Below are 57020 nucleotides of genomic sequence, written 5' to 3' on the forward strand. Positions count from 1 at the left end.
CCACCAGGTAACTGGATGCGACATCAAATCCGATTGAATGAAACGAAAACAGATCCGGCATCTGGCCGGTAGGTGGTTTCGACCACCGCTCTTTGACATTGTGAATGGGTTTTTAAATCGATGCCGTGGCGCATGGATTGTACGGTTTGCCTTCGGGCAGATCATGCGAGCTATGCATCACAACAAGATCAATCAAACGATTATCTGGCTGAGATATTCCTCCGCACTATCTTTAAGCGATTGGCTTTTATGCAGGCCTGTCGTTGATGGTGTGGATTCTCAAGCGTGAGGTAAGAGCATTTGGTGGATGCCTTGGCATGTGCAGGCGATGAAGGACGTGGCACGCTGCGATAAGCGTCGGGGAGATGTGAGCAATCTTTGATCCGGCGATTTCCGAATGGGGAAACCCACCCTCACCATTTCCTTTCGATTGTCTTCGGACGATCGGAAAGAGGTGGATAGGGTATCACCAGACTGAATATATAGGTTTGGTGAAGCGAACCCGGGGAACTGAAACATCTCAGTACCCGGAGGAAAAGACATCAACAGAGATTCCCGTAGTAGTGGCGAGCGAACCGGGACCAGGCCAATGCTTCTTCGTTAATTAGCAAAACACTTTGGAAAGAGTGGCCATAGTGGGTGACAGCCCCGTATGCGAAAATGACCGAAGAAGATTCGAGTAGGGCGGGACACGTGAAATCCTGTCTGAACATGGGGGGACCACCCTCCAAGCCTAAATACTCGCACATGACCGATAGCGAACACAGTACCGTGAGGGAAAGGTGAAAAGCACCCCGATTAGGGGAGTGAAACAGTACCTGAAACCGGATGCTTACAAGCAGTTGGAGCCCCATAGGGGGTGACAGCGTACCTCTTGCATAATGGGTCAGTGACTTAATCTACCATGCAAGCTTAAGCCGTTAGGTGTAGGCGCAGCGAAAGCGAGTCTGAATAGGGCGACTGAGTATGATGGATTAGACCCGAACCCCGGCGATCTAGGCATGGCCAGGTTGAAGGTGCGGTAACACGCACTGGAGGACCGAACCGGTGAATGTTGAAAAATTCTCGGATGAGCTGTGTTTAGGGGTGAAAGGCCAATCAAGCCGGGAAATAGCTGGTTCTCCGCGAAATCTATTGAGGTAGAGCGTCGGATGTATGCCGATGGGGGTAGAGCACTGGATGGGCTAGGGCTGCGCGAGCGGTACCAAACCTAACCAAACTCCGAATACCATCGAGTCTTATCCGGCAGACAGACGGCGGGTGCTAAGGTCCGTCGTCAAAAGGGAAACAGCCCTAACCTACAGCTAAGGTCCCCAAGTCATATCTAAGTGGGAAAGCATGTGGGAATCCCAAAACAACCAGGAGGTTGGCTTAGAAGCAGCCATCCTTTAAAGAAAGCGTAACAGCTCACTGGTCTAAATAAGGGTTCCTGCGGCGAAGATGTAACGGGGCTAAAGATATGCACCGAAGCTTAGGGTTGCAGTTTACTGCAGCGGTAGCGGAGCGTTCCGTAAGCGAGTGAAGGCGAAGGGTAACCGACGCTGGACGTATCGGAAGTGCGAATGCTGACATGAGTAGCGACAAAGAGGGTGAGATGCCCTCTCGCCGAAAGACCAAGGGTTCCTGCGCAACGCTAATCGGCGCAGGGTTAGCCGGCCCCTAAGACGAGCCCGAAGGGGGTAGTCGATGGGAACCACGTAAATATTCGTGGGCCTGAAGATGTGTGACGGATGGCGGAAGTTGTTCTCTCTTATTGGATTGAGAGGGCAGCCAAGTTGTTCCAGGAAATAGCCTCTTCACTATAGACCGTACCCGAAACCGACACAGGTGGTCAGGTAGAGTATACCAAGGCGCTTGAGAGAAGTATCCTGAAGGAACTCGGCAAATTGCCTCCGTACCTTCGGAAGAAGGAGGCCCTGGATCGAGGCAACTCTTTTCAGGGGGCACAGGCCAGGGGGTAGCGACTGTTTAGCAAAAACACAGCACTCTGCTAAGTCGGCTTCAAGACGACGTATAGGGTGTGACGCCTGCCCGGTGCTCGAAGGTTAAGAGGAGGAGTGCAAGCTCCGAATTGAAGCCCGAGTAAACGGCGGCCGTAACTATAACGGTCCTAAGGTAGCGAAATTCCTTGTCGGGTAAGTTCCGACCTGCACGAATGGCGTAACGACTTCCCCACTGTCTCCAGGATATGCTCAGCGAAATTGAATTCTCCGTGAAGATGCGGAGTACCCGCGGTTAGACGGAAAGACCCCGTGCACCTTTACTGCAGCTTCAGAGTGGCATTAGGAAAGAGTTGTGTAGCATAGGTGGGAGGCTTTGAAGCGAGAGCGCCAGTTCTCGTGGAGCCATAGGTGAAATACCACCCTGCTGTTTTCTGATGTCTAACCAGCTACCGTTATCCGGTAGTGGGACCCTCTGTGGCGGGTAGTTTGACTGGGGCGGTCGCCTCCTAAAGAGTAACGGAGGCGCGCGATGGTAGGCTCAGGACGGTTGGAAACCGTCTGCAAGAGTGCAATGGCATAAGCCTGCCTGACTGCGAGACTGACGAGTCGAGCAGAGACGAAAGTCGGTCATAGTGATCCGGTGGTCCCTCGTGGAAGGGCCATCGCTCAACGGATAAAAGGTACGCCGGGGATAACAGGCTGATGATTCCCAAGAGCTCATATCGACGGAATCGTTTGGCACCTCGATGTCGGCTCATCACATCCTGGGGCTGGAGCAGGTCCCAAGGGTTTGGCTGTTCGCCAATTAAAGTGGTACGTGAGCTGGGTTCAGAACGTCGCGAGACAGTTTGGTCCCTATCTGCCGTGGGCGTCGATACTTGAAAGGAGTTGCCCCTAGTACGAGAGGACCGGGGTGAACATACCTCTGGTGTACCTGTCATCCTGCCAAGGGTGCCGCAGGGTAGCTATGTATGGACGGGATAACCGCTGAAAGCATCTAAGCGGGAAGCCTCCCTTAAGATAAGGTATCTTCGAACCGTCGTAGACCACGACGTTGATAGGCCGGGTGTGGAAGCGCAGTAATGCGTGTAGCTAACCGGTCCTAATAGTTCTTTTCGCGCTTGTAGGATCCATACCATCAACGACAGCCCTGTGCTGTCCGAGAGGTGGAGGAAACTCTAGCCGGATAAGCCCAGAAAGCTCAAAGCATCGATTTAAACCCATGTCCGCCAGCTCTATTGCTTGGTGACCTTAGCGTCTGTGACCCACCCGATCCCATCTCGAACTCGGCCGTGAAACCGGACAGCGCCGATGGTACTAGTGCTCAAGCACTGGAAGAGTAGGTCGTCGCCAGGCATTAAAGCCGGCGGGCATGCGGGATAAACCCATTCACGATTTCAAAAGCCGCTGCCGGGCGTTCCCGAGCGGCGGTTTTTTCGTCTCTGGCCTATGCGCTAGGATGGATACATACGGTGCCGCGGGGTGGAGCAGTCCGGTAGCTCGTCAGGCTCATAACCTGAAGGTCGTTGGTTCAAATCCAACCCCCGCAACCACCGTTTGAAAACCCGCCTTCTGGCGGGTTTTTTGTGCCCTCAGCCGACGACTGCACCTGCGATCAGCGCATCGACGACTGCCGGGTCTGCCAGCGTCGAGGTATCGCCCACCTTGTCCGGTTCGCCCTCTGCGATCTTGCGCAGGATGCGGCGCATGATCTTGCCGCTCCGGGTCTTGGGCAGGGCGGGGGCGAACTGGATCGCATCGGGTGAGGCAATAGGGCCGATCTCGCCGCGAACGAACTGGCGCAACTCGTGACGTAGCTCTTCGCTCTCGGGCTCCCCGGCGTTCAGCGTGACATAGGCGTAGATGCCCTGGCCCTTCACGTCGTGCGGCATCCCGACGACGGCGGCTTCGGCCACCTTGGGATGAGCGACGAGCGCGCTTTCGACTTCGGCCGTGCCCATGCGGTGGCCCGAAACGTTGATCACATCGTCAACGCGGCCGGTGATCCAGTAATAGCCGTCCTCGTCGCGCCGGCAGCCATCGCCGGTGAAATAGCGGCCCGGATAGGTGGTGAAATAGGTCTGGAAGAAGCGTTCAGCGTCGCCCCAGACGCCGCGCATCTGGCCGGGCCAGCTCTGCATTATCACAAGATTGCCCGAAGTTGCGCCTTCGAGAAGCTGGCCGTCGTTGTCGACCAGCGCCGGATAGACACCGGGTAGCGGCTTGGTCGCGCTTCCCGGTTTGGTCTCGACAGCGCCCGGGACCGGTGCGATCAGCGCGCCGCCGGTTTCGGTCTGCCACCAGGTATCGACGATCTCGCAGCGCCCGTCGCCGACCACTTCGTGATACCAGTTCCACGCCTCCGGATTGATCGGTTCACCGACCGTGCCGAGCAGGCGGATCTGCGAGCGGTCATGCTTTTTCACCCACTCGTCGCCCTCGCGCATCAGCGCGCGGATCGCAGTGGGGGCGGTGTAAAAAATCGTGACGCCGAGGCGGTTCGAGGTTTCCCAGAAGCGCCCGAAGTCCGGATAATTGGGCACGCCATCGAACATCACGGTGGTCGCGCCATTAGCGAGCGGACCGTAGACGACATAGCTGTGCCCGGTGACCCAGCCGACATCGGCGGTGCACCAGAAGACATCGTCCTCTTTCGCGCCGAAGAGCATGTCGAAGGTCGCGGTGACCCAGTAGAGATATCCGCCCGTCGTGTGCATCACGCCCTTCGGCTTGCCGGTCGAACCTGACGTGTAGAGAATAAACAGCGGGTCCTCGGCGTTCATGCGCTCAGGCGCGCAATCGGCCGACACCTTGTCGCGCAACTCGTGCCACCAGTGATCGCGTCCCTCAACGAAAGACACGTCGCCGCCGGTCCTGCGGACCATGATGACCGATTCGACAGAGGCCTTGGCCAGGGCCTTGTCGGCATTGGCTTTCAGCGGGATGCGCTTGCCCCCACGCGACCCTTCATCGGCGGTGACCAGTAGTTTTGCGCCGCAGTCTCGTATTCGGTCGGCGAGGCTATCGGGCGAGAAGCCTCCGAACACGACTGAGTGGATCGCCCCGATCCGTGCGCAGGCGAGCATGGCGAAGGCAGCCTCCGGGATCATCGGCATGTAGAGCACCACGCGGTCGCCCTTTACGACGCCGCAGTCCTTCAGCGCATTGGCGAAGCGGCAGACCTCTTCATGCACCTGCGTATAGGTGAGCGTGTAGCCTTCGCCCGGCTCGTCACCCTCGAAGACGATCGCGGTCTGGTCGCCGCGCGCATCAAGGTGGCGGTCGAGGCAGTTTACCGAGACGTTGAGTTCGCCATCCTCGAACCAGCGAATGCCGAAATCGGCTTCTTCATAGCTGCTGCGGTTGGCCTTGGTCGGAAGAGTGTACCAATCGAGCCGCTTGGCTTCTTCGAGCCAATAGCTTTCCGGATCGCGATCGACAGCCTCGTGGCGTGCGGCAAGATCCTGTTGTGCGTTCATGGCTTCGGCTTCTCCTCTTCCGGAAGACGATCATATCTCCCGGCCGCTCATGCGCAATGACCGAAAATCAGCCTTCGATCTTCAGGCCGAACCAGATCGTTCGCGGCGTGCCGAGATCGATCGAGCCACCCTGGTTGCGCGTGATGATTTCCTCATCGGTCAGGTTCTCGCCGCGCAGGACAAGCGAGAAACGATCCGCGACCGGCATCTCGGCATAGGCGCCCAGCGTGGTGACCGAGGGCAGGACATCGCTTTCGAGGTCGTCCTCGAATTGCTTGCCGATGTGGCGCAGAGTGACCGCGATCAGGCCGCTCTCCAAGAACCGGTAGCTTGCCATTGCTCCGCCGACCCATGCCGGCGTCTGTGATGGACGATTGCCGTCGAAGGCGGCACCAGCCTCCCGGGCCTCGGCATCGGTATAGGCGAGCGATCCCACCACCTGCAGCGGGCCAAGGGAGAAAGCCGCACGGGCCTCTATTCCCTGCGCGTGAATTTCCTCGATATTCTGCCGCTGGCGCGTGACCGGGTCCAAAGTGACATTCGCAATCGCATCTTTGACCCGGTTGTCGAATGCGGTCAGCGAGAACTCGAAATCATCGCCCGGGGCAAAGTCGATTCCAGCCTCGAATCCTTTCAGCTTCTCATTAGCCAGTGCAGGGTTGGCATTGGTCGTGACCGGGAAGACGACGAAGGGCCGGTAAAGCTCGTTGAGGGTCGGCAGGCGCAGACCGGTATAGGCTGCCGCGCGCAGTTTGAGACCTCCGCCTGCGTCGAATGTCGCACCGCCGCGGAAGGATTCCTCCCAGCCTGAACGGTTCGCAAAGCTGCTGTCCGCGATGACTGCGCCCGATGTGTCGAGCGCGGTGAAGAACCCTTCGCGGATCGTGTATCGATCCAGCCGCACGCCCGCGGTCAGCACCAGTCGGCCGAGCAATACATCGTTCTCAGCGAAGAAGCCGAGATCGGTGTTGGTGCCGCCCGCATTGCGCCTCTCGCGGACCGCGCCGGTAAAGCCGCTGAGGGCGGTCTCGTAAAGTTCGCCTTCGCTCCGCCGGTAATCGGTGCCGAGCCGCAGGACGCTTGTATCGCCTACTGGCGGGCGGATCTCGATCTTGCCACCTAGACCGGTGGAGGGCGTTTTGCGCTGGTCGAGCACGGGCACGAAGCGGGTAGAGCTGACCACGACATTGGTGAAGTTGCGCGCCTGCACATAGGCAAGCGCGTCGAAGGCCCAGTCCCCACGACCAACAAGTCGGACGCTGGCATCCTGGCCCGTGCTCGAGCTGTCGGCCCCGTCGAACCGCAAAGTGCGCCGGTCATCATAGATCAGGGCGCGGGCTTGCAACTCCATCGTATCGCCAAGCGGAGCGACACCGCGTGCCTGCACCGACCAACTGTCGTATGCCGCCCGCGCGGAGGCATCGACACGGTCGGCAGCGGGGGTTGTGAAGAATCCTTTTCCGCGATCCCAGCGGCCTGAAACCACCGCGAAACCTGCGCCGAGGTTGCCGGACAGATGGGCCGCGCTCTCGGTCCCGCCGCGGTCGTTGGCGTAGAGGTGTCCGCCGAAGTCGCCCAGCGTGCCTGCGCCGGCGCTTTCCAGCTCGATCGTTCCTGCAAGCGCACCAGCGCCGAAGGGACCGGAGCCGCCTCCGCGGGTCACGCGGACGCTTGAAAGCCTCTCCGGGGCAATCGCAGCGAAAGGGATGAAGCCGAAGAAGGGATCGGCCATCGGGACACCGTCAAGCAGTACAAGCGCGCGGCTGGTGGCGTTGCCGCCGAGCGAGCGCAGCGTGGCACCTTGCGCGCTGGGGTTGGACGAGCGGCTGTCGGACCGGCGAAACTGCTGGAATCCCGCGACGGAAGAAAGCGCATCCTCGATCCGTCCCGACGCGGTCGAGACAAGTTCCTCGCGTGTGATTTCCTGCGATGCATAGGCCGGGGTGGACGGCGCATCTGGAAGGCCAGAGCCGGTTACGACAATCGTCGCCTCTTCCTCACCGCCTTCGCTCTCTTGCGCGATAGCGGCTGAAGCAGTGAGGGCCAGTCCGGCGGGGAAAAGGTATAGCGACGTGCGAAAGCGTGGTTTCATCACGACCGGTCTACAAGACATGCTGCCCCCTGCAACCCACTGCGTTCGAGGAGCATCGGCTTGACTTGATGGGACAAGCGCGGCTCAAGGCGCAGCACCAAGGAAGAGAGGAAGCTTCGTGTCCGGTCCATCTACCATTCCGCCTCGCCACCGCAGCTGGCTGTTCGCGCCCGGTGATAGCGAGAAGAAAATGACCAAGGCGACCGAGGGGGAGGCCGATATCGTCATCTTCGATCTCGAGGATGCGGTGGCCGAAGATGCCAAGCCCGAAGCCCGCAAGGCGATCTGCGCTTTCCTCAAGACCCGCGACAATTCGGAGCACGCGCGCCTCTGGGTCCGCGTCAATCCGCTCGACGGGCCGCATACGGCGGAAGACCTTGCCGCGATCATGCCCGGCAGGCCCGGGGGGATCATGCTGCCCAAGTCGCGCGGGCGGCAAGATGTCGAAGAGCTGGACAGGATCCTTACGCCGCTCGAGATGGAACTCGGCATCGCGCCCGGATCTACGCCGGTCATCGCGCTGGTGACGGAAGTTGCGGCGGCGATGTTCACGACCGGCGATTATGCGGGTGCACCTCGCCTCGTGGCCATGACCTGGGGCGCGGAAGACCTCGCCGATTCCATCGGTGCCATGTCGAACCGCGGCGAGGACGGCGAATACAGCTTCACCTACGAACTGGCGCGCAGCCTTACCCTGCTCGGCGCGGCGGCAGCCACCGTTCCGGCGATCGAGACCATCGACGGCGACTTCCGCAATCTCGACGGCCTCAAGAAGCGCGCCGAACGTGTTCGCCGAGACGGCTATCGTGGAATGCTGGCAATCCATCCGGCGCAGGTGCCGGTGATCAACGCAGCGTTCTCGCCGAGCGAAGAGGAAATCGCCGAAGCGCGCGAGATTATCGCGGTGTTCGAGGCCAATCCGGGGGCGGGGACCATCGGGCACAAGGGCAAGATGCTCGACCGCCCGCACCTCAGCCGCGCGCAGCAATTGCTCGCGCAGGTCAGGGACTAGGCCGGAAGCTTCGCTACCTCGGCCAGCACCCGCTCCGCCCATTCGGGACGGCAGATCAGCAGGTCGGGCATGTAGGTATCTGATTGATTGTAGATGAGCGGGCTGCCGTCGATCCGGCTTGCATGCAGGCCATGGGCGAGAGCGACTGCGGCGGGCGCTGCGCTGTCCCATTCGTATTGGCCGCCGGTGTGAAGGTAGATTTCCGCTTCGCCGCGGACGACCGCCATGGCCTTGGCTCCAGCCGATCCCATGGGAACAAGCTCGGCACCAATAGCTTCGGCAACCGATACTGCCTCCTTGGCCGGCCGTGTGCGGCTGACCACCATGCGCGGGCGGTGTGCTGCGGCAGGAACCTCGATGGGCGCATCCGTACGCAAGACTGTATCCAAGCCGGGCAGCGCCACCGCGCCCGTTTCCGGTTCTCCGTCCACGCAGAGCGCAACATGCACCGCCCAGTCGCTGCGGGCCTCGCCATATTCGCGCGTGCCGTCGACCGGATCGACGATCCAGACACGGCTCTTGGCGAGACGCGCCGGATTGTCCTTCTCTTCTTCCGAAAGCAGCCCGTCATCGGGGCGCTGCTGGCGGATGGCATGGCACAGGAACTGGTTGGCTGTCTCGTCGCCCGCCTTGCCGAGCGCCTTGCCCTCGAACATGCCGCTCTCTCGCACCTGGGTCAGGATCTTTCCGGCAACCTCTGCAAGGTGTGCGGCGAGTTCGGCGTCGGTCATTGGAGTCCTTGTCGGGCTACAAAAGAATTTGGGGGCCGCATGGCAGACTGAAACCGCCTTGCGAACCCCCGAAAGAAGTTATGCTGGTATCGCCTACGCGACGGCTGGGCGCCTTGCGAAGATGCCGAAAGAGGCAATTACCGCATAGCAGATGATCGGGATGATCATGGCCATCGCGAGGTTCCCGCCCGTGGCATCGGCCACGACGCCGTAGAGCAGCGGTACGATCGCGCCGCCGCAGATAGCGACATTGATGATACCCGAGCCGTCCGCTGCGCGGGGGCCCAGCTTTTCGCAAGCGAGCGAGAAGATCGTCGGGAACATGATCGAGTTCATGAGACCGACCGCAAGCAATGTGTATGCTGCGACCTGACCGCTTGTCTGGGTGGAGACGAGGATCAGCAGGATCGCGCCGGTCGCATTGAAGGCCAGGATCTTACCCGGCGAGAAAATGCGCAGGAAGTAGGAGCCGATGAAACGGCCCACCATGGCGCCGCCCCAGTAGAGGCCAATCATCCAGCCGATAACACTTTCCGGCTGACCCAGGACGCGCGCTTCCGACAGGTAGTTGATGATTACCGAGCCGATGGCGACTTCGCCGCCGACATACAGGAAAATGCACAGCGCGCCGAAGCTGAAACGGGTCCGGGTGAGCAGGCTGTTGTCATAGAGCCAGACTGCGGGCGCGGCGAGAATGAGGAGCACGCCGAGCCAAGGGCTGACCTGCAGAGCGGCAAAGACGCCGGCGATCACCAATGCGAGACCGACCAGATAGCGGCCCCAGGTCACGAGCTCGGTGTCACCCATGAGCTTCGGATCGTGCGGCAGGCGGTTGCGGAACATCCAGACCGCGATCGCGACAATGGCGATCAGACCCGCAAGGCCGAGATAGCCTTGCCAGATCGCTTCGCTTTCCGCCTGACGATATTCGAGCAGAGCCTGCCCCGAAAGTTGGTCCGCGCTGACCGTGGCCAGGCTGCCGAGGATGACGATAGCACCCACAATCGGGAAGATTGTCGTCCCGAGCGAGTTGAAGGCCTGGGCAAAGGTAAGGCGACTGTGCGTGGTGCTTGGTGGTCCAAGCAGCGAAATGAGTGGATTGGCGACGACCTGGACGATTACCACGCCGCTCGCCAGCACGAAGAGTGCGCCGAGGAAAACGATATAGGTCGCGGTCTGGCTGGCCGGAATGAACAGCAGGCAGCCGAGCATCATCGTCAGCAAACCGGCAACTGCGCCGCGCATATAGCCGAGCTTCTTTACCAGCTTTGCGCCGGGAATGCCGATGATGAGATAGGCCGCAAAGAAGCAGAACTGCACCAGCATTGCCTCGGTCCAGCTGAGCGTGAAAAGCTCTTTCAGCTTCGGAATGATGACATCGTTGAGCGAGGTAATGCCGCCGAAAATGAAAAACAGGCCGAAGACGAAATAGTTCAGACCCGGCGCGTTTACCGGCGGGGTGTCATCGTCGATTTCAATCGGGTTCGGATCGGTGCTCGTCGCGACGTCCGGTGCGAGTGCCATATCGGTATTCCTCCCAAGTTCCGGTGCGACCCATGTCCGCCCGGCTTATTTCACCGCCTTGTGTGACACCCTTGGGCCGACACGCAAAGCAAATACGAATTCCGCTCAGAACGAACAGTCTGTCCCTTCCGCAAACTCCTCACGGACGACGCTGCCGATATTGATCTTGAACGGGCCCTGCGACGTGACAGTCAGCGACGGGCCGAGATCCGCCATGCAGGCGTCGGTCAGGATCATCTCGCGATAGCCCTTGCCTTCCGCGACCGAGAGCTGCTGCGTGATGTCCAGCGGTTCGCTTGCGCCGACCTTCAGGTAGACTGCGGCCGATGGTCGCGTCTGGACTTCGTAGACCACACGGTAGCCATAGCCGGTATCCCCGCCAGCCTGTGCCAGTTCAAGGAAGGCACCGGGGCCGAAGCTGATAGCTCGTGCGTCCTCCTGGGCGTTGCGGTCGAGGCCGATCGAGAAGATCCCGCCAGCTTCGCCGCGCAAATTGTCCAGCTTGCCCGTGGCAGTATTGGCGAGCACGCCATCGGCGAGGCGGCCGCTTACGTACCAGTCCTTCGCTGCGCCCTGTTCCAGCGGTGCGCAGTTCTCGTCGAGAGCGGGCAGGGCGCTGGTTTCGCTCAGCGAGCGGCCATAACCGACCGCGAACAACGCACCATCCGGCCCATTGAGCGGTCCGAAATCGCAGGTTGCAGGCCAGCTGAAGCCGAGCTTGCCCGTTGCGGGCATCGCGCCGGTTAGAACGTCGGCAACGCCCGCCCCTTCGCCGCCCGGCAACCATGCGGCAACGAAAGCGTCGGCGAGATTGAGCTCGCGGTTCATCCACATCGGTCGACCCGAAAGGAAAACGGCGACGGTGGGTACGCCATCGGCCTTGAATTGCCGGAGAAGTTCGAGCCCCTCGGTGTCGGTGAAACCAAGATGCTTCCGGTCGCCCGCAAATTCGGCATAGGGTTCTTCACCGAAGACCACGATGGCGACATCGGGCTTTGTTTCGTAGCTTCCGTCTTCCGACAGCGTTGCCGTCCCGCCGCTTGCCGTCACTGCGTCTTCGAGCCCGCCCCAGATCGACGTGGCACCGGGAAAGTTGTCATTCGTAAGGTCGCCGCCGCCCTGCCATGTCAGGGTCCAGCCGCCCGCTGCTTGCGCAATGTCGTCTGCGGCCGAGCCCGCAACCAGCACGTTCGCGCCCTGCTTCAGGGGAAGGACGCCATTGTTGGTCAGGATAACCTGCGATTTGGCCACCGCCTCGCGCGCGATCGCGCGATGCTCTGCGGAGCCGATGAGCGAGTAGTCGCCTGCATTCGGGCGGTCGGAAGGTTTCACGAATTCATCGAGCAAGCCGGCGCGCATCTTCATGCGCAGCACGCGGCCGACTGCTTCGTCGAGCCGCGCCATGGGGATAGTGCCATCCTCGACTTGGGCGACCAGCGTTTCGAGCAGGCCTTTCCAGTCGTCGGGCACCATGTAGATGTCCAGACCAGCGAGGAGCGATTGCGGGCAGTCGGTATTGGTGCAGCCCTTGACCTGGCCGTGGCCGTTCCAGTCGCCCACCACGAGACCGTCGAAGCCGAGCTCGCCGCGCAGGAAATCGGTGAGCAAGGGCTCGTTGCCATGCATCTTGCGGCCATTGACCGAGTTGAAGCTCGCCATGATCGTCTCGACGCCCGCTTCGATCGTGGCGGGATATGGGTAGGCGTGAAGAGCCTTCAGCTCTTCGATGTCGCCATTCACCTCGCCTTGGTCGACACCCTGGTCCGTTCCGCCATCGCCGAAGAAATGCTTCGCCGTCGCGATGACGTGACCGGCGCCGAGGCGGTTCGGATCGCCCTTCGCGCCCTGCAGCCCTTCGACCAGTGCAGCGCCGAGTGGGGCAACAATCGTCGGGTCTTCGGAATAGCTCTCGTAGGTGCGGCCCCAGCGATCATCGCGCGCCACGGCAACAGTGGGTGAGAAATTCCAGTCGATGCCGGTCACTTCGATTTCGACAGCGGTTGCATGGCCGATCCGGCGCAGCAGGTCCGCATCGCGCGTAGCGCCCAGGCCGATATTGTGGGGGAAGATCGTCGCCTGAACGACATTGGTGTGGCCGTGGACAGCGTCCGTACCCCAGATCGTCGGGATCACGGGTTCACCATTCTCATGCGGCTCCACCGAGGCGAGATACATCTCGTCGGCATAACGCAACCATTCGCTCGCCGGGGCGAATTCATCGCCATAGGGGCCTCCGTTCCCGCCGTTGAGATAGCTGCCGAAACGATAGCGGCGCATGTCTTCGGGAGTGAAGCTGTTGATCTGCGGCTGGATGAGCTGTGCGACCTTGCGCTCGAGCGTCATCCGCGAAAGCAGGTCGGCGACGCGGACGTCCTCTTCGGACATGGCGCTTGATGCAGGGGGAGCTTCGGCCTCCATCGGAACCGTGCTGCATCCCGCCAGGGCCACTGCTGCGGCCGTTGCCATGAAAAAGGCTTTCATATCGCTCATCCCTCTCCGTTCCCTCCCGATTGAGAACGTTATCAATCAAGGATTGCCATGCGTTGGAGGCAAAATCAACCCGCTAGTTGGTGCGGGGCATGCTTATCAGCAGGAGGGTGGCAATCGCTGCCAGCGCGGACAGGAGTACGAATAATCCGCCGAAGCCGAAAAGGGGCACCATCGCCAGCGTTAACCAGGGCATGATCAGGCTGGGCACCGTGTTGGTCAGGTTGAAAATGCCGAGGTCGCGCCCCCGCGTTTCAGGCTTGGGTAGTACGCGCAGTGTCTGGCTCGAATGAAGCGCGAGGAAGACACTGGTCGACAATCCGAACACGACATATCCGGCGATGGCAATGACCAGATCTTGCGAAGCGGCCATGATGAGCAGGCCGAGCGCCCCGATCCCGGCCCCGATCGCCAGCGGCAGGATGGGCCGACCATGCCGATCGGACCAGCGGCCGGCGAGAAGTGCAAGCGGAACCGATAGCCCCAGCACCAGGGCAAAGATGCGGGCAGTGTCGTTGTCCGAGAAGCTCTCGTCGATGCTGGTGAACCAGATCAGCAAGTAGGCGAAGAGTGCGGCTTCCGCGATCTGGACTAGCAGGCGAGCCAGCCACATGCGCGCGACAGCTGAACGCCCATGATGCGGCTGCTCTGATGCACCCATCTCGGTCGGCTGGGTCAGGTGCGGCATGGAAACGGGCCGTCCGAAGAGGACCGCAGGCAGCACCATTGCAGCGACAAGTGCTGCCACTACAATAACTCTCTCGTCGGGTCCGGCGAGCCCCGGAATCGTTACGACCGCCCCAGAGGCGGCACCGAGCGCCGGTGCAAATGCGAGGAGCCCGCCGAGAAAGCCTTTCTGCCGGTCGGGGACCACGTCTCCTGCCCAGGCGGCGAGCGGGCCGAGCATCATGTTGAGCCCCACCTGCCAGGCCACGATCAGACCGATAAGCTTGACCGGACTGTCAGCCTCCTTGACGGAAACGAGCAGTGTACATGACAGCAGGAGGCCAGCGAGGATCCAGGGCCGCCGACTGCGGGTCCGGTCGCTCGCCCAACCGAAGGCGATGTTCGACAGGCTGGCGGCGATGGCGCCAACGAAGGCGACATAGGCCAGCAAGTCGATGTTTCCGTCGCCCGCGATGTCGGTCGCGCGAACGGGCAGCAGCAGGGTCAGGAACGGGACGTAGGAGACGGCGCCGCCCGCGACGGCAAGGGCATAGAGCCATAGGAATCGCAGCGACTGGCGCTGCTCGCCGGGGCTGTCAGCCGTTGTCACGGCTCGGAGCGCGTGCGGTCGAACCGCGGACGACGAGCTCACCTTCGACCGATATCACTCCTTCGGGCAGCTTCTTTGTACGCGCTTCGATGAGCAGTTCGACCGCCCGTGCGGTCGTCGCCGCGATCGGCTGATCGACGGCGGTCAGCGGCGGCTGCGTGAAGCGCACGATGGGCGAGTTGTCAAAGCTGACCAGCGAGAGGTCCTGCGGGACTTTCAGCCCCCGCTTGCGGGCAATCTCCAGCGTGGCGAGGGCCATCTGGTCACTGCTCGCGATGATGGCAGTGGGCGGGTTCTCGAGATCGAGGAGTTTTGACGCGGCCACCATGCCGCTCTCGAATCCGAAATCCCCTCGCTCGCAAAGGCCGCCCGTTGGCAGCTCGGCGGCCTCCATGGCGCGAAGCCAGCCGTTGACGCGCCGACCTGACAGGCTGAAGTCTTCAGGCCCGGCGATGAATCCGATCCGCTCGTGCCCCAATTCGATCAGGTGGTCGGTTGCCAGCTGGGCATTGAAGGTATCGCCCATGGTGATGGCAATCCCGGGCCCCTCGTCCGTCGTCCCGATCCTTGCGAAAGGGATTCCCCGCTCGGCAAGCAGGCCGGTGATCAGCGGATTCTCCGAGTGGGGCGGGGTGAGGAGGATGCCATCGGGCTGCAGGGCTGCAATAGCTGCGCCCAATTCACGCTCGACATGGTCGGTATGGGTGTCGACCAGTTCGATGAGCATGCGATAGCCATGCTGCGCACAGGTCAGCATCCCGCCGAGCAGCATCTGGTCGACCCAGTCGCGACCTTCGCGGGCGCGCCAGTCGGCAATCGTCAGGTCGCGGTCGTTGATCGCGAGGATGAGATAGCTACGCGAACCGCTCATCCGCTGGGCGGCGATTGAGGGCACGTAGCCCAGCTTATCGATACTGGCCTGCACGCGCTCCTGCATGGCAGGGCGCACGTTTGGTTCGTTGTTGATGACGCGGCTGACCGTTTGCAGGGAAACGCCCGCATCGGCTGCCACATGTTTGATTGTCACCGACTGCCGCCGCCGACCCATGTCATAACCTCCCCGTCTTCACGGCGCCACGATCCCCAATGGCTATAGGGGCAGGGGCCGCCGCGCAATCCCGTCAGGCTGGAAGCCCCGGGCAACTGTGGATTTCCTCGACCGTATACGAATACGGGCCCCGACTTCACGCCGAGGCCCGCATCATTCCTTACGCTACGCCCGGCTCAGAAGTTGAAGCGAGCGATGAAGGTGTAGCGGCGGTCGTTGCGGAAGGCCGCGCTGATCGCCCTTGTGCCGTCGTAATCGAGCACGGTCGACAGCTTGGTCACCTCGTCGAGCAGGTTCACGCCCTGCACGCCCAGCTTCACGTTCTCGTTGACCGTGTAGAAGAGCGAGGCATCAAGCTGGCCGCCCGATTCCTGCCAAGTGGGCGAGAACGGGTAGAGGTCGTCCCTGGCCGTCACCAGGAACTCGCTGCGCCAGTTGTATGCAGCGCGAGCAGAGATCGGCCCCTTCTCGTAGAAGATGGTGCCGTTGATCGTGTGCTCCGAGATGCCGGCCAGCGGCTGGAATTCCACGAACGGGCTGGCGTTGAGCGGCAGGATGCCATTCGCGATCGAAGGGCTGCCTGCGTCCTGCAGGTTGGGGTTCGAGAAGTCGCCACCATCCACATAGGTGTAGGATGCCTGGACGCCCAGTCCGCTCAGCAGTCCCGGAAGGAAGTCGTAGGTCTGCTGATAGGCCAGCTCGAAGCCCTTGAGGGTTCCGGAAAGCTCGTTCGAAGGACCCGTGACGAGTACGTCCTGGGTCACACCGCTCGGGCTGGTGTAGCTATTGATGCTTGTACCAGTCGAAACGATCCCGCTGATGTCCTTGATGAATGCGGCTGCGGTCAGCGAGCCGACATCATCGAAGTACCATTCTGCCGACAGGTCGTAATTCCACGATTCTGTCGGACGAATGCTGCGGTTACCAGTCGAGATCGCCAGCAACGGCCCCGAGGTGACGCCCTGGGCGTTGAAGCCGAAGGTGCCGTTGGCCGAGAAGGCGTTGAGGTCCGGACGGAAAATCGCCTTCGAGACCGCGCCGCGGACGACGATACCGGTGCCGCTGTCGAGCCTGACGTTCAGGGCCGGGAGCCAGTGATCGAATTCGATCGGGCGGTTGTCGGGGATGCCTTCACCCGTGATCAGCGCTGCATACTCGTCGAGACGTGCACCGGTCAGGCTACAGTAGGCGCGCGCCTGGCCCGGAGGTCCGGGAAGTGCGCAGTAGTCGGTGATTTCCGAAGCCTGGACGACACCATCGCCGTTGGCGGTCGGGTTCGCACTCGGATTGTCGAACAGGTCACCCGGGCGTTCGAAGCCGAGCAGCGTCGAAAGCTTCACCTTGGTCTTGACGTAGCGCAGACCGATGTTGCCGCCGATCGACCAGCCGTTATCGAAATCGGTACCGAAATCGACGCGAGCATAGGCTGCGCTGGTGATTTCAGTGACGTCCGAGATCTCTTCGGGACAGAACGGATCGCACTGAGTGGTGACGCCATTGATCGGATTGGTCCGCGACCGACCCGCTACGCCAAGATTGAAGCGTTCCGGTGTCTGCGCGAATTCCGAGATATCGTCCCACTGACCCTGCGTAACTCCATCGAGGTATTCCTGCAGGAAGTCGTCGCCGCCGAACCACCAGGCTTCACCACCCGGGATCGGGGTTGCCGTCTCACCGCGCTGGAAGTTATCGGCAAAGGGTGCGCGGATCTGGCTGGCTCCGGGGAATTCGTCGGTGAACGCACCACCGGCGATCGCGAATTCCTGACCGTCGAGTCCGGTGTAGAAGCGGCCCGGCGTGAATCCCGACCAGTCGGGAACATAGGGACCAGGGCCACTGAAGCAGCCCGGACCCTCACCCCAGGGCGCACAGCCACCACGGCCGGCCCAAGGAGCGGAAAGGTTGCCCCAGGTGCTGAAGTCGGTGTTGCGCGTCGTACGATCGCGAGCCGCCCAGCGCGCGCCGAAGCGGGCCTTCTTGATGAAGCCGTCATCGCTGATGTCGTACTCGAAATCACCCTTGACGCTGAAGAGGTCGCCATCGTTCTTCTCACGGCTGTCGAGGCCGAACCAGTAGTAGGTGTAGAAGCCCGAGGAGAAGTAATCAGCCGGCGCACCGATCGGGGCGAGGAACTCGACGTTCGGTGTTTCGCCGCTGAGGTCGAGGGCGATGTCCGCCCAGGTGCTCATCGCGCCGAAAACGGAATCGCGGTTCAGACTCGAGGTGATGTACTGCGCCTCGAAATTGCCGCGGAAGCGGTCGGAGAACTGCGTGTCAATGTCGAACGAAATGTCCTGCGTCACACTCTTGGTGCCGCGCAGGAAGCGAAGCGAGTCCATCGGAATGCCGCCGAGGCCGAACGGGGTTGCATAAGCGTCACCGCGACCATCGGTCAGGATGCCGCTGACGAAGCGGCCATCCTCGAACTGCCAGGTGCTGTCTTCACGCACGTCGGGCGAGGAAACACCGTCATCGATGCGGCCCTGGAGCGCGAACTCCTCGGTGAAGAAGCTGGTCTCCGAGCGCAGGTATTCGAGCGTCATCAGCAGGCCGCCGTCGAGCGATTCGAACTGGGCGACACCCGAGATCGCTTCACGGTCACGATCGAGGCTCGTCGTACGAACGTTGGCAAACTGGGGGACGATGACCGTGTTGGCCGGCGGAAACTCGTTCGGCAGCAGAACAGTACCATCCAGGATGCCGTTGGAGTTTACTCCCGCGGCACGGATACAGCCACCGCTGAGATCAGCCGGACGATAGCAGGAGTCGACAACCTGAGAGGCGTCGGTGCGGCTCTTCAGTTCCGAATTCGAATAGCTGACCTGCAGGCCGAAGGTGCCTGCAGCCGTGTCGAAGGTGTCGGATGCGAGGATGTTGAAGGTCGGCGACCATTTTTCGCGCAGGTCACCGTAGTTTGCTTCGATCGAACCCGCGATATTGAGGCCTGGATTGTCGAGCGGCTTGCGGGTGACGAGATTGACGAGGCCAGCAATCTGACCTTCGATCATGTCGGCAGTGACGTTCTTGAAGACTTCCACGCGGCCGACGAGTTCGGGCGAAACATCTTCGAAGCTGAGGCTACGCCCGCCGTTTGCCGAGAAGATCTCGCGGCCGTTCAATTCCGAACGGACATAGGGGAGGCCGCGAATGATGACGCCGGTGCCTTCGACCGAGAAGCGGGTCGGGTCGGACGTCTTTTCGAAACGACCGATGTTGACGCCCGGAACGCGCTGCAGTGTTTCTGCGACCGAACGGTCAGGCAGGGCGCCGATGTCTTCTGCCGTGATCACGTCGACGACAGTGTCGGCACGCTCCTTGAAGTCCTGCGCGCTGCTGAGCGACTGGGCGAAGCCGGTCACGATGATCACGTTTTCATCATCGAGCTCCTCGGGCGTGCCGCCCGGCGATTCTTCGGTGATGGTGCCATCGGTGTCCTGCGCCCAGGCCGGTTGTGCCGCCACGAGTGCGAGGCCCGAAGCCGTTGTGAGTGCGGCGATACGGCGCGAATAGGCGGCGACGCCAGTCGTTTTGCGAGACATGTATCCTCCCTAGGTCCCAAGCAATTCCAGCAGGTCGAATCCTGCATTCATTTTGAAACATATCGTGGGTTGTGAGCGTTCACAAGATACAATATGAACGTTCCCAACAACCGTGGCGCTCTGGCAACAGGGGCACGATGATGGCATAGGGACGGGTCATGGCAATCGAGCATATTGTAATCGTAGGCGGCGGGACCGCGGGCTGGATGGCAGCTGCTGCGCTATCGCGGATTCGTGACGGGCGCGATCTCAAGATCACCGTGATCGAATCCGAGATGATCGGCACGGTAGGTGTCGGCGAGGCAACCATCCCGCCATTCGTCGAATTCAACCAGGCATTGGGCATCGACGAGCGCGAGTTTCTTTCCGAAGTGCAGGGCACATTCAAGCTCGGCATCCGGTTCGAGAACTGGGGGCAGGTAGGCGAGAGCTACATCCACCCCTTCGGAAACTACGGATATGACATTGGCGGCATCGGCTTCCACCAGGTCTGGCACAAGATGCGCCAGCGCGGTGACAAACGACCGATCCAGCTGTTCAACCTGGAAACCATGGCGGCGCATTTCGGGAAGTTCTCGCGGACTCAAGACTACTCCAGCGATGACCTTCCGCCGATGAACTATGCCTATCACATCAATGCGACCGACTACGCTAAGTACCTGCGCAAGTACGCCGAGAAGCGCGGCGTGGTCCGGCGCGAGGGCATCGTCAAGAACGTCGCTGTCGATGGCGAGAGCGGGTTCGTCACGACGCTAACGATGGACAATGACGAGGAGATCCATGGCGACTTCTTCGTCGATTGCACCGGCTTTCGTGGCTTGTTGATCGAGCAGACGCTCGAAACGGGATACGAGGACTGGACCCACTACCTGCCGTGCGACCGGGCAGTGGCGCTGCCCTGCAATCGTGATGACGGCTCGCCGCCGCCGCCCTTCACCAAGGCGACGGCGCACAAGGCGGGCTGGCAGTGGCAGGTCCCGCTGCAGCACCGCAACGGCAATGGCCATGTTTACTGTAGCCAGTTCATGGAACCGGACGAGGCAACCGATATCCTGATCCAGAATCTTGCAGGCAAACCGACAGCGGATCCGAACCACCTTCGCTTCGTCACCGGGCGCCGGAAGAAATTCTGGAACAAGAATGTCGTCGCGCTCGGTCTGGCTTCCGGCTTCATGGAGCCGCTGGAAAGTACTTCGATCCACCTCATCAACACCGGCGTGAACAAGCTTATCGCCACCATGTCGCTTGACGGTGTGAACGAGGCGCAGGCGAGCACCTTCAACCGCCTGACAGTGAAGGAATACGAGCGGATCCGCGACTTTCTCGTTCTGCACTACAAGGTGACGCGTCGCGACGATTCCCCCTTCTGGGACTATTGCCGCACGATGGACGTGCCCGACACGCTCACCGAGAAAATCGAGATCTTCAAGGCAAACGGCCAGGTCTTCCGCGAGGAGGACGAGCTTTTCACCACGACGAGCTGGGCGGCTGTGATGATGGGACAGGGCCTGACGATGGAGGGTACCAGTCCGATGGCCGATGGCGTTGCCGACCGCTCGGCGCAGGAGATCGACGAAATGGCCAAGTCGATCCAGTGGCTGGTCCAGCGCATGCCCGGACACCAGCAATATTTGGAAAAATACTGCCCTGCGCCGATGGTGGCCGCCTGACGCTTGCCCTTGGGCGGGCGGCGCTCTAGCGCACGTCTCAGATGTTCGACCCGCACGCCTTCCGCAACGCGCTCGGCTCCTTCGCGACCGGCGTGACAATTGTCACCGCGCGTGACGGCGAGGGGCGACCGGTCGGCCTGACGGCGAACAGCTTCAACTCGGTCAGCCTCGATCCCCCGATGGTGCTTTGGAGCCTTTCGCTTCATTCCGGCAGCCTCCCTGTGTTCCGCGATGCCGAGCGTTGGGCGGTGCATGTTCTCGCCGCAGACCAGCAGGCGATGTCCGACCGGTTTGCTACTCCAGCAATCGACAAGTTCGAGGGCCTCTCTCTGGCCGACGGTCCGGAAGGTGCTCCCTTGATCGAGGGTTGCGCCGCCCGCTTCGGCTGCCGCGCGCGCTTCGAATATGAGGGCGGCGATCATGCGATCTTCCTCGGCGAAGTGATCGAATTCGACCGCCGCGAGGCCGAGCCACTGATCTATCACGGCGGGCAGTACGGCCGCATCATGCGCGCGCCCAGCGGCGCCGATCTGGAGCGGGAAGGGCTGGCCGAAGACACAGCCGAGGGCCTTTCCCTTACGGATCGCGGGCGCGAGCTGTTCGCGGCGCTCGAGCGGGTGGCGAAGCGCTAGACTCTGCACTCTCCCGCCGATACCGGTTGCAAAACGCAATCAGACTTTGAGGAGAGGCCCCATGAAAACCCGCATCACCGAAATGTTCGGCATCGAGCATCCGATCATCCAGGGCGGCATGCATTATGTCGGCTTTGCGGAGATGGCGGCGGCGGTATCCAATGCGGGCGGCCTCGGCATCATCACCGGCCTGACTCAGGGTACGCCCGAAAAGCTCGCCAACGAGATCGCGCGCTGCAAGGACATGACCGACAAGCCGTTCGGCGTGAACCTCACTTTCCTCCCCACGGTCAACGCGCCCGATTATCCGGGCCTGGTGCGGGTCATCATCGAGGGCGGGGTGAAGATCGTCGAGACTGCCGGCAACAATCCCGCTCAGGTTCTTCCTTACTTCAAGGATGCCGGCGTCAAGGTGATCCACAAATGCACCAGCGTGCGCCATAGCCTGAAGGCCCAGTCCATCGGCTGCGATGCGGTTTCGGTCGACGGCTTCGAATGCGGCGGCCATCCGGGCGAGGACGATATCCCGAACATGATCCTGCTGCCCCGCGCAGCGGACGAGCTGGAAATCCCCTTCGTCGCCAGCGGCGGCATGGCCGACGGCCGCAGCCTCGTCGCATCGCTCGCCATGGGCGCGGACGGCATGAACATGGGCACACGCTTCATCGCCACCAAGGAAGCGCCGGTGCACGAAAACGTGAAGGCGGCGATCGTCGCAGCGAGCGAGCTCGACACCCGCCTCGTCATGCGTCCGCTGCGCAATACCGAACGCGTGATGACCAATGACGCGGTCGAGGAACTGCTCAAGATCGAGAAGGAGAAAGGCGACGACCTCAAGTTCGAGGACATCATCGAACAGGTCGCAGGCGTCTATCCGCGCATCATGACCGAAGGCGACATGGATGCGGGCGCATGGTCCTGCGGCATTGTTGCAGGCCTCATCAACGACATTCCGACCTGCCAGGAACTGATCGACAATATCATGGCGCAGGCCGAACAGATCATCACCCAGCGCCTCGCCGGCTTCCAGGCGGGCTGACCCATGCTCGATACGGCCAAGCGCTTTGCCTATAACGAGGACCACGAGGCCTTCCGCGATACCGTGCGCAAGGTCTTTGCCGAACACATGGTCCCTTATCTCGATAAGCATGAGGAAGAGGGCATCGTCGGCCGCGAGGCGTGGAAGGCTTTGGGCGAAGCGGGGATGCTGTGCCCGACCGTATCCGAAGAGAACGGCGGCCTCGGTCTCGATTTCGGCTTCAATTGCGTGATCGCGGAAGAGCTCAGCTACATGGGTTCGTCCGCCGGTTTCACGCTGCAGAACGACATCACCGTCAATTACTTCGAACGCCTCGGGACCGAGGAGCAGAAGGCGAAGTACCTTCCGGGCATGGTGTCGGGCGACATCATCACTGCCATCGCGATGACCGAGCCGGGCGCGGGCAGCGACCTGCAGGGCGTCCGCACGACGGCGGTGCTCGATGGCGGCGAATGGGTCATCAACGGCTCTAAGACCTACATCACCAATGGCCAGAACGCCGATTGCGTGATCGTGGTCTGCAAGACCGACCCGAGCCAGGGCGCCAAGGGCACCTCGCTGATCCTCGTCGATGCAGGGACGCCGGGCTTCGAGCGCGGGCGCAATCTCGACAAGATCGGCCAGCATGCGGCCGACACTTCCGAGCTGTTCTTCAACGATTGCCGTGTGCCGAAGGAAAACCTGCTGGGCGGGGAAGGCCGCGGCTTCATCCACCTGATGGAGGAACTGCCGCAGGAACGCCTCTCCATCGCGGTCGGCGCGCAGGCCGGGGCGCAGCGCGCCTTCGACGAGGCGGTCAAGTTCACCAAGGACCGCAAGGCTTTCGGCAAGACCGTGTTCGAATTCCAGAACACAAAGTTCACACTCGCGGACCTGTCCGCGAAGCTGCAGGTCGGCTGGGCGCATCTCGACTGGGCCATCCTGCGCCATCTAAGGGGCGAGCTCACCACTGATGAGGCCAGCGCGGCCAAGCTGTGGCACACCGACCTCCAGTGGGAATGCTGCGATGCTGCGCTCCAATTGCATGGCGGTGCGGGCTACATGAACGAGTATCCTATTGCCCGGTTGTGGCGCGATGCCCGGGTCCAGCGGATCTACGGCGGCACCAATGAGATCATGAAGGAAGTCGTGAGCCGCGCGATCTGATCGCCGCGACCAAAGGAGAGACCAATGACCAATCCGCTCGATTACTCCGGCAAGACCGTCCTCGTGATTGGGGGCACGAGCGGGATCGGTAATGGCATCGCGCATGGCTTTCGAATGGCAGGCGCCAAGGTTCTCGTCACCGGGACGCGCGGATCTGCCGGGGAATATCCCGACAGCGACATGGAAGGGCTCGCCTTCCACTCGCTCGACGTGTCGGATCGCGATGCCCTTGATGCGTTCGAATGGCCCGAGACGCTAGATGTCGTCGTGCTCTGCCAGGGTATCGCACGCTATGGCCGCGAGGAGTTTACCCGCGAAGGCTGGGATGCGGTCATGGAAGTCAATCTCGATTCCTTGCTCGATTGCGCCAATGCGACGCGCCAGAAGCTTGCCGACACGGGCGGGTCGCTCCTGATCATCAGCTCGATCGGTGGTTATCGCGGGTTGGTCGGCAACCCCGCCTATGGAGCCAGCAAGGCTGGCGCGATCAGCATGGTGAAATCGCTGGGTGTTGCCTTCGCCGCCGAAGGCATTCGCGTCAACGGTATCGCTCCGGGCTATGTCCACACCAAGATCAACGACGCCTTCCTCTCGGACGAAAAGACCCAGAAGCACATTATCTCGACCACGCCGCGCGGCCGTCTCGGCCTGCCAGAGGACATGGCGGGTGCTGCACTATTCCTTGCCTCGCCTCTGGCCGACTACGTCGTCGGCCAGACAATCAGCGTCGACGGCGGTCTGAGCGTGGCGAGCTGAATCGATGGACTACGTCAATCTCGGACCCTCCGGCCTCAAGGTTTCGCGCCTCTGCCTTGGCTGCATGAGCTATGGCGATACGACCAAGGGCTGGCACGGCGATTGGGTGTTGGGCGAGGAGGAAAGCCGCCCCTTCATCCGCGAGGCGGTGGAGGCCGGGATCAACTTCTTCGATACCGCCAACATGTATTCCAAGGGCGCGTCGGAAGAGGTCGTGGGCAAGCTGCTGCCCGAGTTCACCCATCGCGACGAGATCGTGCTCGCGACCAAAGCTTTCCTGCCGTGGCGCAACACGCCCAATGCGGGTGGCAATTCGAGGAAGAGCCTCTTCCAGGCCATCGACGACAGCCTTGCCCGGCTGAAGATGGATTACGTTGACCTGTTCCAGATCCACCGTTGGGACGAGACGACGCCGATCGAGGAGACGATGGAGGCGCTGCACGATATCGTGAAGTCGGGCAAGGCGCGCTATATCGGCGCCTCCTCGATGCAGGCGTGGCAGTTCGCCAAGGCACAGGAAGTGGCGCGTAGCATGGGCTGGACCACCTTCATCTCGATGCAGAACCACGTGAACCTGCTCTACCGAGAGGAAGAGCGCGAGATGATCCCGCTGTGCCTGGACCAGGGCGTGAGCCTGATCCCATGGTCGCCGCTGGCGCGCGGCCGGCTCGCCCGCGCATGGGACGAGAGCACGGTGCGCAGCGAGACCGACGGTTTCGGCAAGATGCTCTACACCCAGAATGTCGATGCCGACCGCGAAGTGATCGAGGCCGTCGGCGCGATCGCAGAGGAGCGCGGAACCTCGCGCGCCACGGTATCGCTGGCATGGCATTTCGCGCGTGGCATGACCTCTCCGATCATTGGCGCGACCAAGCCTGGCCATATTGGTGCAGCGGTGGAAGCAATGTCGCTCGATCTGACCGATGCAGAGGTCGAACGGCTCGAAAAACCCTATCTGCCGAAGACACCGGTCGGGGTGGCCTCGACCGCGCCAAGCTTCGGGAAATTGACGCTCAAGGAGGGCTGATCCGCGACTGTTACAGTCGGCGATTAACGGTCACACACCAGTCACATGACTGCGCCATCGCTGATTCCCGATCCAGGGGACAGGGAACGCGCGGGCGTGAATGTGACGACGATTCTAATCACCAGCCAAGACGCTTCGGATTTTGCCGATTTCGATCATGGCGCAACACGGTTTGTGTTCGACCGATTGACAGGAGCGGGACCGCAGCGATTGCTCGAAGGTCCGGTATGCGCCTTCATCGACTGGGTAATGGACGAGATGTCGGGGCTCGAGATGTGCCGCCGGCTGCGCGCCGACCCGCGGACGGCCGAGGCGCACATCACGATCGTGCTCGAAACCTGCGACGCCGAAGACAAGCGTCGTTCGCTGGCAGCAGGGGCTGACGATTACATGGTCGGCCCGGTAGAGCGGACCAACGTACTCGATCGGGTGCTCGCGCTTGGGACCGGCCGGGCTGCTACCGTCTCGACCAAGCCTTTCCGCCTTGGCGATCTTGAGATCGATCTGCCGGCTTTGCAAGCCCGTTGGCAGGACAGGGCCATTGCGCTCCGGCCGAACGAGTTCCGATTGCTGCGCTTTTTTGCGGAGAATGCCGACCGTGTCCTTAGCCGCACCGAACTGATCGACGGGCTGGGCAAGCAGGATCCACCGATCGACGAGCGGACGGTGGATGTGTGGGTCGGACGGTTGCGCCGGGCGCTGCGCGAAGTCGGAGCCGGGGATCCGATCCGCACGGTCCGGTCGCTGGGTTACGTTTACGACAGCCATTGATCTTCCGGCGCTAACGCCAATCAGCCAAAAAGAAGGGCCGCCTCCAGAGGAAGCGGCCCTTTCGAGTTTGGGTTGAGGATCGTTATTAGAATTTCAACGAAGCACCCAGGCTGAAGCTGGTACCGATGTCGTAGCTGTTGATCTCGATGCGTCTCGCGCCATTGGTCTGGAACTCCTCGTTGCCGCGACCAGTGAGATTTCGCGCTTCGAACTTCATTTCGATCTCCTGTCCGAACAGGTCGAAACCCTGGCGCACGACGAAATCGAGTGTGAGGCCCGGTTCCTGGATGATGTCGGGTAGCGGCCCTGCGCCGCGGCTGGTCACACGCTCGCTGGCGTATTTCACCAGCAGGGTGAACTGGCTCAAACGGTCGAGGTCTTCGAGGCCAAGCTGGAAATTGATCAGGTGATCGGACTGGCCGGTCAGCGGAACGCCGTCATCGAAGAAGTTCGTCGCCGGCTGGTCCGCAAAGGGGAAGACCCGCGCAATGTCGCTATCGCCGACTTTTATCTCCGACTGGGTGTAGGTGTAGTTGGCGATGGTCACCAGCTGCTGGCTGTCGAACCAGCCGCCCAGATCGAACAGGTCGATATTGTACTGGAACTCCGCCTCGAGACCGTAGAGCTCGGCCTGAGGTGCATTGGCAAAGCCGCTGATGATCTCATTGTCGGAGAAGCTGGTGAAGACTTCGATCGGGTTTTCGATGTCCTTGTAGAAGCCGGCAATGCTCGCTCGGCTGCCTCCGCCGAGGTAATATTCGAGACGCGCCTCGTAGTTGGTCAGCTCGCTATCGACGAGGCGCGGGTTGCCGTTGAACTGGCGGTTGGTTTCCGGATCGAAATAGGTCTGGAAGATCAGCTCGCGGAACTGCGGGCGGGCGATGGTCTTCGACGCGCTGGCGCGGAACTGGAGGCTGTCGGTCAGCTCCCAGGTCAGCGTCCCGCCGGGGAGCCAGTAGTCGTTCTGGAGCAACGTACCCGATGACGAGCCAAGCGGTTCAGCGAAGACCTCGACGGCCGTGACCGACTGGGTCGCATCCTCGTAGCGCACGCCGACATCGAGGGAGACCGTGTCGAGCGGGCGGATGTTGACCTTGCCGTAGGCGGCCTGGATTTCCAGTGCGGCCTCGAAAGCCGGGTCCGACTGCGTGGTCTCGAAGATGACCAGTTCGTAGGGGCCAAGGCCCGCGAGAGTCTGGGCATCGCGGTCGAAAGCAAAGTCGATCAGCGCATCGCCAAGCAGATTGTCCGGCCGGAACGCGCCGAAGGCCTCGGGGAAGTTCGAGGTCGCGCGAATGTCGAACTCGCGCCGGGTCGAGAAGCGATCCGTGTCGGTATATGCGTAGCCCACGGTGGCGTTCAGCCAGTCGTTGAACACGTAGCCGAGGTCGATGCCGCCGTACCATAGGTCTTCGGTCAGGTCGGAGAAGCTGACGATGGCCCCGCCGCGCTGCGGATCGAGCGTATTGAGATAGATGTCGCCGAAGGGATCGTTCGCATTATTGGTGCGGACGTATTCGAAGGTCCACTCGAAGGGAGCTTCGCGCTGCGTCTGGGCATAACCACCGCGCAGGTCGACCGAGATATCGCCGAACTCGAATTCGCCGACAAACTGGCTGTTGATCAGCTGGCGCTCGAACCAGGACGTATCCTGAATCAGCTCGTCGTCGCCGTCCTGGAAGTCGGTGCCTTCTTCCAGCGAGGCGCGCTTGAGCGTGTCGTGGATATAGACATTGGTGAAGCGCAGCCTGTGCTCGCCGAACTCGTAGCCGAAGCCGAGCAGGCCATTCACCAGTACGCGGTCGTCGGTCGCGAACTCGCGGAAGTCGGTGTCGAGCTCCAGCTCTGCGTTGACCGCGGTCTGCTTGGTGATGAAGCGATTGCGCCACTTGTTGCTGATTGAGGCCGTGGCGATGATGCCGAGCCGGCCGTCGGAGCCAACGTCCAAGGAGGTTCCCGCCGTCACACCAGCGCTGAAGTTTGCCGGGAGATCGCCGACCTTCTGCATAAGGTAGAGGTTCGGATCGTTCAGGTCCTGAAGGATAGCGCGGGTATCAACGCCTTCGTCATTGATCCGCGCGCCGCTGTCGAAAAATCCCTGCAGCGCGGAATAGTTCGAAACGTCGCGGCGACCTTCGTCGAATCCGGTCCAATCCCAGTCGCCACCGAAATAGGTGTAGCCGGGGCCAAATGTGGTCTCGGTATCGCCGCTGAGCGAACCGCTGACCGTGACGAAGCTTTCATCCGGGATGGCCCGGGTGGTTAGGTTGACCACGCCGCCGCCGAATTCTCCGGGGAAGTTGGCCGAATAGGTCTTCTGCACCAGGCTCGACGCAACGACGCTGGTTGGGAAAATGTCGAGCGGGACGACGCGGCTCAAGGGCTGCGGCGAGGGAAGCGGGAGGCCGTTGAGGAGGGCGAGAGAGTAGCGATCGCCGAGGCCGCGCACATAGACGAGGCCGCCCTGTTGCGAGAGACCCGTCACGCGGCCGAGCGCGCCGGCGATGTCGCCTTCGCCTGTGCGAGCGATGCTCTCGGTATCGAGGACGGTCACGACCTGCGGCGATGCGCGGGTGATGTCGCGGTTGCGCCGACCGGTCACGACGATGGTGCCGCCGGGGATCGAGATGTCGGGCTGCGCCTGTTCTTCCGCTGCCGGTTCCTCACCGGCAATGTCGCCGGGAACAGTGTCGTTCGCGGTATCGACGTCATCGGTGAGTTCCTCGTCGGGAACCTCCTCTTCGGTCGGCGGCGGACCTTCGGACCCGGTGCTCTGCGCGATGGCGGCAGCGGGATAAGTCAGGGCTGTGGAGAGCAGGAGCGCGGCTGCCAGCTGCTGGCGGGATGACATGTGAATGACCCCCTCGGGTTGGTCGAAAATCTTGCGGGGTTTGCCCCCAATGGATGGAGTTCGGGCGGAGGGCGCGCGGGACGTGCGCGACCTCCGCCCAGTGATCGGTCGATCAGTTGTAGACCGGCAGGGTCGCGCAGCCCGAAACGCCGTTGTCGAACGTCACGGTGCTCGAGTTGCAGGTCCAGCCATTCACCCAGCTTGCGTTCTCGGTGAAGACTGCACCGACGCGGGCCGGAAGCTGGAAGAAGCTGCCCCATGCAGTCACGTCGAAGACGTTCACGGCGTCTTCGTTCGTGCCATTGCGGAACAGCGTCTGCAGCGTGTTGGTGAATGCCGAATTGTTGTTCGAACCGGCGTCGAAGACCGTCTGGACGTCCGCAGCGGTCGCACCCGAACCATCGCGGAAGGCGGTGGCGCAATCGAGCACGAAGCTGTCGAAGGCGACCGGGCCGCTTTCATCGGGACCGGTGGTGCGGGTCAGCTCCTCCTGGCCGTCGACACGCAGGCAGGCCGTGCCCTGGTTCGACACGAGGACCGAGTTGGCGATCGAGTAGTCGGCAAAGCCGCGGATACGGATCACCTGGTCGTCCGCTTTCTGGTGAACGAAAGTAGCGTTCGAGATGCGGGTGTTCTGACGGGGCGTGCTGTCGTTGAAGGCGTTGTCGGAATCGGCCTCGATGATGGTGTCGCCGGCGCCGGGACGCTGGATGGCGATGACATACTGGAGGTTCGCCTTGACGCCCGTGTCTGTGTCGATGCTGTCGTCTTCCGCGCCGACCACGATCAGGTTCGTGACATTCACTTCGCCGCCGAAGAACTCGACGCCGTCATCCGAGCTGTTGTAGCTCATGATGTGGCTGAGCGTGGTGCCCGATCCGGTACCGCCGGTGGTCAGCGACTGCAGCTCGCTGTCGCCCGAAAGGACGAAGCCCGAATAGCGGATCTGGACATAGCTCATGCTGCCCGAGCTGTCGCCCGGGGTGGCGCCGCCGAAGATGGCGGGCTGGGCCGCGCCTTCGACCTGGCGTTCGCAGTTTACGCTGCCCGGGGTGGCTCCGCTGGCGATGCAGTCGGTGACCGGGGCACGGCCCGAGAGGACGACACCGCCCCACTGGCCCGACGAGCTGTCGGTGTTCAGACCCTGGACGTTGTCGCGGCTGGTGAAGATGATCGGGCGGGCGGCGGTGCCGTTGGCCTGGATCGTGTTGCCGCGGTTGACGTTGAGGAAGCTCGAACCCGAGGCATAGACGATAACGCCCGGTTCGATGGTCAGTTCGACATCGGTGTCCGAAAGGCCGTCGCTGGCATCGGGGGCAGGGCCGCCATCGGTGCCGACATCGACGCGGCCGTTCATGCGATAGAGCAGGCCTTCGATATAGGGCAGGGTGGAGCTGGCAGTGAAGCGCGCGGGCATGGTGCAGACGCGGTACTCGCCGGTCGGGCCGGAGATGGTGCCATCGTCAGTCAGGCCGACCGGATCGCTGATCGTCGGACAGCCGGCTGCGGGCGTGACCAGCGAAGAAGTCGGCGTCGGGGTCGGGGTGGGCGTGCCGCCACCGCCACCACCGCCGGTGTTGATGGTGATGTTGCCGCCAGTGCCGGGCGAAACGATTTCGTCGGCGCCGCATCCGGCAAGGGCCAGTGCAGACGTGCCGAGAATAAGCGAACGGTAAAAATTGGTCACAGGAACGGTCCCCTCGAAAACCGGATGAGTCGGAGAATCGGAATGCGAATTCGTTGATCGCGACTCGCCGGCTAGGGACGCCGTGTGACAGTTTGTGTCGCTCCATGACCGTTATGTTGCAGTATCAACAAGAAACCGGCCGAAACGCGCGCATTTCAGAAATATGACAATGTTACAGTTTTGTTGCGATTGGGGTGTGTGGGGCATATCGAGGACAAAATATTGGGAGAAACCGCATGTCCTTGATCGCTGCAGCCGCGATCCTTCTGGTCGCAGACAGCTCCGCCCTCGTGGTGACCGCGCCCGAGAGCGAATATGATATCGGCTATTCGGAACTGGTCGTCGGGCACGACCAGGAAGCGCTGGCCAAGATCGAACAGTGCGAGAAGGCCTCGCACCGCGATCCCGCCCGCCAGATCAATCACGCCGTCGCCCTTGCGCGCGTGGGCGATTATGAAGAGGCACGCATTCGGTTCACGGCCGCGGCGCGCAATTCTGATCGCTTTGATCTTGAAACCGCGACCGGCGAATGGGTGGATTCCAAGGTCTTGGCCCGGCGGGGGCTGGCGATGCTCGACGAAGGAGAATTCCACAATTACGTGGCGCTCGCCAACCGCTGACCCGAACCACTACTTCTTAAGCGTAAATTCAGCCCGGGCCCTCTAGTGGCTACGGGCTGTTTTTGTGCACCGTTTAACGAAAATTTACCATATGACGGGTTACGTCACCCCACTGTCATGTAATGTGACCAATGGGTCCGCTTGGAGGGTGTTCGATTATGATTCGCATGCACCCGGCGTTGGTGACGGCATCGCTCGTCGCCGCGCTGGCCGCCTTTCCAGCAAAGGCGGATGTCATGGAGATAGATGGTGACGGTGCGCGCTGGGTTGCCGGCGGAAGCGCCGCGCTGACTGGCGAGCTCGATGCCGGGGCGGTCGAAATCGCTCCGGTTGAAGAGGTGCCGGTCGAAATTTTCGTGCCCGATCAGGTCGTTGCCAAACCAGAAGAGCACGCCAGTGGCGTACCCCAGGTCTACCGCGCCAAGGTGGCTGAACTGGCAGCGAAGTACGATCTCAGCCCGTCGCTGATCGAAGCGATGGTCTGGCAGGAAAGCCGCTGGCGGCACGATGCCGTCTCGCCGGTCGGTGCGCAGGGCCTGGCGCAATTGATGCCGGCGACGGCACGCGAGCTAGGGGTCGATCCGAAGGACCCCTTTGCGAACCTCGAAGGCGGCGCGCGCTACCTGCGTGCGCAGCTCGACCGGTTCGATGGAGATTTGGAAAAGGCGCTGGCCGCCTACAATGCGGGGCCCGGCAGGGTCGAACGTGCAGGGGGTATCCCGCGCATCCGCGAAACGCAGCTTTACGTGGCCTCGATCATGGGCCGCCTTGCAGATCACTCGAGGGAGTAACGAGTTTTGAAATCGCTTCTCGCCAAACTGGCCGTGCTGGCCGCGCTGATCAGCCCCACCGCCGCTATGGCACAGGTGCAGCAGGATCCCGCCGGTGCGGGCCCTGTCGTCAACGCGCTCGCGTGGCTGCAGGGCACGCTGCTTGGCAATGTCGCGACGGCAGTTGCCGTGATGGCCGTTGCTGCAGTCGGCTTCATGATGCTGACCGGCCGCCTCAACTGGCGTTTCGGCGCGACCGTGATCATCGGCGTTTTCATCGTGTTCGGTGCGGCTTCGATCGTCGCCGGCATCCAGGGCGTGGCAGCGTAAGATGACCACGCTTGTCCGCCACCCCGTCCACAGAGCGCTCACGCGCCCGCAGATGTTCGCGGGGGTGACGTTCAACTATTTCATCATCAACGGGGTGGTGACGACCGAGGCATTCCTGATCACCGGTAGCTTTTTGGCATTGGCGACCTTCGTGGTCATGCACGGCATCGGCTATTTCGCCTGCCTTCGCGAGCCGCGAGTCTTCGACCTTTGGATCACCAAGGTTTCGAAGTGCCCGCGGGTGAAGAATTACAAGCACTGGGGGTGCAATAGCTATGCCGCGTAACGGCAAATGGATTGGCCCCGCTTCGTGGAGCGCGAAGGAAGCCCGCGCCGGCGACCGCCTGCCCTATGCAAGGCTGGTCGACCAGCACACCGTGCTGCTGCGCGACGGCAGCGTGATGACCGCAATCCAGGTCCCTGGCCTCCTGTTTGAGACCGAGGATAGCGAAGCGCTGAACGCCCACGCGGCAACCCGTGAGGTGATGCTCCGCAGCACGCTCGACGCGCGCTTCGTCATGTATCACCACGTCATCCGCCGCCGCGTGTCGGTGGAACTGGATGCCGAATTCCCCGATCCCATCAGCCGCCATATTGATGCGCGTTGGAAGGAACGCCTCGGCTCCGGCCAGCTGTTCGTGAACGACCAGTTCATCACGCTGATCCGCCGCCCCGCGCGCGGTAAGGCAGGTCTCGTCGAACGTGTCGGCAAGAAGGTGCGAGGCCGGAAGGACGGGCTCGAAGCCGATCCCAAGGACATGCGGTCGCTGCGCGCGGCCGCGCAGGGCCTTGTCGCCTCGCTGACCGCATACGGTGCTGCCGTGCTGGGCGATTATGTCGGCCCGCAGGGTCAGGTGAATTCCGAGATGCTCGAGCTGCTCTCGGCGCTCTACAATGGCGAGATGCGCCCGGTGCGCAAGCCGACCGATGACGTCGATCTCGGCATGATGCTCCCTTATCGCCGCGTCAGCTTCGGCTTGGATGCCATGGAGCTGCGTGGATCGGGTTCGCCCGATTTCGGCGCGATCCTCGGCCTCAAGGATTATCCCGAGGCGACCAGCCCCGGCCTGCTAGACGGCTTGCTGCGCCTTCCCTTCGAGATGGTGGTTTCGGAAAGCTATGCCCCGGCAGAGCGCCAGACCGCGCGCGAGCGGATGGATCTGGCGATCCGCCGCCTCAAGAGCGCCGACGAGGACGCCATGGCCGAACGTGCCGACATGATGGCCGCGCGCGACGAACTCGGCGCAGGGGCCGTGGGTTTTGGCGACCATCACCTCACGGTCATGGTCAAGGAACGCGATCTCGGTGCGCTCGACGATGCGACTGCGGCCTGTTCCGCGGCGCTTGCCGATACGGGCGCAATTGCCGTGCGCGAGGACACCAATCTCGAACCGGCCTTTTGGGGCCAGTTCCCGGGTAATGAGGGCTATCTCGTCCGCCGCGCGCTGATCTCCTCGGCCAATATGGCTAGCTTCGGTTCGCTCCACGGCTTCGCCCTGGGGCAGGCGCAGGGCAACCACTGGGGCGAAGCGGTCACGCTGCTGGAAACGACCAGCGCGACGCCTTTCTTCTTCAATTTCCACCATGGCGATCTCGGCAATTTCTCGGTCATCGGGCCGAGCGGCTCGGGCAAGACCGTGGTGATGAACTTCCTCGCCGCGCAGGCGCAGAAGTTCGCACCGCGCACTGTCCTCTTCGACAAGGATCGCGGTGCGGAACTGTTCGTTCGCGGCATCGGCGGACGCTACGACAGCATCCGTGCGGGCATGCCGACCGGTTTCAACCCGCTCGCCCTGCGCGACACGCCGGGCAACAAGGCCTTCCTGCGCGACTGGCTGGGCGTGCTGCTCAATGCACATGGTCCGGAAGAAGAAGCGACCATCGCGCACGCCGTAGACGCGGCTTATGCCAATGACGCTTCGCTGCGCCGCCTGCGCCATTTCAAGGAACTGCTTTCGGGCAGCCGCCGTCCGCAGCCGGGCGATCTGTCGGATCGTCTTTCGGCCTGGATCGGCGAGGGCGAGAACGCCTGGCTGTTCGACAACGCGCAGGACCGGCTCGACCTGTCGGCCCGCGTGCTCGGTTTCGACATGACCGCGCTGCTGGAGAACCCCAAGCTGCGCACGCCGGTCATGATGTATCTCTTCCACCGCATCGAGCAGCGTCTCGACGGCAAGCCCACGATGATCCTCATCGACGAGGGATGGAAGGCGCTGGACGATGAGGTCTTCGCCGCACGCATCCGCGACTGGCTCAAGACGCTGCGTAAGCGCAATGCGCTGGTTGGCTTCGCCACGCAATCGGCCCGCGATGCCCTTGAAAGCCGCATCTCGACCGCGCTGGTCGAGCAGACGGCGACGATGATCTTCATGCCCAACTCACGCGCCCGTGCAGAGGACTATTGCGACGGTTTCGGCCTCACCAGCCACGAGCTCGCACTGATCCGCACTTTGCCCGCGCACAGCCGCTGTTTCCTCGTCCGGCAGCCCGACGCCAGCGTCGTAGTCCGCCTCGATCTGTCGGGTGCACCCGAAGTGCTGACACTCCTGTCGGGACGTGAAAGCTCCGTCCGCCGCCTCGACCTGCTGCGCGAAGCCGTGGGCGATGCGCCCGCCGACTGGTTCCCCGCGCTCACCGGCACGGCATGGCCCGGCGGTGCGGAAGATGCGCAGAACGACGATATCGAATTCGGGCAGGCCGCCGAATGACGAGCGCTACCTGCCAGCAGGCCGCCGAACAGGTCGGCAACGGCGTAGCCGCAGCGCTGCGCGGTGTGGACTGCGTCGCCAGCGAAGCGAGCGCGGCTGCTTTCGGCAAGCTATTCGCGCCGGGCGGCGCGCTCGCAACCACACTGACGATCGTCCTCACGCTCTACATTGCCATCTTTGGCTTCCTGCTGCTGACCGGCCGCACCAATCTGGGCGTGCGCTCGCTGGTTCCGCGCATGATGACGCTGGGCCTCGTGCTCACCTTCGCCACGAGCTGGGCCGCCTATCAGAGCGTTGTGTGGAACATGTTCGTCCTCGCCCCGGACTGGCTCGCAGGCCAGCTTACCGGCGGACAGGGCTCTGCCACCGATACCTTCGCGCAGAAGATCGACGTGGTCTTCATCGCGATCCAGGAGGCGAGCGGCAGCGACCAGGATATCTCGGCCTTCAGTCCGCGCGGTATGATGTGGCTCGGCGCGATGCTGTTCATGCTCGGCACGGTCGGCCTGTTGGTCACGACCAAGATCGCGCTCGGCATCCTCGTGGCGCTCGGCCCGATCTTCGTGGTCATGGCGCTGTTCAACGGCACGCGCGGCCTTTTCACCGGCTGGCTCAAGGGCGTGGTGATGACTGCGGTAGCCCCGCTGTTTGCGGTACTGGGCGGTTCGATCATGCTCGAGCTTGCCGTACCGATCCTGTCCTCGCTCACCGCGCAGCCCGGCTTCGTCCCGGCGCAGGCAGGCATGGCCTTCTTCATGATCGGCGCGGTCCATGTCGCGCTGATGATCATGGTGTTCAAGGTAGCCAGCGCGATGGTTTCCGGCTGGACGGTCTTCGGGCTGGTCCCGTCCAAGGAAGATCGTGGAAGCTCGGTTACGCCAACTACGGCACCCTCGACGGTCATTGCGCAGCCGCTCGCGCAGGCGCAGGCCGCCACGCAGGCAAGCGAACAGGCACGCCGCATCGACGTCTCGGCCCTCGCCATGGGGTCGGCCGCCAATGACAGCGGCGGCAGCACCGTCCGCACCACGAAAGTTTATGCCACCGCTTCAGGTGGCGCTCAGACGGGACCGGCCAATGCCGGACCCAGCCGCACGTCGGGTATCGGCAGCCGCTTCAAGGCCGCCCCGCCGCGCAGTCTCGGTTCCACGGAGAAAAGCTCATGAATCGCGCGCTTCTTACCGCGCTTGCCCTCTCGCTCGCCGCCACCCCGGCGCTGGCGGATTCACGCCTACAAGAGGTGACCTACGACGAGTCGGAGGTCTTCACCCTGCATGGTCGCGTCAATGTGCAGGCCAGCATCATCTTCGGCGATGACGAGACGATCGAGAATGTCGCAATCGGCAATTCCTCGACCTGGCAGGTGACCCCGAACAAGCGGGCCAACATGCTGTTTGTGAAGCCGCTCGATCCGCGTGCCTCGACGAACCTCACGGTCGTCACGAGCAAGCGGACCTATCTGTTCGACCTCGTGGCAAGCCCGACGGCAAAGCCGGTTTACGTGCTGCGTTTCGATTATCCCGCGGACCCTGCCGAAACGACAGACACGCCGCAGGCATCGCAGCTGGCCGAGGCCGAGCAGCCTGCCGATCCCTTCGCTTCGGTCGATCCGTCCGATTTGAACTTTGCGTGGAGCGGCGAGGGTTCCGCAAGCCTCCTGCCCGATCGCGCATTCGACGACGGCGAGGCCACGTTCCTGACCTGGCCGACTGGCCGCGACGTGCCGGCCATCCTCCGCACCAACTCCAAGGGTGAGGAAGGCCCGGTCAATTACACCGTGCGCGGCGACACGATCGTCATCGACGGGGTTCCGCGCCGCTTGGTCCTTCGCGCAGGCGAAGATAGCGCGGTTCTCATCAACAGCGGTCCCGAACGTAGTGCCACCAGAACTCGCAGCGATGCTGCATTCGCCCAGAGGGGAGACTGATCATGCGTCTTGCCAATCGCATCCAGCAGAAAAGCGATATCGCCAACGACACCGATCCGCGTGACGACAGCGATGCAGATGTCATCGACCTGGCTCAGCGCAATTCCTTCCCTGCAGTCGCCCGGCCGGGCGGCAAGTCGGATGCACTCGGCATGGTTGCCGGGATCGCCATCGTGGCGGGTCTCGGCGCAATTACGCTGTGGAGCATGAATTCGGCGCGCATGCCCGAACAGCCGAGCATCGGCGGGGGCCAACAGGCTGCGGCCCAGCCCGCACCGCAACCGATTGCTCCGCCTCCTGCACGCATCGCTCCGCCAACTCCGGCGCAGACCGCGGCGATGGCAGCGCCCGCCCCGGCACCCGTGCTCTCGGCGGAACCGATGCCGTCGACCATGACCAATCCCTATAACAACCCCACGGTTGTCTTCGACGCGGGCCCGTCTGCGGCAAATGTTGCGGCAGGCGCGGGTGAAGGTGTCGATGGCGCAGCGGCAAGCGTCGGCGGCGGATCGGCAACCGATTTCGCGAGCCGCGTTGGCGGCGTTGGCGGCGCTCCGGCGCAAGCGACGGCAATGACCAACCCTTCGACCACCGTCACGCAAGGCACGCTGATCCCGGCGATCCTCGAGACGGCGATCGACACCAATGTGCCCGGCTATGTCCGTGCCGTCGTCAGCCAGGATGTGCGCAGCTTCGACGGGACCAAGATCCTCGTCCCGCGTTCGAGCCGCCTGATCGGCCAGTACCAGTCCGGCATGCAGAACGGCCAGAAGCGCGCCTATGTCATCTGGACTCGCCTGATCCGCCCTGACGGTGCCTCGGTCAATCTCGCCTCGCCTGCAGTGGGCTTCGACGGCACCACCGGCCTCGCCGGCAAGGTTTCGGGTAATGGTTTCTTCAAGCGCTTCGGGTCGGCCATGTTGCTTTCGGTCGTAGGCGGCATCGGCACGCTGGCGACTGGTGGTGCAGGGGCTGTCGTTGTCGGCGGTGCAGGCTCCAGCGCGGCGGCTTCGGCTGCCGAACAGGACGGCAAGCGCAGCCCGACCGTGCGCGTACGCCAGGGCGAACCGATCCGTATCTTCACCGCGCGCGATCTCGACTTCTCGCAGGTCAGCTGAGAGCGCGCATGAGCGCCGATATCCACCCCTTCCTGCCGGACGACCATCCGGAAGAGGACGCGCCCAACGTCGACCTTCACGGCGAACGGAGCGTCTATCTCGACGCCTATCTCAAGCCCTTTGCCGAATGGCTCGGGCGCGACACGGTGACCGAGATCCTCGTCAACAGACCGGGCGAGGTGTGGATCGAGGATGCTGCACGCGGCGGCATGCAGAAGGTCGTGCGGCCGGATATCGACGATCGGCTGATCCAGCGCCTTGCCGAACAGGTTGCGCGCGTCAGTCACCAAGGTATCAATCGCGAGCATCCGCTGCTCGGGGCAACGCTGCCCGATGGCGCGCGTATCCAGTTCTGCGGCCCGCCGGCAGCGCGCAAGCACTGGGCCATGGCGATCCGACGCCACCGCCGTCTCGACCTCCCGCTTGATGCCTACGACCAAGGCCCGCTCGCCGCGCCCAGGCAAGGGGCCATGCCAGACCCGCAGGCCCAGCCGGTGGCTTTCCTGCGCGAAGCGATCCGCCAGCGCCGCACCATCCTTGTCTCGGGCGGTACCAGCACCGGGAAGACGACCTTCCTCAACGCCATGCTCGGCGAGATACCCAAGCAGGAGCGTGTGGTGCTCGTCGAAGACACGCCCGAACTGAAGCTCCCCGGCGAAAACGGCGTAGGCCTCGTCGCGGTCAAAGGCGAACTGGGCGAGGCCAAGGTTACTGCCAACGAACTCTTGCAGGCGGCGCTCCGCCTTCGCCCGGACCGTATCGTTCTGGGCGAGTTGCGCGGCGCGGAAAGTGTTTCCTTCCTGCGCGCGATCAACACTGGCCACCCCGGAAGTTTCTCGACGATCCACGCCAACTCGCTACGCGGTGCACTCGAGCAATTGTCGCTGATGGTCATGCAGACGGGCATTGGACTGACGAGGTCCGATACGATCGCCTACGCCGCCAGTGTGATCGATGTGGTGGTGCAATTAAGTCGCGATTCGAGCGGCAAGCGCGGCATCGCGCACATTGCGCAAAGCCACGAGTTGCTCTGACCCACCAGCCAAAGCCGTAGCGGAAGGTGGTCGTTACGCTGCGATGCCGTAGCGTCAGCGCTTTCGATTGCGCTTGCTGCACTGCAACAACAATTCTCAAACGGATGGTTCTGCGCAAGATTCATGCGCGAAACCTTGCACGCATACGAATGTGTGATAGCCTTGATCTAGGCCCCCGTATGAGTGGGCCGGGGATGAGGAGAGGGTTTATGAGGATCAGGGCCACCCTGATGGCCGGCATCTGTGCCGGTGCAATCGCTGTACCAGCTTATGCACAGGATGCCGACGAGACCGATGATCCGGTCGTCGACGAGAACATCATCATCGTTACCGCTACCCAGCGCGCGTCGGACGTCCAGGACATTCCGATCGCCGTGACCGCGGTAACACCGGTCCAGCTCGAACGGCAGGGCATCAACAATATCCAGACGCTGAGCACGGTGGCTCCCAGCTTCAATATTCAAAGCTCGCAAACAGAGAGCCAAGGTACTTCGATCCGTATTCGCGGCATCGGTACGACGGGCAACAACATCGGTCTCGAAAGTGCCGTCGGTGTGTTCATCGACGGTGTCTATCAGTCTCGTCCGGGCGTGGCACTCGGCGAGCTGGTCGACGTGCAGCAGGTCGAGATCCTTCGCGGTCCGCAGGGCACGCTGTTCGGCCGCAATACGACTGCAGGTGCGCTCGTGGTGCGGAACACTCCGCCAAACCTCAACGAGTTCGGCGGCTTCGTGAAAGCCAGCTACGGCAATTGGGACTTCATCAACGTCCAGGGCGCGGTGAATGTGCCGCTTGCACCAGGTGTTGCGGGCGCGCGCATCAGCGGCGCCTATCGCCAGCGTGACGGTTTCCTTATCAATGGACTAGGCGAAGAGGTCAACGATCGCGACCGTTACATGGTGCGTGGCCAGTTGCTGTTCGAGCCGGGCGATCTGGTGAGCGTGCGTCTCATCGCGGACTACCAGAAGTCCGACGAGAAATGCTGCGACGCTATCTCGCTTTCGACCTCCGCCAATTACACGCCAGCCTTTACCGCAGGCGCGTTCCCCAACGGAACCGTGGTGGACTGGCTCCCGGCCGTTACCGGTCAGACCGAGCTTCCCGATATCCAGTCCGACCAGCTGTTCTCGAACGCGCAGACTTTCAGGAACGGCGTGGAGCAATGGGGCGTCTCGGGTGAGGTCAATTTCGATCTCGGCGGCCCAGAACTGACCGCAATCGTCGGTTATCGTGATTTCCGCGGCACCAGCATTCAGGACGATTTCCAGGGCGCGCAGGTCTACTCGGTCGCCGGTGTGACGGAGGATAACCTTCCTCCGACTTACGATGACATCAAGACCTTCACGGCCGAACTTCGCCTGCAGGGTAATGCGGGCATCGTCGACTACCTCGTGGGGGCCTATTACGCCGACGAAGATATCGTCGAGGAGGCCAGCCTCACGCTCGGGCCCGATTTCCAGAGTTTCGTCGGGCAGGCGAACTTCGGCGCCGTACTCGGTCCTTTGGCACCTGCCTATCTCGGCCTGGTCGCCCAATCGGGTGCCTATATCAACTCAGTGCTGGCAGGCACACCCGACCCGACCATCTTTGCAACCCCGATCAGTGCGGACAATTCCTTCGGGTACAACCGTTACGAACAGCAGGGACGCAGCTGGTCGATCTTCACGCACAACATCTTCAGCGTGACCGACGAGTTCAAGATCACGCTCGGTGGTCGCTATGTGGATGACAAGAAGGACGGCAGCTACAACCAGCTCGACGCTAACAATCCGGCCTGCCTTGCCGGTCTGACCTTGGCGGGTACTCCCCAAGCGACGGCGTTCAGCCTGCTCGAGCCGATCCTGGGGGCAGCGGTTGCCGGGGCGCTTTCCACCCCTGCGGCCAATGGCCCGGCGGCATTCCTGAACTGCTTCCCCTTCGCCGCTCCGGCGCTGGGCGTGAGCTTCCTCCCGGCTGAATTCGACCTTACGTTCAAGGATACCGAATTCATCTACACCGCGCAGGCATCGTACGAGCCGAACCCGGACCTGTTGTTCTACGGCGGCTTTACGCACGGCTACAAGGCGGGCGGCTTCAACCTCGACTCGACCGCTGCAGCAAGCGGCGGGGATCCGCGGTTCGATTCCGAGGAGATCGACTCCTACGAGCTGGGCATGAAAGCCACGATCTTCGAGGGCCGGGGCCGAGCCAACGTTGCCCTCTTCTACAATGAACTCGCGAACTTCCAGGTGCTCGAATTCACCGGCACCCAGTTCCAGACATTCAACGTGGACGACGTGACGGCGCAGGGTGTCGAACTGGAGCTATTCTCCCAGTGGACGCCCAGCTTCAGCAATTCGCTCTCGATCACCTATACCGATGCGGAATATGGTGACGGATGCGATGCCCGCTATGTTGCAGCGGGCGGCCCGAATCCGGCGCTCGAGCTATGCGGAACGCAGCTGACCAATGCGCCCAAGCTGGTCGCTGTCGGGGGGATGACCTTCGATGGCCCGATCGGCAGTAGCGACTGGGGTTTCCTGGCCAATATGAATGTGCGGTACGAAAGCTCTCGCCGCACCAGTACCAAGGGGCTGCTGAGCTCTGGCGGTGTGATTACTGGCCCGGTGGCGTTCGACGTCCAGGAAGCCAATATCAAGCTCAATGCGCGTGTCGGCGTCACCCTTCCGGGTGATCAGGTCAGCATCGAGCTGTGGGGCCGCAATCTCACCAATGAGATTACCCGCGGCATCACCTTCAACACGCCGCTTTCCGGTTCGGGCCTTGCCACTTCACGCAGCGCCTTCATCGAGGAACCGCGTACTTACGGTATCACCGTTCGCGGCGAGTTCTAGGACACCCGTCTTTTTGGGGGAGGGAGGGGCGATCCGAAAGGGTCGCCCCTTTTCCTATGCGCGCTCACTTGACGAGGCGAAGGGTGAAAAATCCGTATCGGTATCGAAGATATCTACGCCTTCCGCCTTCTTGAGCTTCCCCACGGCAAGGTAGGTGACTGGGGTCAACAGCGCTTCCCAAGCCGTTTTGATCAGCCATTGCGAGAGGACTACCTGCCACAAGAGTTCGACCGGCCAGCCGGCGAGGCCCCAGAATGCGAGCGGATAGAAGATCAGGCTGTCGAGCCCCTGGCCGACCACTGTCGAGCCAATCGTGCGCATCCACAGGTGCCTGCCCTGCGTCCAGACCTTCATCTTCGCCAAGACAAAGCTGTTGGCGAATTCCCCAGCCCAGAACGCCACCATGGACGCGAGCACGATGCGCCAGCTGTTGCCGAACACGAATTCGTAGGATTCCTGCCCCGGCCAACCCTCCGCAGGGGGCAGCTTCACTACGACCCAAGCCATGAAAGCCATGAACAGCAACGCAGCGAAGCCGGTCCAGATCACGCGCCGCGCACGGGCGTATCCGTAGACCTCTGTAAGTATGTCGCCGATGATGTAGCTTACCGGGAAGAACAGCACGCCCGCTCCGAACGACCATTGGCCCACTACTGGCAACGTCACGTAACTCGGCTTCGAGGCACCGATCAGGTTCGAGAGCAGGAGGATGGTGACGAAGGCCGCCATCACGAGGTCGTAATAGCGGAACCGGGGCTGTTCCTGTGCGCTGGCGCTGTCGGGCTTTTCCATAAGCGGCTGCCTATCGCCGATTGGCGCATTGGCAAAGCCGCGTTATGGCGATCCCGGCGCGCGCCCGTAGCTCATCTGGATAGAGCGCGAGACTTCTAATCTTGAGGCAGCAGGTTCGAGTCCTGCCGGGCGCGCCAGCCCGCCCAAGGCGGGGTGGCGGGCCCTAAAGGATCGTGCCTCGTTCGGAATCGCAGCAGCTTGGCTGCGGAGATGACGGAGCCGCGTAGCGGCGAAGTAGTCCTGCCGGGCGCGCCAGCCCGCCCCCCGCCATTGCTAGCCCCGCATCACGGTATCTAGCGGCTCGCCGGTCACCGGGTATCCGAGGTCCTCGCCAATCTCTAGCCAGGTCTTGCCTTCGCGCTCGCCCATCTGGGGCGAGATCGTGCGTACCGGGATCCGGTCGGCCTGTTCCTTTGCGGCGGCAAAATCGCCGAACAGCGCGAGTCGTTCCAAATTTCGGCGGGTGGGGAAGATCACCTTGATATCGCCCCTGGCTGCAGCGTCGAGCGCGCCCTGGGCCGTTGTCCAGAACAGGTGAGTATTCTCCGAAAGGTCGGCCTCGATCTCGACCGCGCCCGTGCCGAGATCGGCGATGTAGAAGCGCGTGTCGTAGACGCGCGGAATGCGCTCGTTCTTGGGGTACCACCGCGCGAACGGAGTCAGCTGGGCAAGATCCAGTTCCCATCCGAAATGATCGAGCACGCTGGCGAGATCGCCGGTCTCGAGGAGATATCGGCGGGCGGCCCGTGCCTTGTCGGCATCGATATCGCCCAAAAGCCCGATCGCGAGCCCCGTTTCCTCCAGCGTCTCGCGCACCACGGCAATCTGGTGCGCGGCCTCGTCGGGATCGAGCGGGCCGCCGATCATGGCAGCGAGCTCGAAATCGGCCGGATCCACGCGTCCACCGGGGAACACTGCCATTCCGCCGGCGAACACCATCTCGCGCGAACGGATAGTCATCAGGATTTCCGGCGGTTCGCCCTCGTTCCCGTTGCGGAAGATTACCACGGTGGCGGCAGGAATGCCGTCAGGAGCGTCGCCTTGGTTATCGGTCATGGCTCAATGTGTGGCGGTGTTGGAGGCAATTGCCAAGACGCAACGGTTAACGCCCCGCGTCGGAAAATTTTACAAGGGCTGACGATCGCAAATCGGTCTTAACCATCTAGTTGTCGGAAAGTCCTCGACAATTCGAGTTTGGCACGCGCCGTGCATATGAATGGTCGTCCCAAATGGTCTTCGAGAGGCGGACCAACCCCTGGTCTCCCGGTCTGCCTCCCCGACATAAAGAAACCCGCCCGGAAGTCCCACCGGGCGGGTTTTTCTTTGGTTTTGGCTGAAGGGCCTCAGCTCTCGGCTTTCGCCACCTGCTTCTCCTCCAGCAGTTGCTGGAGTTCGCCGGCCTCGTACATCTCCATCATGATGTCGCTGCCGCCGAGGAATTCGCCCTTCACATAAAGCTGCGGGATCGTCGGCCAGTCGGAATAGCTCTTGATGCCCTGACGGATTTCCATGTCCTGCAGCACGTCGACACTGTCATAGGCGACGCCGCAATGATCGAGGATGGCGACAGCACGGCTGGAAAAGCCGCACTGCGGGAAGAGCGGGGTGCCCTTCATGAAGAGGACGACGTCGTTGCTTCCAACGATATCGGAGATGCGCGAATTTACGTCGGACATGAGAGCCCTGCCTTTGAATTGCTGAATCTGGTGCTGCTCAGTTGGGGGCTTGGGTGGTCAGTTGCAAGGCGTGGAGTTCGCCGCCCATGCGCTCACCCAGCGCATCGTAAACCAGCTTGTGCTGGGCCACACGGGTCTTGCCCGCAAATTGCGGAGCAGTGACCTTGGCTGCCCAGTGATCGTTATCGCCCGCAAGATCGCGCATCTCGACGACCGCGCCCGGAAGCGCGGCCTCGATCAGCGCAACGATGTCTTCGGCTGGCATCGGCATGGGATTACTTCTGGTCGCTCATGAACTGGCGGCGTGCCTCGACCGAGCATTCCTCCAGCTTCGCGCGGATGTCTGCTTCGCTGACATCGCACTCGGCAGCGGTGAGGTCACCGAGCAGCTTGCGCACCACGTCTTCGTCGCCGGCTTCCTCGAAATCGGCCTGGACGACGGCCTTCTTGTAGGCGTCGGTCTCTTCCTCGGTCAGGCCCATGAGGCCGGCAGCCCATTCGCCCAGCAGGCGATTGCGGCGTGCCGCGATCTTGAATTCGGTTTCCTGGTCGAATGCGAACTTGGTTTCTTCGCCGCGCTCGCGATCCTTGAAGTCGGTCATGTCCTGTCCCCTTGGGTGGAAGTCTCCCTGTCGAATAGGCATCGCATGGGATAGCGGCAAGGGTGTGGCGCGCGATTAGTCCATGGTGACGACAAGTTTTCCGATCGCACCGCGGTTCTCCAGCTTGGCGATTGCCTCATGGGCGCGTTCGATCGGGTAGGTCTCGCTCACCAGCGGGTTGATCTTGCCAGCCTTCCAGAGATCGAAGAGCTCGGCGATGTTTGCGTTGTTCCTCTCCGGCTCGCGGGCCGTGAAAGCGCCCCAGAACACGCCGCGGATATCGCAGCTCTTTAGCAAAGTGAGGTTGAGCGGCATCTTGGCAATACCGGCAGGGAAGCCGATCACCAGGAACCGGCCTTCCCAGGCGATCGAGCGCAGCGCTGGTTCGGAATAGTCGCCGCCGACGATGTCGTAGACGATGTCCGCGCCATTGGGCCCGACAGCGTCCTTGAATGCCTGAGCCAGTGCCTTGGACTGATCCTTGTCGAACGGCGCGCGAGGGTAGATCACGACCTCGTCCGCGCCAGCTTTCTTCGCGACTTCGCCCTTTTCCTCGGTCGAGACGGCTGCGACCACGCGGCAGCCATAGGCCTTGGCGAGTTCGACTGCCGAGAGGCCAACGCCGCCTGCCGCGCCGAGCACGAGGACGGTTTCGCCTTCCTTGATATCGCCACGATCCTTCAGCCCGTGAATGGTCGTGCCATAGGTCATCAGCAGCGCCGATGCCTGCACGAGGTCGATTTCCTCAGGTACCTTGAACAGGCGCGCGGCAGCCACGGCAACCTTCTCCTGCAGCCCTCCATTGCCAACGCCGCAGATCACGCGGTCGCCGACTGCAAAGCCTTCGACACCTTCGCCGAGAGCCTCGATCGTGCCCGAAATCTCGCCGCCCGGCGCGAAGGGGCGAGGGGGCTTGAACTGGTACATGTCGCGGATGATCAGCGTGTCTGGGAAATTGATCGCGCAGGCCGCGACATCAATCAGCACCTCGCCCTTGCCGGGTGTGGGGACATCGATGTCCTCGACCACGAGGGTTTCGGGACCGCCGGTCTCTTTCGACAGGACTGCTTTCATGCGTGCTCTCTCCGATGCTTTGTCGGCGCGTCGAGCCAGGGAAGGCCGGCCGCGCGCTGCTGTTCATGAGTGTCGATGGCTGCATTGCGCTCCAGCGTCAGGCCGATTTCATCTAGACCATTGAGGAGGCAATGCTTGCGGAAGGGATCGATGTCGAAAGCGAAGCGATCCGGGAATGGTGTGGTGACGACCTGGTTTTCAAGGTCGATGGTGATCGGGTGATCCTTCGCCACGTCGAGCAGCCGGTCGATCTGTTCTTGCGGCAATTCCACGGCGAGTATGCCGTTCTTGAAGGCATTGCCCGAGAAGATGTCCGAGAAGCTCGGCGCGATTACGGCAGTCAGGCCCATGTCGAGCATCGCCCACGCGGCATGCTCGCGGCTCGACCCGCATCCGAAGTTATCGCCCGCGATCAGGATCGGCGCGCCGGCGAAATCCTCGACGTCGAAGGGGTTACCCGGCGCCTGCCGTATCGTTTCGAAGGCGCCCTTGCCGAGGCCTTCGCGGCTGACCGTCTTCAGCCAGTGCGCCGGGATGATGACATCCGTGTCGATATTCTTGAGACCCAGCGGAATCGCGCGCCCGTGGATGGTGGAGACCTTGTCCATTATTTTGCCGATTCCGGAAAGGCGGGCAGGCGATCGATATGGCGCGGGTCGTGCTGGATGATCACCGTCGCGCCGAGGTTCTCGGCCATCTGGTCGAAGCGGTGGAAGCTTGCGAGCGTATCGGCGCGGTTGGTGTTGAACACGGGAATGCCCTTGTTCTCGACCTGCTCTTCGAAGTGATAGAGATCGCCTGTCAGCATGACATCGCCGGTCTCGGGCAGCCTCACCAGAAGGGTTGAGTGCCCCGGCGTGTGTCCGGGCATGCCCTTGATGACCACCGAACCGTCCTGGAAGACATCGTGGTCCATGCCGATGCGGGTCACCTCGCCTTCGGCGCCCTCGGCAAGCCAGGGGGCGAGTTGCGCGCGGGTTTCTTCCATCGCGCCCGAGGCGACCGCCTCCGCATCGCCGCGGCCAATCAGCAGCTTGGCGTGTGCGAATTCCGACGCCTGGCCGATGTGATCATTGTGATAGTGGCTTATGCCGACGAAATCGATGTCCTCAGGGGTCAGGCCAAGATCGGCCAACTGCTCGGTAATGGTCCGTTCGACGCTTAGCGTGAATACCCATTGGGTAGCGCTGGTCCCCTTTAACGCGGAGGGAAGGCCCGTGTCCCACAGCATGTGCTGGTCGCCATGGCGGATCAGGTAGCAGCTGTCTGTCAGCGTGCGCTCATCGCCATCCCATAGGTGGGTGTCTGAAAAAGGTGCCGCATCACTGAGCTGGATGATTCCGCAGTCAAGCCGCCAGAGCTCGATATCGGGCGCGTCCTGCGCCGAGAGGGGCGTCGCGAATACACATGCCGACAATGCGGCCAGGATCAGTTTCTTCGTCATAGTTCCTCTCTCCCTGCTCGCGAACTCGATCAGTCGGTTTCCGGATTTTCTCCGGAGGGAATGGGCCCGGGCTGTTTGGGCTGGTTCTTCTTCTCGCGGCGCTTGTTTGCATAGAGCAGCGCGGCGGCGATGGCGGCGGAGCCGATCGCACCTGCGATGGCGGCCTTTCCTTTGGGGAGCTTTGTCATGCGCCCCTCATGGGATTTGCAGCGACCAAGGGCAAGGGGTCACTCGCCGATCAGCTTACGCACATCGGTGAGCCGCCCGGTCACCGCGGCCGCAGCAGCCATGGCCGGGCTGAGCAGGTGCGTGCGTGATCCCGGTCCCTGCCGGCCTACGAAATTGCGATTGGAGGTGGACGCGCAGCGCTCTCCTGGCGGGACCTTGTCGGGATTCATCGCAAGACAGGCCGAACATCCTGGCTCGCGCCACTCGAATCCGGCCTCGGTGAAAATGCGGTCGAGACCTTCCTCCTCGGCCTGCCGCTTGACCAGACCCGAGCCCGGTACTGCGATCGCCCAGCGCACATTGGCGGCCTTCTTGCGGCCCCTAAGTACTTCTGCAGCAGAACGCAGGTCCTCGATACGGCTGTTGGTGCAGGAGCCGATGAAGATGTTCTCGACCTCGACATCCTCCATCGGCGTGCCCGGTACCAGGCCCATATAGTCCAGGCTCTTGCGTGCAGCGTCCTGTTTGGAGGGGTCTTCAAAGCTATCCGGGGAAGGAACCGTGCCTCCGATCGCCACCACATCTTCCGGGCTGGTGCCCCAGCTGACGGTCGGTTCGACATCGGAAGCATCAATGACCACCGACTTGTCGAACGTCGCGCCGGGATCGGTGGCCAGCGAGCGCCACCAGCAAACGGCCTGATCCCAGGCCTCGTCGGTCGGCGCGTAGGGTCGCCCCTTCAGATAATTGAATACGACATCGTCGGGCGCGATGATGCCAGCACGCGCGCCGCCCTCGATGCTCATGTTGCAGACGGTGAGGCGACCTTCGACACTCATTCGCTCGAAAACTTCGCCGCGATACTCGATCACATGGCCGGTGCCGCCAGCCGTGCCGATCACCCCGATAATGTGGAGGATTAGATCCTTGGGAGTGACGCCCGGGCCAAGTTCACCCTCAACACGGACTTCCATCGTCTTCGATGGTCGCAAGAGGAGGGTTTGGGTGGCCAGCACATGCTCGACCTCGCTGGTGCCGATCCCGAAAGCCAGCGCGCCGATCCCGCCATGCGCAGCGGTATGACTGTCTCCGCACACGATGGTCGAACCGGGGAGCGAAAAGCCTTGCTCCGGTCCGACGACATGCACGATGCCCTGCTCGGCCGCGACCGCGTCGATGTAGTCGATGCCGAACTCGGGCGCATTGCGTTCGAGCGCGGCGAGCTGGGCGGCGCTCTGCTCGTCTTCGATCGGAAGGCGCGATCCGTCGGCGGCAACACGCGCCGTGGTCGGCAAATTGTGATCGGGCACGGCGAGCGTCAGGTCGGGCCTGCGCACCTTGCGACCGGCCAACCGCAATGCATCGAATGCCTGCGGGCTCGTGACTTCATGAACGAGATGCCGATCAATATAGATGAGGCAGGTGCCGTCGCCCTGCCTTTCCACTACGTGGGCGTCCCAGATTTTTTCGTAGAGTGTACGCGGTTTGCTCGCCATGGGCCTCGTCTGGCCCCACATCGGGACAGGGGCAAATAGGCAAATCCAGAGTCTTCCAAAGGTAACCTTTATCTGCTCTATTGACACTTATGTCAGCAAAGCCCTTTTCCTTTCCGATCAAAGTCCTGCCCACGGATATCGATTTCATGGGTCACGTGAACAATGCGCGGTACCTGAACTGGGTTCAGGATACGGTTCTCGCTCACTGGCAAAAGCTGGCACCCTCGGAGGAGGTGGCGAGCAAGGCGTGGGTCGCGCTCAAGCACGAGATTACCTATCTCAAGCCGGCATTCCTCGATGACGATGTCATCGCCACGACCGTGCTCGAAAAGATCAAGGGCGCACGCAGCTTCTACAACACGGTGATTCGCCGCGGAGAAGACGTGCTCGCCGAGGTGAAGAGCATGTGGTGCTGTCTCGACAGTGACACGCACCGCCCTGCGCGCATCAGCCGCGAAGTTGCGGAGCGATACTTCGGCATCAAGCGCTGATCTCAGAGACCAAGAAGGGCAAGGCGCTTTTCACATTCCTTCGGTGCGAGTATCGTGGCCGGATGAATTGTCTAAAATTCAATGCGATTGCCCTGGTTGTCGGACTCTGCGCGGTGACAGCAAATCCTGCGTGGGCACGTGGTGACAACGTTGTAACTGTCGCGGAAGCCCATGCTGAGGAACTGAAGGCTTCCATAGATCGTGGCACAGATATCTACCGCTACGATCAGGCGGCCTGGCACACGACCGACGCATTGCGTGAGGATGTCGCAAATCTCGAAACCAGCGGTATCCGCGGCTGGGTGGTAACCGAAGTCGACGAGGGACTACTGGTTGCGTTCTGGAAGGAAAGCGACGCCGGATACGAAGCAGTCTATTCGGCTATCTATGATGGTCATTCCGTTTCGGCGCGTCGCATTCACCAGGCCTCCGATGCCGCTCTGACCGATTCGCAAGTCCGCCTGATCGAGGCAGGACAAGTGCCGGACCCCCGGAAGCTCAAACGGTGCACGCGCGAACGCTACAACACGGTGATCATGCCTACCGGCAAGCCGGACGGGAGCATCTTCGTATACTTCCTTACGCCTCAGGAAGAGGCTGGCGTCATACCGTTCGGCGGACATTACCGCTTTGAGATCATCGATGAGGACGTTCACGAAATGCGAAGTTTCGCAAAGAGTTGCATCTTGTTGGGCACCCCTTCTGATGACAGCAACAAGGAGCTGACCGCAATGGCGATCACGCACTTACTGGATCCGGTTCCAACCGAGTTGCACGTTTTCGCGATGCTGAGTGCACTCAAGCCGCTGGTTGTGTTCACAACCAGTAACGAACAGACTTGGCAGGTCTACAGGATGGATAGAGAGGTCCGAATAGAGGCTATGGAGCCGTAGTATGGACATCGTCATCCCAATGCTGATCGTGCTCGCGACCGTGCTGGCCATGGAGTGGGTGGCGTGGGCCAGTCACAAATACATCATGCATGGCTTCGGCTGGGGCTGGCACCGCGATCATCACGAGCCGCATGACAATATTCTGGAAAAGAACGATCTCTACGCCATCGTCGGCGCGGCAATGAGCATCTCCATGTTCGCGCTAGGCAGCGAGTGGGTCCTGGGCGCGGACGCATGGTGGCCCGCCACATGGATCGGCCTCGGCATCCTGTTCTACGGGATCATCTACACGCTGGTTCACGATGGCCTTGTCCACCAGCGCTATTTCAAATGGGTGCCCAAGAAGGGCTATGCGAAACGGCTGGTACAGGCACACAAGCTTCATCATGCGACCATCGGCAAGGAGGGCGGGGTGAGCTTCGGCTTCGTCTTCGCGCGCGATCCGGCCAAGCTGAAGGCGGAGCTCAAGCGGCAGCGCGAAGCGGGCGAGGCGGTCGTACGCGAAAGCGCCGGAGCCTGAGGCCCCGGCGCTCCGCTAAGTCATTCTCGCAAGCTTACCTTGCGTAGTTCACATACAGTCCGTGGATCACGCCCGGGATGAAGCCGAGCAGCGTCAGGACAACATTGAGCAGCGTCGTTCCGCTCAGTCCGTGCTTGGCAGCAACGCCGAGCGGGGGAAGGAGAATGGTCGCGATAAGAATGAGAATTGCCATGGAGGGATTCCTTTCGTCTGCCCTCCCGTCGTATGCAGTATCAACGGGTTAGCCCTGCTGGGGTTCCAGCCATTTATACGTTTCCGGCAGAGACCCGCGTGCTCGACACCGCAACTCGGACGAAAAGTGGACATCTGACTGATAAACGGCAAGATGACGCCCGATGGCGGATGTCTTCCTTTCCTACGCGCGGGCAGATCGGGATGCGGCCGAACGGCTGTCTGCGCAGATCGAAGCATCGGGCTATTCGGTTTGGTGGGATCGCCATATCGAGGGCGGGGCCGAGTTCTCCAAGGAGATCGAACGCCAGCTGGATGATGCGCGCGCAGTTGTCGTTATCTGGTCGAAGAGCGGCGTAGAATCGCGCTGGGTTCGCGATGAAGCGGGTATCGGGCTTGAGCAGGGCAAGCTGGTCGCGATTAGCCTCGACGGGACTCAACCTCCGATTGGATTCAAGCAGATCCATGCAATCGACATGACGGATGCAAGCGGACAGGGTGACCTGCTCAGGGCACTTGGTCATCGGCTTGGAGGGCTCGAACCGGTCGAACATTCCGCACCGGCCAAGAGCCGCTGGCACCTGATTGCCATTCCCGCTTTCCTCCTTTTTGCGTTGGCGATTGGTTCTTGGTGGTATTCAGGAAGGCCGGGCGACCTCGCTGTTGCCGTCGAAAAAGAAGATGTGACGGCGGTGGCGGTGCTGCCATTCCGTTCGCTGTCGGGCGACGATAACGACCGCTATTTCGCAGAAGGCGTCTCGCAGGAAATCCTCAATCGGCTGGGTGCGCTGAGCGAGCTGCGAGTGACTGCGCGAACTTCGAGCTTCCAGCTTGCGGCGGACGACCTCCAGCCTAGCGAGATCGGTGAAAAGCTTGGCGTGACCCATCTCGTCGACGGGACGGTCCGGCGTGCTGGCGAAGACTGGCGGGTGACGGCACAGCTCGTCCGAGCGGCGGACGGTAGCCAGCTTTGGAACGATACCTACGACGTTTCAGGTTCGGACATCCTCGCCGTTCAGTCTGAAATCGCCGAACGCGCGGCCGAGGCTTTGGGAGTGCTGCTCGACGAGGAAAAGCGCACTCAAATGGCGGATGCAGGGATAGATAATCCGGAAGCCTATGCCTTGTTCGCCAAGGGCCTCGAGCTGTTTTCGGAAGAGCATAACAAGGGCGCCACGTACGATTCGCTGGAAGAAGCGAATACCTATTTCGATCGTGCTTTCGAGCTCGAACCCCGGTTCTGGAGTGCGCAGATGGCGGCCATTGACCGCTACAGTCACCTGCTCACCGACCACAGCATAGGTTTTCCGGTCGGCGGCCCGGAAGTGGCAGAGGAGGCACGGCAGGAGATCCTGCGCAGGCTGGCCGAGGCGCGCAATCATGCACCACGATCAGCCTATCCGGCCATAGACCAGCAGGCGATGCAATATTCCAACGATTGGACTGGGGCGAGGGCAGTCGTCAGGCGAATGCTCGCCAACCGGGAAAGCTGCAATATCTATTCCAGCTATGATGACTGGCTGGTGATCCGCCTTGGACTTGTCGAAGAGTATCTCGACTATTCGCGCCACAAGCTCGAATGCGATCCGCTGGCCAGTCGCGTCCAGTATGCCTCGATGCTCCTTTATGCAGACCGGACGAATGAAGCGATCGAACTGATCGAGGGATCCGAGGATCGCTCGGAGGCCATGATGCGCATTCATGTCGTCGCGCTGCTAAAGGCGGGGCGCATCGAAGATGCCAAAGATGTCCTGGAGGATATGGATCCCAGTGCTTATTACTATGGGCAGTCACAGACTTGGATTTTTGCAGCGGAAGGCGACCGCCAAGCATTGCAGGGTCAGTACGAGTTTTTCGACAATGCACGCATACCGGATGTAGCAAGAATGCATGTCGCGTCGCTTATGGGAGATACCGATCTCGCCAATAAGTGGGCTTCGCGGATCGATGCGCGGCCCGGTGGGCCGATCTGGTTCGCCAACAGCGGCATCGTGACCTGCCAATGCGGAAACGGATTCGACATCGACGCAACACCTGAGTTCAAGGCGCGACTGATAGAGGCCGATGCTTCACTCCAGCTCAAATCGCCGATCGACTGGCCCTTGCAGAAGTAGCCGCGTGGTATTCCTTGTGGTCAGGATGCGCGCGACGTCCGCCTCGCGTAACCCAACGATGCGAGCGCAACGATGAGGATACCGGCCATCTCCTGGATCGAACCGAGATTGAAAGCCTGATTGCCGCTGACCAGGATAGCATCGACCTGGTGGAATGATGCTGCCCTCACGAGAACGAACATGCCGATGAATATGAATCCGGCAAGCGCGATCTTGACCGATGTTGCCAGCCTGCGGACGAACCACAAAAGCGCCAGCGTGATTACGACACCACCAATGCCGAGCCCAATTATGAAGGCATATTGGACCGGTTTTCGGTTATCGTACCAGCCGGCACTCTGGGCCTGCATCTTCGCCACTATGGTCAGCAGCGTCTGGAAATCGAAGAGCTCGTTGATCCCGAGGAAAACCAGCGCGGCAGCCGATCCGATCCAGAACATGCGTTCGTGGGCGGCGCGTCGGAGATAGGCCGCATTGGCCGCGCGCCAGCTTAGGCCTGCTGCGATCATGTAAGCGCACACGGTAATCCAGTCGGCCATGTCCGCCGAGAATAACCCGCGTTGCAGGAAGTCCATCATTCCGTCCCACATCCGGCGCCCCCTATTCGTTGCGCGTCGCGATCCAGCTTCCTGCGATTACCAGGATTGCGAGCGACAACCAGTACCACGGGTGGCCGAGAGTGAAATAGGTGACGACTGCACCGGTCGCCATGGCGCCGATCGCGATGGTCTTCGAACTGCGGCTGATGGCACGCCGCTCGCGCCAGTCCTTGACCTGCGGGCCCCAATGCGGGTGATCGAGGATTTTCTGCTCGAGCTCGGGGCTGGAGCGGGCAAAGAAATAGACCGCGAGTAGCAGGAAGGGCACGGTCGGCATGATCGGCAGGACCGCGCCGATCGCACCGAGACCGACGGCGATGAAACCAAGAACGCGATAGATCGTGCGCCGCATGTCAGCCGGCGGCAATCCGCGCCGCATGCTCCTTCACGAGCGCAATCATGTTGGGTACGCCCTGTGTACGGTTGCTCGACAACTGGTTCTTCAAATCGAATGGTTCGAGCGCCGCATGGATATCCATCGCCGCGACCTCTTCGGCCGGACGGTCCTGGACGGCGGAGATGACCAGGGCGACAATGCCCTTGGTAATCGCGGCATTGCTGTCCGCGAGGAAATGGAGCTTCCCGGCGTCGCCAGTCGGATAGACCCACACGCTGGCAGAGCAGCCACGTACCAGCGTGGCCTCGGTCTTAAGCGCATCGGGCATCACATCCAGCTCGCGGCCAAGCTCGATCAGCAGGCGATAGCGTTCATCGCCCTCGAGGAATTCATATTCTTCTTGGATGTCTACAAGTGATCGCATGGGCGCGCGCTCTAGCGGTGCGCGGGCGGCGCGTCCATCGGGCTTAGCCTGCCAGACCGCCCGGGCGGGTGAACGCGTAGTAGATGACATAGAGCCAGCTGATGAACCCGTGGAAGATCGCCCAGAGGATCGACTGGTTCTGCGTCCAGGAAATCGCAATCGCCAGCGCACTGCCTAGCCCGATTCCGACCTTGGCGGCCTCTCCGCCCCGCTCGATCACAGATCCACTCCGCTGGCGATGGCTTCGAGCTTCTTGATCCGCTCCTTCAGATCGGCGAGCTCGATCCGGGCGGCGCCCATCGACGAGCCTTCTTCCTGACGCGGTCCGGAGTGCTCCTCCAGCTCGCATCGCTTGAGCTCCAGCCAGCCCTGCCAGCCTCGCAGCATGGCCGCGGCCACGATGACCAGCCCGGTCAGGCTTGCCGCTGCAACAATCAGTGTCGGTTCGAACATTTCCCCATGTCCTCCTTGAACCAGTGCCTATCCTATTCGCCTCGACCGGGCTGCTTCTCTCGCAGCGCTTCGATCTCGGCGGAAATCCTCTTGGTTTCCTGCGCGTCGAGCGAATTGCCGTCTGTGGCGATCCTCTCGAGCACCTTTATTCGTTCGCGCAGGTCTTCGATCTCACGATCGGTTTCCGGGTCGCGGACCTCGCCAGCATCTTCGTTGCCAGAGCTCCGGGAGGTCGGCCCATGGCGAGCCTTGCTCATCTGGACGAGGCCCCAGACCACGATCGCAACGATAACTACGATGGCCCAACCACTCACGATGCGGCCTCCGTACGGTCCTCTATCGCGTCGAGTGCGCGCAGTTCGTCGATCTGCGCGGCAAGGGCGTGATTGCCGTCGGTCGCGATGCGTTCCAGCACCTGCACACGCTCGCTGAGCTTGCGATAGTCGGTATCGGCGTTCTGTGCCTTGGCGGCTTCAGCCTCTGCCGTGCGCGCCTTCATCTCGAGCTTGCGTTCGACATGGTGATGATGCTGGCGATTGAAGAGGTAGCCGCTGGTCAGGCCGATCACGATAATCGTGAGGACGAAACCAAAGATCATCGGCAGTTCGGGATCTACCATCAGTTCGCCTCCTTCTGGTCACGCAGACGATCGATCTCGCTGGTGAGGTGATAGCCGCTGTCGGTCACGATGCGCTCGACATTGCCGAGGCGATCCTTGAGCGAACCGAGCTCGGCGCGCAGTTCGGCGTTCTCCTGGGTGAGCAGCTTGACCCGCTCTACCGCCTGGTCATTCTTGGGATAGACCGCCTTGCCCCAGCTGTTTTCCAGCGGGTAGCCGTTCTTCATCTTCATCCAGTTCGACACCAGATACCCCGCGGTGACGATCAGGACGGACACGATGACCGTGGTTTCGGAAATCGGGAAATCCATCACGCCTTCTCCGCAGTCTTGATGTCGAGCGGGACACCGCTGCCGACTTCCTCGACACGGCGTTCATCGCGCAGGGCCTCGATCTGGGTGGCGACATCATAGCCCTTGTCGGTGACGATCCGTTCGAGCACGCGAACGCGATCTTCGAGCTGCTGGACGCGGCTGGAATATTGTGCGGCCTTTTCTGCTGTCGCTGCAGCCGTGGTGCTAACCTGCATCTCGGCGATCTTCTGCTTGTGCTTCGCCCAGATGGCGACCATCGGGATCAAACATCCCATTACGATCGCAATGACGGGGATCATTTCTCCTGGCATTTCGATCTCCTCCGAATTTGTTTCGAACCCGTTCGCGTGCTTAGCGCAGGCGTTCGATTTCGGCGTTCAAGCGCGGGTTGCTGCTGACATAGAAGGTTTCGACTTCTGCCAGGCGGCGATCGACATCCTTCATCTTGGCGCGGATCTCGCGGGCGGTACGCTTCGGGTTCTGGCGAACACGCTGCCAATAGCGCTGCTCCTCGGGTTCGGAGTAGAGATGCGCCGGCTTCTTGTTCAGCAGGAGACCTGCGACGAAGTAGGCGATGATCGGCCAGCCCATTGAGATGGCGAGGATCAGGAAGCCCAGGCGGACCCACAGGGCGTTGACGCCGGTGTAGTCCGCGATGCCTGAAAGGACACCCATGAACTTGGCATTCTGCTTGTCGCGGTAGAGCGTGGTACGGGGGCTGTTCACTGGGCTGCTCCTTTCTTCTCGGCGATCAGCTGCTC

At 61.9% G+C, this 57020-nt stretch carries 54 protein-coding genes, 3 tRNA genes and 2 rRNA genes (2 of these 59 running past the window's edge); 27 read left to right on the forward strand and 32 right to left on the reverse strand.

Translation table 11 applies throughout. The annotated features are described in order from the left end of the window. From K3146_RS00250 to K3146_RS00265, 4 genes are all read left to right on the forward strand, one after another. Positions 1-6, forward strand: a tRNA-Ala gene (locus tag K3146_RS00250) (it extends 70 nt beyond the left edge of the window). Positions 7-280: 274 nt separating this feature from the next. Continuing rightward, a 23S ribosomal RNA gene (locus K3146_RS00255) occupies positions 281-3069 on the forward strand. 115 nt (positions 3070-3184) lie between these two features. Beyond that, a 5S ribosomal RNA gene (gene rrf, locus K3146_RS00260) occupies positions 3185-3299 on the forward strand. Positions 3300-3419: 120 nt separating this feature from the next. Then, a tRNA-Met gene (locus K3146_RS00265) sits at positions 3420-3496 on the forward strand. A gap of 39 nt (positions 3497-3535) precedes the next feature. Here K3146_RS00265 and acs read toward each other — a convergent pair. Beyond that, complete coding sequence (gene acs, locus K3146_RS00270; RefSeq protein WP_221544222.1) at positions 3536-5422, reverse strand: acetate--CoA ligase; 1887 nt, start codon at positions 5420-5422, stop codon at positions 3536-3538. 67 nt (positions 5423-5489) lie between these two features. Then, positions 5490-7514 carry a TonB-dependent receptor plug domain-containing protein gene (locus K3146_RS00275; protein ID WP_221544223.1) on the reverse strand — a complete coding sequence of 675 codons (2025 nt, stop codon included), beginning with the start codon at positions 7512-7514 and terminating at the stop codon, positions 5490-5492. 118 nt (positions 7515-7632) lie between these two features. On the opposite strand from K3146_RS00275, the gene K3146_RS00280 reads away from it, so the two are divergent. Beyond that, a complete protein-coding gene (locus tag K3146_RS00280) occupies positions 7633-8526 on the forward strand; it encodes an HpcH/HpaI aldolase/citrate lyase family protein (protein ID WP_221544224.1) in 894 nt (297 codons plus the stop codon). Here K3146_RS00280 and K3146_RS00285 read toward each other — a convergent pair. The 6 genes from K3146_RS00285 to K3146_RS00310 all read right to left on the reverse strand — a co-directional run bounded on the left by K3146_RS00285 (position 8523) and on the right by K3146_RS00310 (position 19131). Continuing rightward, a complete protein-coding gene (locus K3146_RS00285) occupies positions 8523-9257 on the reverse strand; it encodes a 3'(2'),5'-bisphosphate nucleotidase CysQ (protein ID WP_221544225.1) in 735 nt (244 codons plus the stop codon). The genes K3146_RS00280 and K3146_RS00285 overlap by 4 nt on opposite strands. Before the next feature lie 93 nt (positions 9258-9350). After that, entirely contained in the window at positions 9351-10781 is a 1431-nt protein-coding gene (locus tag K3146_RS00290) for a sugar MFS transporter (RefSeq protein ID WP_221544226.1), read from the reverse strand. Positions 10782-10886: 105 nt separating this feature from the next. Beyond that, a complete protein-coding gene (locus K3146_RS00295) occupies positions 10887-13271 on the reverse strand; it encodes a glycoside hydrolase family 3 protein (RefSeq protein ID WP_247710969.1) in 2385 nt (794 codons plus the stop codon). A 73-nt stretch (positions 13272-13344) separates the two neighbouring features. Next, entirely contained in the window at positions 13345-14544 is a 1200-nt protein-coding gene (locus tag K3146_RS00300; protein ID WP_221544227.1) for an MFS transporter, read from the reverse strand. Continuing rightward, the gene (locus tag K3146_RS00305) at positions 14531-15592 is read right to left on the reverse strand and encodes a LacI family DNA-binding transcriptional regulator (RefSeq protein ID WP_221544228.1); all 1062 of its coding nucleotides are present in this window, start codon (positions 15590-15592) and stop codon (positions 14531-14533) included. The genes K3146_RS00300 and K3146_RS00305 overlap by 14 nt, the downstream gene beginning before the upstream one ends. 176 nt (positions 15593-15768) lie before the next feature. Next, the gene (locus tag K3146_RS00310; RefSeq protein ID WP_221544229.1) at positions 15769-19131 is read right to left on the reverse strand and encodes a TonB-dependent receptor; all 3363 of its coding nucleotides are present in this window, start codon (positions 19129-19131) and stop codon (positions 15769-15771) included. Between the two features lie 158 nt (positions 19132-19289). Between K3146_RS00310 and K3146_RS00315 the strand changes: the two genes are divergently transcribed. From K3146_RS00315 to K3146_RS00345, 7 genes are all read left to right on the forward strand, one after another. Next, complete coding sequence (locus K3146_RS00315) at positions 19290-20801, forward strand: tryptophan halogenase family protein (RefSeq protein ID WP_221544230.1); 1512 nt, start codon at positions 19290-19292, stop codon at positions 20799-20801. A gap of 41 nt (positions 20802-20842) precedes the next feature. Beyond that, a complete protein-coding gene (locus K3146_RS00320; protein ID WP_221544231.1) occupies positions 20843-21433 on the forward strand; it encodes a flavin reductase family protein in 591 nt (196 codons plus the stop codon). Between the two features lie 61 nt (positions 21434-21494). Next, positions 21495-22472, forward strand: a complete 978-nt coding sequence (locus tag K3146_RS00325; RefSeq protein ID WP_221544232.1) for an NAD(P)H-dependent flavin oxidoreductase — start codon at positions 21495-21497, stop codon at positions 22470-22472. A 3-nt stretch (positions 22473-22475) separates the two neighbouring features. Then, positions 22476-23618 (forward strand): acyl-CoA dehydrogenase family protein, encoded by a 1143-nt coding sequence (locus K3146_RS00330; RefSeq protein WP_221544233.1) that lies wholly within the window; start codon positions 22476-22478, stop codon positions 23616-23618. A 24-nt stretch (positions 23619-23642) separates the two neighbouring features. Continuing rightward, a complete protein-coding gene (locus K3146_RS00335) occupies positions 23643-24374 on the forward strand; it encodes an SDR family NAD(P)-dependent oxidoreductase (protein ID WP_221544234.1) in 732 nt (243 codons plus the stop codon). Between the two features lie 4 nt (positions 24375-24378). Continuing rightward, positions 24379-25401 (forward strand): aldo/keto reductase, encoded by a 1023-nt coding sequence (locus K3146_RS00340; RefSeq protein ID WP_221544235.1) that lies wholly within the window; start codon positions 24379-24381, stop codon positions 25399-25401. A gap of 96 nt (positions 25402-25497) precedes the next feature. Next, positions 25498-26172 (forward strand): response regulator transcription factor, encoded by a 675-nt coding sequence (locus K3146_RS00345; RefSeq protein WP_425594586.1) that lies wholly within the window; start codon positions 25498-25500, stop codon positions 26170-26172. Positions 26173-26257: 85 nt separating this feature from the next. On the opposite strand, the gene K3146_RS00350 is transcribed toward K3146_RS00345, so the two are convergent. Together K3146_RS00350 and K3146_RS00355 are read right to left on the reverse strand one after the other, a co-directional pair. Continuing rightward, positions 26258-29023, reverse strand: a complete 2766-nt coding sequence (locus K3146_RS00350) for a TonB-dependent receptor domain-containing protein (RefSeq protein WP_221544237.1) — start codon at positions 29021-29023, stop codon at positions 26258-26260. A gap of 112 nt (positions 29024-29135) precedes the next feature. Further along, on the reverse strand, positions 29136-30710 hold the full coding sequence (locus tag K3146_RS00355) for a hypothetical protein (protein WP_221544238.1): 1575 nt from the start codon (positions 30708-30710) through the stop codon (positions 29136-29138). Positions 30711-30946: 236 nt separating this feature from the next. Between K3146_RS00355 and K3146_RS00360 the strand changes: the two genes are divergently transcribed. The 10 genes from K3146_RS00360 (at position 30947) to K3146_RS00405 (ending at position 42051) form a co-directional block, all read left to right on the forward strand. Next, positions 30947-31330, forward strand: a complete 384-nt coding sequence (locus tag K3146_RS00360) for a hypothetical protein (protein WP_221544239.1) — start codon at positions 30947-30949, stop codon at positions 31328-31330. Positions 31331-31497: 167 nt separating this feature from the next. Then, positions 31498-32121: a lytic transglycosylase domain-containing protein gene (locus K3146_RS00365; protein ID WP_247711019.1), complete on the forward strand. Its 624-nt coding sequence runs from the start codon at positions 31498-31500 to the stop codon at positions 32119-32121. A 6-nt stretch (positions 32122-32127) separates the two neighbouring features. After that, positions 32128-32430, forward strand: a complete 303-nt coding sequence (locus K3146_RS00370) for a TrbC/VirB2 family protein (protein ID WP_221544241.1) — start codon at positions 32128-32130, stop codon at positions 32428-32430. Position 32431: 1 nt separating this feature from the next. Then, positions 32432-32716, forward strand: coding sequence for a VirB3 family type IV secretion system protein (locus K3146_RS00375; RefSeq protein ID WP_221544242.1), 285 nt, complete (start codon positions 32432-32434; stop codon positions 32714-32716). Next, positions 32706-35138 carry a VirB4 family type IV secretion/conjugal transfer ATPase gene (locus K3146_RS00380; protein ID WP_221544243.1) on the forward strand — a complete coding sequence of 811 codons (2433 nt, stop codon included), beginning with the start codon at positions 32706-32708 and terminating at the stop codon, positions 35136-35138. Before K3146_RS00375 ends, K3146_RS00380 begins: the two co-directional genes overlap by 11 nt. After that, on the forward strand, positions 35135-36304 hold the full coding sequence (locus tag K3146_RS00385; RefSeq protein ID WP_221544244.1) for a TrbL/VirB6 family protein: 1170 nt from the start codon (positions 35135-35137) through the stop codon (positions 36302-36304). Before K3146_RS00380 ends, K3146_RS00385 begins: the two co-directional genes overlap by 4 nt. Further along, on the forward strand, positions 36301-37065 hold the full coding sequence (locus tag K3146_RS00390; protein WP_221544245.1) for a TrbG/VirB9 family P-type conjugative transfer protein: 765 nt from the start codon (positions 36301-36303) through the stop codon (positions 37063-37065). Before K3146_RS00385 ends, K3146_RS00390 begins: the two co-directional genes overlap by 4 nt. 2 nt (positions 37066-37067) lie before the next feature. After that, positions 37068-38183 (forward strand): TrbI/VirB10 family protein, encoded by a 1116-nt coding sequence (locus K3146_RS00395; protein WP_221544246.1) that lies wholly within the window; start codon positions 37068-37070, stop codon positions 38181-38183. Between the two features lie 8 nt (positions 38184-38191). Further along, positions 38192-39217 carry a P-type DNA transfer ATPase VirB11 gene (gene virB11 / locus K3146_RS00400; RefSeq protein WP_221544247.1) on the forward strand — a complete coding sequence of 342 codons (1026 nt, stop codon included), beginning with the start codon at positions 38192-38194 and terminating at the stop codon, positions 39215-39217. A 209-nt stretch (positions 39218-39426) separates the two neighbouring features. Further along, positions 39427-42051, forward strand: coding sequence for a TonB-dependent receptor (locus K3146_RS00405; RefSeq protein WP_221544248.1), 2625 nt, complete (start codon positions 39427-39429; stop codon positions 42049-42051). Between the two features lie 54 nt (positions 42052-42105). Here K3146_RS00405 and K3146_RS00410 read toward each other — a convergent pair whose 3' ends face one another. Beyond that, entirely contained in the window at positions 42106-42843 is a 738-nt protein-coding gene (locus K3146_RS00410; protein ID WP_221544249.1) for a queuosine precursor transporter, read from the reverse strand. Positions 42844-42903: 60 nt separating this feature from the next. On the opposite strand from K3146_RS00410, the gene K3146_RS00415 reads away from it, so the two are divergent. Beyond that, positions 42904-42980 (forward strand) — tRNA-Arg (locus K3146_RS00415). 136 nt (positions 42981-43116) lie between these two features. Here the strand turns inward: K3146_RS00415 and K3146_RS00420 are convergent. From K3146_RS00420 to leuC, 9 genes are all read right to left on the reverse strand, one after another. Beyond that, entirely contained in the window at positions 43117-43899 is a 783-nt protein-coding gene (locus K3146_RS00420; protein ID WP_221544250.1) for an NUDIX hydrolase, read from the reverse strand. Positions 43900-44186: 287 nt separating this feature from the next. Beyond that, on the reverse strand, positions 44187-44519 hold the full coding sequence (gene grxD / locus K3146_RS00425) for a Grx4 family monothiol glutaredoxin (protein WP_221544251.1): 333 nt from the start codon (positions 44517-44519) through the stop codon (positions 44187-44189). 37 nt (positions 44520-44556) lie between these two features. Next, complete coding sequence (locus K3146_RS00430; protein WP_221431830.1) at positions 44557-44790, reverse strand: BolA/IbaG family iron-sulfur metabolism protein; 234 nt, start codon at positions 44788-44790, stop codon at positions 44557-44559. Positions 44791-44794: 4 nt separating this feature from the next. Next, on the reverse strand, positions 44795-45121 hold the full coding sequence (locus tag K3146_RS00435) for a DUF1476 domain-containing protein (RefSeq protein ID WP_221544252.1): 327 nt from the start codon (positions 45119-45121) through the stop codon (positions 44795-44797). Between the two features lie 75 nt (positions 45122-45196). Next, positions 45197-46195: an NADPH:quinone oxidoreductase family protein gene (locus K3146_RS00440; RefSeq protein ID WP_221544253.1), complete on the reverse strand. Its 999-nt coding sequence runs from the start codon at positions 46193-46195 to the stop codon at positions 45197-45199. Beyond that, positions 46192-46803, reverse strand: coding sequence for a 3-isopropylmalate dehydratase small subunit (gene leuD / locus K3146_RS00445; protein ID WP_221544254.1), 612 nt, complete (start codon positions 46801-46803; stop codon positions 46192-46194). Before leuD ends, K3146_RS00440 begins: the two co-directional genes overlap by 4 nt. After that, positions 46803-47639 carry an N-acyl homoserine lactonase family protein gene (locus K3146_RS00450; RefSeq protein ID WP_221544255.1) on the reverse strand — a complete coding sequence of 279 codons (837 nt, stop codon included), beginning with the start codon at positions 47637-47639 and terminating at the stop codon, positions 46803-46805. The genes leuD and K3146_RS00450 overlap by 1 nt, the downstream gene beginning before the upstream one ends. 29 nt (positions 47640-47668) lie before the next feature. Beyond that, on the reverse strand, positions 47669-47827 hold the full coding sequence (locus K3146_RS00455) for an isopropylmalate isomerase (protein ID WP_221544256.1): 159 nt from the start codon (positions 47825-47827) through the stop codon (positions 47669-47671). A gap of 39 nt (positions 47828-47866) precedes the next feature. After that, a complete protein-coding gene (leuC, locus tag K3146_RS00460) occupies positions 47867-49303 on the reverse strand; it encodes a 3-isopropylmalate dehydratase large subunit (RefSeq protein ID WP_221544257.1) in 1437 nt (478 codons plus the stop codon). An 89-nt stretch (positions 49304-49392) separates the two neighbouring features. Between leuC and K3146_RS00465 the strand changes: the two genes are divergently transcribed. The 3 genes from K3146_RS00465 (at position 49393) to K3146_RS00475 (ending at position 51207) form a co-directional block, all read left to right on the forward strand. Next, a complete protein-coding gene (locus tag K3146_RS00465; protein ID WP_221544258.1) occupies positions 49393-49794 on the forward strand; it encodes an acyl-CoA thioesterase in 402 nt (133 codons plus the stop codon). A 113-nt stretch (positions 49795-49907) separates the two neighbouring features. Then, positions 49908-50687 carry a hypothetical protein gene (locus tag K3146_RS00470; protein WP_221544259.1) on the forward strand — a complete coding sequence of 260 codons (780 nt, stop codon included), beginning with the start codon at positions 49908-49910 and terminating at the stop codon, positions 50685-50687. A gap of 1 nt (position 50688) precedes the next feature. Further along, on the forward strand, positions 50689-51207 hold the full coding sequence (locus K3146_RS00475) for a sterol desaturase family protein (protein ID WP_221544260.1): 519 nt from the start codon (positions 50689-50691) through the stop codon (positions 51205-51207). A 34-nt stretch (positions 51208-51241) separates the two neighbouring features. Here the strand turns inward: K3146_RS00475 and K3146_RS00480 are convergent, their stop codons facing one another. Beyond that, entirely contained in the window at positions 51242-51400 is a 159-nt protein-coding gene (locus K3146_RS00480) for a YqaE/Pmp3 family membrane protein (protein ID WP_221544261.1), read from the reverse strand. A 163-nt stretch (positions 51401-51563) separates the two neighbouring features. On the opposite strand from K3146_RS00480, the gene K3146_RS00485 reads away from it, so the two are divergent. Further along, on the forward strand, positions 51564-53513 hold the full coding sequence (locus K3146_RS00485) for a TIR domain-containing protein (protein ID WP_221544262.1): 1950 nt from the start codon (positions 51564-51566) through the stop codon (positions 53511-53513). Between the two features lie 20 nt (positions 53514-53533). Here the strand turns inward: K3146_RS00485 and K3146_RS00490 are convergent, their stop codons facing one another. The 11 genes in view from K3146_RS00490 to pspB are tightly spaced (at most 43 nt apart) and all read right to left on the reverse strand, a layout consistent with a single transcriptional unit that may run on beyond the window. Beyond that, entirely contained in the window at positions 53534-54103 is a 570-nt protein-coding gene (locus K3146_RS00490; protein WP_221544263.1) for a hypothetical protein, read from the reverse strand. Positions 54104-54113: 10 nt separating this feature from the next. After that, the gene (locus tag K3146_RS00495) at positions 54114-54464 is read right to left on the reverse strand and encodes a YbaN family protein (protein WP_221544264.1); all 351 of its coding nucleotides are present in this window, start codon (positions 54462-54464) and stop codon (positions 54114-54116) included. A gap of 1 nt (position 54465) precedes the next feature. Further along, on the reverse strand, positions 54466-54873 hold the full coding sequence (locus K3146_RS00500; protein WP_221544265.1) for a SufE family protein: 408 nt from the start codon (positions 54871-54873) through the stop codon (positions 54466-54468). A 43-nt stretch (positions 54874-54916) separates the two neighbouring features. Next, entirely contained in the window at positions 54917-55093 is a 177-nt protein-coding gene (locus K3146_RS00505; protein WP_221545240.1) for a hypothetical protein, read from the reverse strand. Next, a complete protein-coding gene (locus K3146_RS00510; protein ID WP_221544266.1) occupies positions 55090-55326 on the reverse strand; it encodes a hypothetical protein in 237 nt (78 codons plus the stop codon). The genes K3146_RS00505 and K3146_RS00510 overlap by 4 nt, the downstream gene beginning before the upstream one ends. Positions 55327-55358: 32 nt before the next feature. Next, positions 55359-55640 carry a hypothetical protein gene (locus K3146_RS00515; RefSeq protein ID WP_221544267.1) on the reverse strand — a complete coding sequence of 94 codons (282 nt, stop codon included), beginning with the start codon at positions 55638-55640 and terminating at the stop codon, positions 55359-55361. Further along, a complete protein-coding gene (locus K3146_RS00520) occupies positions 55637-55945 on the reverse strand; it encodes a hypothetical protein (RefSeq protein WP_221544268.1) in 309 nt (102 codons plus the stop codon). The genes K3146_RS00515 and K3146_RS00520 overlap by 4 nt, the downstream gene beginning before the upstream one ends. Next, a complete protein-coding gene (locus K3146_RS00525; protein ID WP_221544269.1) occupies positions 55945-56256 on the reverse strand; it encodes a hypothetical protein in 312 nt (103 codons plus the stop codon). The genes K3146_RS00520 and K3146_RS00525 overlap by 1 nt, the downstream gene beginning before the upstream one ends. Further along, a complete protein-coding gene (locus K3146_RS00530; protein WP_247710970.1) occupies positions 56256-56570 on the reverse strand; it encodes a hypothetical protein in 315 nt (104 codons plus the stop codon). Before K3146_RS00530 ends, K3146_RS00525 begins: the two co-directional genes overlap by 1 nt. A gap of 40 nt (positions 56571-56610) precedes the next feature. Continuing rightward, the gene (gene pspC, locus K3146_RS00535) at positions 56611-56985 is read right to left on the reverse strand and encodes an envelope stress response membrane protein PspC (protein WP_221544270.1); all 375 of its coding nucleotides are present in this window, start codon (positions 56983-56985) and stop codon (positions 56611-56613) included. Continuing rightward, positions 56982-57020, reverse strand: partial view of an envelope stress response membrane protein PspB gene (pspB, locus tag K3146_RS00540; protein ID WP_221544271.1) — the final stretch only. It continues 258 nt past the right edge of the window; the window shows 39 of its 297 coding nt (coding positions 259-297); its start codon lies beyond the right edge, outside the window; the stop codon is at positions 56982-56984. Before pspB ends, pspC begins: the two co-directional genes overlap by 4 nt.

The sequence above is a fragment of the Qipengyuania vesicularis genome (genome assembly GCF_019711415.1).
Lineage (GTDB): Bacteria > Pseudomonadota > Alphaproteobacteria > Sphingomonadales > Sphingomonadaceae > Qipengyuania > Qipengyuania vesicularis.

Coding starts and splice junctions, on each gene's coding strand:
- acs (WP_221544222.1), bottom strand. CDS start 5,422: ATGAACGCACAACAGGATCTTGCCGCACGCCACGAGGCTGTCGATCGC.
- K3146_RS00275 (WP_221544223.1), bottom strand. CDS start 7,514: ATGAAACCACGCTTTCGCACGTCGCTATACCTTTTCCCCGCCGGACTG.
- K3146_RS00285 (WP_221544225.1), bottom strand. CDS start 9,257: ATGACCGACGCCGAACTCGCCGCACACCTTGCAGAGGTTGCCGGAAAG.
- K3146_RS00290 (WP_221544226.1), bottom strand. CDS start 10,781: ATGGCACTCGCACCGGACGTCGCGACGAGCACCGATCCGAACCCGATT.
- K3146_RS00295 (WP_247710969.1), bottom strand. CDS start 13,271: ATGAGCGATATGAAAGCCTTTTTCATGGCAACGGCCGCAGCAGTGGCC.
- K3146_RS00305 (WP_221544228.1), bottom strand. CDS start 15,592: ATGGGTCGGCGGCGGCAGTCGGTGACAATCAAACATGTGGCAGCCGAT.
- K3146_RS00310 (WP_221544229.1), bottom strand. CDS start 19,131: ATGTCTCGCAAAACGACTGGCGTCGCCGCCTATTCGCGCCGTATCGCC.
- K3146_RS00315 (WP_221544230.1), top strand. CDS start 19,290: ATGGCAATCGAGCATATTGTAATCGTAGGCGGCGGGACCGCGGGCTGG.
- K3146_RS00320 (WP_221544231.1), top strand. CDS start 20,843: ATGTTCGACCCGCACGCCTTCCGCAACGCGCTCGGCTCCTTCGCGACC.
- K3146_RS00325 (WP_221544232.1), top strand. CDS start 21,495: ATGAAAACCCGCATCACCGAAATGTTCGGCATCGAGCATCCGATCATC.
- K3146_RS00330 (WP_221544233.1), top strand. CDS start 22,476: ATGCTCGATACGGCCAAGCGCTTTGCCTATAACGAGGACCACGAGGCC.
- K3146_RS00335 (WP_221544234.1), top strand. CDS start 23,643: ATGACCAATCCGCTCGATTACTCCGGCAAGACCGTCCTCGTGATTGGG.
- K3146_RS00340 (WP_221544235.1), top strand. CDS start 24,379: ATGGACTACGTCAATCTCGGACCCTCCGGCCTCAAGGTTTCGCGCCTC.
- K3146_RS00350 (WP_221544237.1), bottom strand. CDS start 29,023: ATGTCATCCCGCCAGCAGCTGGCAGCCGCGCTCCTGCTCTCCACAGCC.
- K3146_RS00360 (WP_221544239.1), top strand. CDS start 30,947: ATGTCCTTGATCGCTGCAGCCGCGATCCTTCTGGTCGCAGACAGCTCC.
- K3146_RS00365 (WP_247711019.1), top strand. CDS start 31,498: ATGCACCCGGCGTTGGTGACGGCATCGCTCGTCGCCGCGCTGGCCGCC.
- K3146_RS00375 (WP_221544242.1), top strand. CDS start 32,432: ATGACCACGCTTGTCCGCCACCCCGTCCACAGAGCGCTCACGCGCCCG.
- K3146_RS00380 (WP_221544243.1), top strand. CDS start 32,706: ATGCCGCGTAACGGCAAATGGATTGGCCCCGCTTCGTGGAGCGCGAAG.
- K3146_RS00385 (WP_221544244.1), top strand. CDS start 35,135: ATGACGAGCGCTACCTGCCAGCAGGCCGCCGAACAGGTCGGCAACGGC.
- K3146_RS00390 (WP_221544245.1), top strand. CDS start 36,301: ATGAATCGCGCGCTTCTTACCGCGCTTGCCCTCTCGCTCGCCGCCACC.
- K3146_RS00395 (WP_221544246.1), top strand. CDS start 37,068: ATGCGTCTTGCCAATCGCATCCAGCAGAAAAGCGATATCGCCAACGAC.
- virB11 (WP_221544247.1), top strand. CDS start 38,192: ATGAGCGCCGATATCCACCCCTTCCTGCCGGACGACCATCCGGAAGAG.
- K3146_RS00405 (WP_221544248.1), top strand. CDS start 39,427: ATGAGGATCAGGGCCACCCTGATGGCCGGCATCTGTGCCGGTGCAATC.
- K3146_RS00410 (WP_221544249.1), bottom strand. CDS start 42,843: ATGGAAAAGCCCGACAGCGCCAGCGCACAGGAACAGCCCCGGTTCCGC.
- K3146_RS00420 (WP_221544250.1), bottom strand. CDS start 43,899: ATGACCGATAACCAAGGCGACGCTCCTGACGGCATTCCTGCCGCCACC.
- grxD (WP_221544251.1), bottom strand. CDS start 44,519: ATGTCCGACGTAAATTCGCGCATCTCCGATATCGTTGGAAGCAACGAC.
- K3146_RS00430 (WP_221431830.1), bottom strand. CDS start 44,790: ATGCCGATGCCAGCCGAAGACATCGTTGCGCTGATCGAGGCCGCGCTT.
- K3146_RS00435 (WP_221544252.1), bottom strand. CDS start 45,121: ATGACCGACTTCAAGGATCGCGAGCGCGGCGAAGAAACCAAGTTCGCA.
- K3146_RS00440 (WP_221544253.1), bottom strand. CDS start 46,195: ATGAAAGCAGTCCTGTCGAAAGAGACCGGCGGTCCCGAAACCCTCGTG.
- leuD (WP_221544254.1), bottom strand. CDS start 46,803: ATGGACAAGGTCTCCACCATCCACGGGCGCGCGATTCCGCTGGGTCTC.
- K3146_RS00450 (WP_221544255.1), bottom strand. CDS start 47,639: ATGACGAAGAAACTGATCCTGGCCGCATTGTCGGCATGTGTATTCGCG.
- K3146_RS00455 (WP_221544256.1), bottom strand. CDS start 47,827: ATGACAAAGCTCCCCAAAGGAAAGGCCGCCATCGCAGGTGCGATCGGC.
- leuC (WP_221544257.1), bottom strand. CDS start 49,303: ATGGCGAGCAAACCGCGTACACTCTACGAAAAAATCTGGGACGCCCAC.
- K3146_RS00465 (WP_221544258.1), top strand. CDS start 49,393: ATGTCAGCAAAGCCCTTTTCCTTTCCGATCAAAGTCCTGCCCACGGAT.
- K3146_RS00475 (WP_221544260.1), top strand. CDS start 50,689: ATGGACATCGTCATCCCAATGCTGATCGTGCTCGCGACCGTGCTGGCC.
- K3146_RS00480 (WP_221544261.1), bottom strand. CDS start 51,400: ATGGCAATTCTCATTCTTATCGCGACCATTCTCCTTCCCCCGCTCGGC.
- K3146_RS00485 (WP_221544262.1), top strand. CDS start 51,564: ATGGCGGATGTCTTCCTTTCCTACGCGCGGGCAGATCGGGATGCGGCC.
- K3146_RS00490 (WP_221544263.1), bottom strand. CDS start 54,103: ATGTGGGACGGAATGATGGACTTCCTGCAACGCGGGTTATTCTCGGCG.
- K3146_RS00495 (WP_221544264.1), bottom strand. CDS start 54,464: ATGCGGCGCACGATCTATCGCGTTCTTGGTTTCATCGCCGTCGGTCTC.
- K3146_RS00500 (WP_221544265.1), bottom strand. CDS start 54,873: ATGCGATCACTTGTAGACATCCAAGAAGAATATGAATTCCTCGAGGGC.
- K3146_RS00510 (WP_221544266.1), bottom strand. CDS start 55,326: ATGTTCGAACCGACACTGATTGTTGCAGCGGCAAGCCTGACCGGGCTG.
- K3146_RS00520 (WP_221544268.1), bottom strand. CDS start 55,945: ATGGTAGATCCCGAACTGCCGATGATCTTTGGTTTCGTCCTCACGATT.
- K3146_RS00525 (WP_221544269.1), bottom strand. CDS start 56,256: ATGGATTTCCCGATTTCCGAAACCACGGTCATCGTGTCCGTCCTGATC.
- K3146_RS00530 (WP_247710970.1), bottom strand. CDS start 56,570: ATGCCAGGAGAAATGATCCCCGTCATTGCGATCGTAATGGGATGTTTG.